50 protein-coding genes (1 of these 50 running past the window's edge) are annotated in these 57,671 nt (G+C 51.3%); 27 read left to right on the top strand and 23 right to left on the bottom strand.

Annotation, left to right across the window (positions count from 1 at the left end; genetic code table 11):
* Positions 1-1,274, top strand: partial view of an efflux RND transporter permease subunit gene (locus ABC502_RS16075; RefSeq protein WP_345916625.1) — the final stretch only. Its footprint begins 1,804 nt before the window's first position; only the last 1,274 of its 3,078 coding nucleotides appear in the window; its start codon lies beyond the left edge, outside the window; the stop codon is at positions 1,272-1,274.
* A gap of 88 nt (positions 1,275-1,362) precedes the next feature.
* Here ABC502_RS16075 and ABC502_RS16070 read toward each other — a convergent pair whose 3' ends face one another.
* The 7 genes from ABC502_RS16070 to ABC502_RS16040 all read right to left on the bottom strand — a co-directional run bounded on the left by ABC502_RS16070 (position 1,363) and on the right by ABC502_RS16040 (position 10,631).
* Positions 1,363-2,199: a MurR/RpiR family transcriptional regulator gene (locus tag ABC502_RS16070; RefSeq protein ID WP_345916749.1), complete on the bottom strand. Its 837-nt coding sequence runs from the start codon at positions 2,197-2,199 to the stop codon at positions 1,363-1,365.
* Between the two features lie 78 nt (positions 2,200-2,277).
* Entirely contained in the window at positions 2,278-3,531 is a 1,254-nt protein-coding gene (lysA, locus tag ABC502_RS16065) for a diaminopimelate decarboxylase (protein ID WP_330087477.1), read from the bottom strand.
* Positions 3,532-3,635: 104 nt separating this feature from the next.
* A complete protein-coding gene (murQ, locus tag ABC502_RS16060) occupies positions 3,636-4,604 on the bottom strand; it encodes an N-acetylmuramic acid 6-phosphate etherase (RefSeq protein ID WP_330087476.1) in 969 nt (322 codons plus the stop codon).
* A complete protein-coding gene (locus ABC502_RS16055; RefSeq protein ID WP_330087475.1) occupies positions 4,601-5,494 on the bottom strand; it encodes a BadF/BadG/BcrA/BcrD ATPase family protein in 894 nt (297 codons plus the stop codon). The genes murQ and ABC502_RS16055 overlap by 4 nt, the downstream gene beginning before the upstream one ends.
* Positions 5,491-7,083 carry a sodium:solute symporter gene (locus ABC502_RS16050; RefSeq protein ID WP_330087474.1) on the bottom strand — a complete coding sequence of 531 codons (1,593 nt, stop codon included), beginning with the start codon at positions 7,081-7,083 and terminating at the stop codon, positions 5,491-5,493. The genes ABC502_RS16055 and ABC502_RS16050 overlap by 4 nt, the downstream gene beginning before the upstream one ends.
* Before the next feature lie 27 nt (positions 7,084-7,110).
* Positions 7,111-8,733: a penicillin binding protein PBP4B gene (pbp4b, locus tag ABC502_RS16045; RefSeq protein WP_345916624.1), complete on the bottom strand. Its 1,623-nt coding sequence runs from the start codon at positions 8,731-8,733 to the stop codon at positions 7,111-7,113.
* Positions 8,733-10,631: a glycoside hydrolase family 3 N-terminal domain-containing protein gene (locus tag ABC502_RS16040; protein ID WP_345916623.1), complete on the bottom strand. Its 1,899-nt coding sequence runs from the start codon at positions 10,629-10,631 to the stop codon at positions 8,733-8,735. Before ABC502_RS16040 ends, pbp4b begins: the two co-directional genes overlap by 1 nt.
* Positions 10,632-10,897: 266 nt before the next feature.
* On the opposite strand from ABC502_RS16040, the gene ABC502_RS16035 reads away from it, so the two are divergent.
* Together ABC502_RS16035 and ABC502_RS16030 are read left to right on the top strand one after the other, a co-directional pair.
* Positions 10,898-12,067 carry a DUF819 family protein gene (locus ABC502_RS16035; protein ID WP_345916622.1) on the top strand — a complete coding sequence of 390 codons (1,170 nt, stop codon included), beginning with the start codon at positions 10,898-10,900 and terminating at the stop codon, positions 12,065-12,067.
* A gap of 56 nt (positions 12,068-12,123) precedes the next feature.
* Positions 12,124-13,218: a dipeptide epimerase gene (locus ABC502_RS16030; RefSeq protein ID WP_330087470.1), complete on the top strand. Its 1,095-nt coding sequence runs from the start codon at positions 12,124-12,126 to the stop codon at positions 13,216-13,218.
* Positions 13,219-13,408: 190 nt separating this feature from the next.
* Here the strand turns inward: ABC502_RS16030 and ABC502_RS16025 are convergent, their stop codons facing one another.
* Complete coding sequence (locus ABC502_RS16025) at positions 13,409-16,261, bottom strand: TonB-dependent receptor (protein WP_345916621.1); 2,853 nt, start codon at positions 16,259-16,261, stop codon at positions 13,409-13,411.
* 333 nt (positions 16,262-16,594) lie between these two features.
* On the opposite strand from ABC502_RS16025, the gene ABC502_RS16020 reads away from it, so the two are divergent.
* Positions 16,595-16,798, top strand: a complete 204-nt coding sequence (locus ABC502_RS16020; RefSeq protein ID WP_330087468.1) for a hypothetical protein — start codon at positions 16,595-16,597, stop codon at positions 16,796-16,798.
* Here ABC502_RS16020 and ABC502_RS16015 read toward each other — a convergent pair.
* Positions 16,740-18,266: a DNA recombination protein RmuC gene (locus ABC502_RS16015; protein ID WP_345916748.1), complete on the bottom strand. Its 1,527-nt coding sequence runs from the start codon at positions 18,264-18,266 to the stop codon at positions 16,740-16,742. The two genes, ABC502_RS16020 and ABC502_RS16015, sit on opposite strands and share 59 nt — an antisense overlap.
* Positions 18,267-18,416: 150 nt before the next feature.
* Between ABC502_RS16015 and ABC502_RS16010 the strand changes: the two genes are divergently transcribed.
* Positions 18,417-18,596: a hypothetical protein gene (locus tag ABC502_RS16010; RefSeq protein ID WP_330087467.1), complete on the top strand. Its 180-nt coding sequence runs from the start codon at positions 18,417-18,419 to the stop codon at positions 18,594-18,596.
* A gap of 92 nt (positions 18,597-18,688) precedes the next feature.
* Positions 18,689-20,677, top strand: coding sequence for a S9 family peptidase (locus ABC502_RS16005; RefSeq protein WP_345916620.1), 1,989 nt, complete (start codon positions 18,689-18,691; stop codon positions 20,675-20,677).
* A gap of 43 nt (positions 20,678-20,720) precedes the next feature.
* Here the strand turns inward: ABC502_RS16005 and ABC502_RS16000 are convergent, their stop codons facing one another.
* Complete coding sequence (locus ABC502_RS16000; RefSeq protein ID WP_345916619.1) at positions 20,721-23,003, bottom strand: patatin-like phospholipase family protein; 2,283 nt, start codon at positions 23,001-23,003, stop codon at positions 20,721-20,723.
* Positions 23,004-23,117: 114 nt separating this feature from the next.
* Here ABC502_RS16000 and ABC502_RS15995 point away from each other — a divergent pair, with 114 nt between their 5' ends.
* The 4 genes from ABC502_RS15995 (at position 23,118) to ABC502_RS15980 (ending at position 27,349) form a co-directional block, all read left to right on the top strand.
* Positions 23,118-23,762, top strand: a complete 645-nt coding sequence (locus ABC502_RS15995; RefSeq protein WP_345916618.1) for a methylamine utilization protein — start codon at positions 23,118-23,120, stop codon at positions 23,760-23,762.
* Between the two features lie 103 nt (positions 23,763-23,865).
* Positions 23,866-26,103 carry an EAL domain-containing protein gene (locus ABC502_RS15990; protein ID WP_345916617.1) on the top strand — a complete coding sequence of 746 codons (2,238 nt, stop codon included), beginning with the start codon at positions 23,866-23,868 and terminating at the stop codon, positions 26,101-26,103.
* Positions 26,100-26,930: a DUF3034 family protein gene (locus tag ABC502_RS15985; RefSeq protein WP_345916616.1), complete on the top strand. Its 831-nt coding sequence runs from the start codon at positions 26,100-26,102 to the stop codon at positions 26,928-26,930. The genes ABC502_RS15990 and ABC502_RS15985 overlap by 4 nt, the downstream gene beginning before the upstream one ends.
* Positions 26,930-27,349 (top strand): group 1 truncated hemoglobin, encoded by a 420-nt coding sequence (locus ABC502_RS15980; protein WP_345916615.1) that lies wholly within the window; start codon positions 26,930-26,932, stop codon positions 27,347-27,349. Before ABC502_RS15985 ends, ABC502_RS15980 begins: the two co-directional genes overlap by 1 nt.
* An 8-nt stretch (positions 27,350-27,357) precedes the next feature.
* On the opposite strand, the gene ABC502_RS15975 is transcribed toward ABC502_RS15980, so the two are convergent.
* Positions 27,358-27,585, bottom strand: coding sequence for a DUF2798 domain-containing protein (locus ABC502_RS15975; protein ID WP_330087460.1), 228 nt, complete (start codon positions 27,583-27,585; stop codon positions 27,358-27,360).
* 24 nt (positions 27,586-27,609) lie between these two features.
* The gene (locus ABC502_RS15970; RefSeq protein WP_330087459.1) at positions 27,610-28,524 is read right to left on the bottom strand and encodes a diguanylate cyclase; all 915 of its coding nucleotides are present in this window, start codon (positions 28,522-28,524) and stop codon (positions 27,610-27,612) included.
* A 100-nt stretch (positions 28,525-28,624) separates the two neighbouring features.
* On the opposite strand from ABC502_RS15970, the gene ABC502_RS15965 reads away from it, so the two are divergent.
* Both ABC502_RS15965 and ABC502_RS15960 read left to right on the top strand, forming a co-directional pair.
* Complete coding sequence (locus tag ABC502_RS15965; protein WP_345916614.1) at positions 28,625-29,581, top strand: D-2-hydroxyacid dehydrogenase; 957 nt, start codon at positions 28,625-28,627, stop codon at positions 29,579-29,581.
* A gap of 67 nt (positions 29,582-29,648) precedes the next feature.
* Complete coding sequence (locus ABC502_RS15960) at positions 29,649-31,673, top strand: hypothetical protein (protein ID WP_345916613.1); 2,025 nt, start codon at positions 29,649-29,651, stop codon at positions 31,671-31,673.
* Here the strand turns inward: ABC502_RS15960 and ABC502_RS15955 are convergent.
* Complete coding sequence (locus ABC502_RS15955; protein ID WP_330087456.1) at positions 31,670-32,506, bottom strand: RNA pseudouridine synthase; 837 nt, start codon at positions 32,504-32,506, stop codon at positions 31,670-31,672. The genes ABC502_RS15960 and ABC502_RS15955 overlap by 4 nt on opposite strands.
* Before the next feature lie 83 nt (positions 32,507-32,589).
* Between ABC502_RS15955 and ABC502_RS15950 the strand changes: the two genes are divergently transcribed.
* Together ABC502_RS15950 and ABC502_RS15945 are read left to right on the top strand one after the other, a co-directional pair.
* A complete protein-coding gene (locus tag ABC502_RS15950) occupies positions 32,590-33,222 on the top strand; it encodes a choice-of-anchor H family protein (protein WP_330087455.1) in 633 nt (210 codons plus the stop codon).
* Positions 33,219-34,166, top strand: coding sequence for a hypothetical protein (locus tag ABC502_RS15945; RefSeq protein ID WP_345916612.1), 948 nt, complete (start codon positions 33,219-33,221; stop codon positions 34,164-34,166). Before ABC502_RS15950 ends, ABC502_RS15945 begins: the two co-directional genes overlap by 4 nt.
* On the opposite strand, the gene ABC502_RS15940 is transcribed toward ABC502_RS15945, so the two are convergent.
* Complete coding sequence (locus ABC502_RS15940) at positions 34,161-35,546, bottom strand: PhoH family protein (RefSeq protein WP_330087453.1); 1,386 nt, start codon at positions 35,544-35,546, stop codon at positions 34,161-34,163. The two genes, ABC502_RS15945 and ABC502_RS15940, sit on opposite strands and share 6 nt — an antisense overlap.
* Before the next feature lie 232 nt (positions 35,547-35,778).
* Between ABC502_RS15940 and rapA the strand changes: the two genes are divergently transcribed.
* From rapA to ABC502_RS15915, 5 genes are all read left to right on the top strand, one after another.
* A complete protein-coding gene (gene rapA / locus ABC502_RS15935) occupies positions 35,779-38,691 on the top strand; it encodes an RNA polymerase-associated protein RapA (protein WP_345916611.1) in 2,913 nt (970 codons plus the stop codon).
* Positions 38,692-38,697: 6 nt separating this feature from the next.
* A complete protein-coding gene (locus tag ABC502_RS15930; protein ID WP_345916610.1) occupies positions 38,698-39,348 on the top strand; it encodes a pseudouridine synthase in 651 nt (216 codons plus the stop codon).
* A 212-nt stretch (positions 39,349-39,560) separates the two neighbouring features.
* Positions 39,561-40,631, top strand: a complete 1,071-nt coding sequence (locus ABC502_RS15925) for an OmpA family protein (protein ID WP_330087450.1) — start codon at positions 39,561-39,563, stop codon at positions 40,629-40,631.
* Positions 40,632-40,740: 109 nt separating this feature from the next.
* Positions 40,741-41,490, top strand: a complete 750-nt coding sequence (locus ABC502_RS15920; protein WP_345916609.1) for a DUF3530 family protein — start codon at positions 40,741-40,743, stop codon at positions 41,488-41,490.
* Positions 41,491-41,531: 41 nt separating this feature from the next.
* The gene (locus tag ABC502_RS15915; protein ID WP_345916608.1) at positions 41,532-41,954 is read left to right on the top strand and encodes a hypothetical protein; all 423 of its coding nucleotides are present in this window, start codon (positions 41,532-41,534) and stop codon (positions 41,952-41,954) included.
* Here ABC502_RS15915 and ABC502_RS15910 read toward each other — a convergent pair.
* Together ABC502_RS15910 and djlA are read right to left on the bottom strand one after the other, a co-directional pair.
* Entirely contained in the window at positions 41,915-42,754 is an 840-nt protein-coding gene (locus ABC502_RS15910) for an ion transporter (RefSeq protein WP_345916607.1), read from the bottom strand. The genes ABC502_RS15915 and ABC502_RS15910 overlap by 40 nt on opposite strands.
* A 33-nt stretch (positions 42,755-42,787) precedes the next feature.
* Positions 42,788-43,594: a co-chaperone DjlA gene (djlA, locus tag ABC502_RS15905; protein WP_330087446.1), complete on the bottom strand. Its 807-nt coding sequence runs from the start codon at positions 43,592-43,594 to the stop codon at positions 42,788-42,790.
* 231 nt (positions 43,595-43,825) lie between these two features.
* On the opposite strand from djlA, the gene lptD reads away from it, so the two are divergent.
* From lptD to ABC502_RS15870, 7 genes are all read left to right on the top strand, one after another.
* Complete coding sequence (gene lptD, locus ABC502_RS15900) at positions 43,826-46,111, top strand: LPS assembly protein LptD (RefSeq protein ID WP_330087445.1); 2,286 nt, start codon at positions 43,826-43,828, stop codon at positions 46,109-46,111.
* Positions 46,112-46,122: 11 nt separating this feature from the next.
* Positions 46,123-47,406, top strand: a complete 1,284-nt coding sequence (gene surA / locus ABC502_RS15895) for a peptidylprolyl isomerase SurA (RefSeq protein ID WP_330087444.1) — start codon at positions 46,123-46,125, stop codon at positions 47,404-47,406.
* 3 nt (positions 47,407-47,409) lie between these two features.
* Positions 47,410-48,423 carry a 4-hydroxythreonine-4-phosphate dehydrogenase PdxA gene (gene pdxA / locus ABC502_RS15890; protein WP_345916606.1) on the top strand — a complete coding sequence of 338 codons (1,014 nt, stop codon included), beginning with the start codon at positions 47,410-47,412 and terminating at the stop codon, positions 48,421-48,423.
* Complete coding sequence (gene rsmA / locus ABC502_RS15885) at positions 48,420-49,229, top strand: 16S rRNA (adenine(1518)-N(6)/adenine(1519)-N(6))-dimethyltransferase RsmA (RefSeq protein WP_330087442.1); 810 nt, start codon at positions 48,420-48,422, stop codon at positions 49,227-49,229. Before pdxA ends, rsmA begins: the two co-directional genes overlap by 4 nt.
* Positions 49,226-49,600, top strand: a complete 375-nt coding sequence (gene apaG / locus ABC502_RS15880; RefSeq protein ID WP_330087441.1) for a Co2+/Mg2+ efflux protein ApaG — start codon at positions 49,226-49,228, stop codon at positions 49,598-49,600. Before rsmA ends, apaG begins: the two co-directional genes overlap by 4 nt.
* A gap of 11 nt (positions 49,601-49,611) precedes the next feature.
* Positions 49,612-50,433 (top strand): symmetrical bis(5'-nucleosyl)-tetraphosphatase, encoded by an 822-nt coding sequence (locus ABC502_RS15875; RefSeq protein WP_345916605.1) that lies wholly within the window; start codon positions 49,612-49,614, stop codon positions 50,431-50,433.
* Between the two features lie 116 nt (positions 50,434-50,549).
* A complete protein-coding gene (locus ABC502_RS15870; RefSeq protein ID WP_330087439.1) occupies positions 50,550-52,559 on the top strand; it encodes a methyl-accepting chemotaxis protein in 2,010 nt (669 codons plus the stop codon).
* Between the two features lie 68 nt (positions 52,560-52,627).
* Here ABC502_RS15870 and ABC502_RS15865 read toward each other — a convergent pair whose 3' ends face one another.
* From ABC502_RS15865 to rplU, 5 genes are all read right to left on the bottom strand, one after another.
* On the bottom strand, positions 52,628-53,002 hold the full coding sequence (locus ABC502_RS15865; RefSeq protein ID WP_330087438.1) for a DUF3718 domain-containing protein: 375 nt from the start codon (positions 53,000-53,002) through the stop codon (positions 52,628-52,630).
* Positions 53,003-53,077: 75 nt separating this feature from the next.
* Positions 53,078-53,557, bottom strand: coding sequence for a type 3 dihydrofolate reductase (folA, locus tag ABC502_RS15860; protein ID WP_345916747.1), 480 nt, complete (start codon positions 53,555-53,557; stop codon positions 53,078-53,080).
* A 20-nt stretch (positions 53,558-53,577) separates the two neighbouring features.
* Positions 53,578-54,750 (bottom strand): Obg family GTPase CgtA, encoded by a 1,173-nt coding sequence (cgtA, locus tag ABC502_RS15855; protein ID WP_345916604.1) that lies wholly within the window; start codon positions 54,748-54,750, stop codon positions 53,578-53,580.
* A gap of 157 nt (positions 54,751-54,907) precedes the next feature.
* The gene (gene rpmA / locus ABC502_RS15850) at positions 54,908-55,165 is read right to left on the bottom strand and encodes a 50S ribosomal protein L27 (protein ID WP_330087436.1); all 258 of its coding nucleotides are present in this window, start codon (positions 55,163-55,165) and stop codon (positions 54,908-54,910) included.
* 17 nt (positions 55,166-55,182) lie between these two features.
* Entirely contained in the window at positions 55,183-55,491 is a 309-nt protein-coding gene (gene rplU, locus ABC502_RS15845) for a 50S ribosomal protein L21 (RefSeq protein ID WP_091338772.1), read from the bottom strand.
* 214 nt (positions 55,492-55,705) lie between these two features.
* Between rplU and ispB the strand changes: the two genes are divergently transcribed.
* Complete coding sequence (ispB, locus tag ABC502_RS15840) at positions 55,706-56,677, top strand: octaprenyl diphosphate synthase (RefSeq protein ID WP_345916746.1); 972 nt, start codon at positions 55,706-55,708, stop codon at positions 56,675-56,677.
* 300 nt (positions 56,678-56,977) lie between these two features.
* Here ispB and ABC502_RS15835 read toward each other — a convergent pair whose 3' ends face one another.
* Together ABC502_RS15835 and ABC502_RS15830 are read right to left on the bottom strand one after the other, a co-directional pair.
* Positions 56,978-57,157, bottom strand: a complete 180-nt coding sequence (locus ABC502_RS15835) for a hypothetical protein (RefSeq protein ID WP_345916603.1) — start codon at positions 57,155-57,157, stop codon at positions 56,978-56,980.
* Positions 57,158-57,171: 14 nt separating this feature from the next.
* Positions 57,172-57,671 (bottom strand): RHS repeat-associated core domain-containing protein (locus ABC502_RS15830; protein ID WP_345916602.1); only part of this gene is annotated, 500 nt, incomplete at its 5' end.

The raw sequence follows: 57,671 nt of genomic DNA, 5'->3' as shown, positions 1-57,671 counted from the left end.
GCATGGGTGGAACCAATACCGCTATTGCCGGTATGGTACTGTCCCCCTGGGATCAGCGTACCCGCAGCACGCAGCAAGTGCTGGAAACACAGATCCAGCCCTTTTTGGACAGCCTGCCTGGCCTGAACAGCTTTGCGCTGGTGCCACCATCACTACCCTCACCAGGAGGCGGCTTGCCAGTCGAGTTTGTGATTGGCTCCACTCAGCCGTTTGAAGCCCTGCAGGAAGTTGCGCAGCAAGTGATGGGACGGGCCATGGCCAGTGGCCGCTTTATCTTTGTCGACAACGACTTGAAAATAGACCGGCCCCGTCAGACGGTGCATGTCGATCGGGATAAAGCAGCGTTAATGGGTGTCAGCATGCAACAAATAGCTGCAGATCTGGGCAGCTTGCTGGCTGGGGCCGATGCTGGTCGCTTTGCGCTGGATAACCGTTCATACCGCGTGATCCCACAGGTTGAGCGGGTTGAACGCTTAAACCCGGAACAGCTGAAGAACTACTATACCCGCAATCGGGATGGTGAACTGGTGCCTTTATCCACCTTGATCACACTGGAAGAAAGTGTGCAGCCACAAGCATTGAAGGGATTTCAGCAGCTGAATGCCGTGAAAATTTCCGGCCTGCCCCGTCCCGGCGTACCACTGGGTGAAGCCTTAGCCGTGCTGGAACAAATCGCAGCAGAAGTACTGCCTGCCGGTTACAGTGTCGATTATGCTGGTCAGTCCCGTCAGTACAAGGCTGAAGGCCAGCAACTGGTGATTACCTTCTTCTTTGCTTTGATTGTGATTTTCCTGGTGCTGGCGGCTCAGTTCGAATCGTTCAAGAATGCGGTGATTATTCTGGTCACAGTTCCCATGAGTGTGTGTGGCGCTCTGATCTTTATCAGCCTTGGTTTTACCAGCCTGAATATCTATACCCAGGTTGGCTTACTGACCCTGGTCGGCTTAATAGCCAAGCACGGTATTCTGATAGTGGAGTTTGCCAATCAATTGCAACAAGAAGGCCGCAGCAAGCGACAAGCCATTGAAGAAGCTACCTCAGTGCGCTTAAGGCCAATTCTGATGACAACAGCAGCGACGGTGCTGGCGATGATCCCGCTGCTAATGGCCAGCGGTGCTGGTGCGGCTTCCCGCTATGCCATGGGCCTGGTAATTGCCAGTGGCATGACCATAGGCACCGCTTTTACTCTGTTCGTGGTACCTGCAATGTATTTGCTGCTTGCCCGGGATCTGCGCACAGATCCCGACAACAACGAAGAGGTGATAGCAGATTAAGCTTCCTTCGGGCCGGGGTTTTGCCTGGTCCATGCCCACGCCAGCGACTCTGTCGCTGGCTTTTTTTTAGCTGAAAAAGAAGAAAGGCTTAATGGCGTGCCAGCTGTTGCAACAGCCGCTGGCTGTGCTCCAGCATCTTGGCATTGGCGTTAATTTTGCTCAGCTGCAAATACAATAAATGGCATACATGCTGCGCACTTAATTGCTCCAGCAGCGGATCCAGCCGGGGGCTGCTGTCACCGGCCAGCACATACAAAGGTGTTTGTACCAATAAACTAAGCGGGTTGGTTTTAAAAGCCGTCAGTGATATCAGTTGGACTTTTTGTGACTTGAGCTCTCGGGCCAGCCGCAGCACATCCTGATTTTCACCACTGTGCGAAATAGCAAACAACACACTCTGCTCAGAGAGCTGGGCACTGTATTGCAGTTGCACCGCAGGATCGGGGTGATAACACACTGTTTTGCCCAATTGCCGCAAACGAAAGGCGAAATCAGCCGCCACCAGACCAGAGCCTCCAAAACCAACCAATAAAATTTTATCGGCCGCATCCAGCAGTTGGCTGGCCCTATCCAGGTTTTTTTGTTCGTTGATTTCAGTTAAGGTGCGATAGCTGGCCTGCAACTGCAATTGAAACTGCTCAACTTCTGCCAGCGGCATTTTCTTAATATCGCTGTTGTCATCCCGGTTCAGGTTCGACTGAGCTACCAGCGCTTCGCTGACTGCCAGTTTGAAATCAGGGTAACCTTTGTAACCGACTTTCTGACAAAATTTCACCACACTGGACTGACTCACTCCCACGGCATCCGCCAATTGCTGCGATGAGTAATCCCGAAGTAAATGCGAGTTATCCAGAATAAAGTCCGCAAGCTTGCGTTCAATGGCCGACATCTGGTCTTGCAAACCTCTGATTTTCAATAGACACACCATATTGTTTTTGTACTCGTGTTAAGCCAAGGCCAGCGGCACTACTATAACCTGAACAGCCGGCCCTGGTAAACAATGTTAAAAATCTGGCATCTGATCCCAGCTCAGTTGCTCTGCAACCTCGATACGACGTCGGATCAGGGCCGATTGTATACCGGATACCAATACCTCCGGAACCAAAGCTCTGGTGTTGTAACAGGATGCCATGACGGCACCGTAGGCACCGGCCTGGCCTATTGCCACAGCCTCCCCTGGCTTTAGTTCAGGCAAAGACTGCCCCATACTGAAGGTATCGCCGGTTTCACACACCGGGCCAACGACATCATAGCGCAAGCTGGCTCGGTCCGGCTGTTGCTGTACCGGCCAGATGTCATGCACAGCCCCATACATGGCAGGACGCAGCAAATCATTCATGGCCGCATCTAAAATCAAAAAGGTTTTGCCCGGTCCCTGTTTTACATACTCCACCTGACAGAGCAACACACCAGCATTGGCGGCCAGCGAGCGGCCTGGCTCTAAAATCAGTCGGCAACCTTTATCGGCAAAGTGCCGACGTACCAGCGCCATGTAATTGTCAATCGAAACTGCCTGGCTGGCATCCGGATACAAAATGCCCAGGCCACCACCCAGATCAATGGTATCGATGGGGTGACCGAGCGCCTGCAAACGATCCACCAGCTCCAGCATGCGCTCAAATGCAGCCTGGTACGGTGCTAAATCGGTAATTTGTGAGCCGATATGCATATCAACGCCCTGGATACGAATACCCGGTAAACTGGCAGCCAACCCATACACCTGCTCTACCTGCTGCCAACTAATGCCAAATTTATTCTCCGCTTTGCCGGTGGCAATTTTTTCATGGGTACCGGCATCCACATCCGGATTGACCCGTACCGCTATTGCGGCTTCCAGGCTAAGCGCGGTTGCCACCTCACTTAATCGTTTTAACTCTGGAATGGACTCGACATTAAACTGCAAGATACCGGCTTTTAGTGCCAGCGCCATATCGGCCCTGGTTTTACCTACCCCGGAATACACTACACGATTGGCTGGAAAACCAGCTGCCAACGCCCGTTGCAGTTCGCCAATGGAGACCACATCAGCCCCTGCACCGGCTTTGGCAAAACACTGCAATACCGCCAGGTTGGAGTTGGCTTTCACCGCAAAGCAAATCAAAGCATCCAATCCAGTTGCTGCTTGCTGGTAAGCCTGCAAATTCGTCAGTAATTGAGCTTTGGAATAGACATAACAAGGGGAACCGTATTGCTGCAGCAAAGCAGCAGCAGGCAACTGCTCAATGTGCAACTCTTGCTGCTGATAGCCAATGGCCATAAAAGGACTCCTGAACAAACAGAATTGTTTATTCACGATAATAGCCGTTAAGAATAAATTATTCCAGCCATTCTTGGGCGCTTTGCACTTTTTTGCACTAGCGCCTAGTGATCGCTGGACTGGAAGCTGGCCAGTGCCTGGCGCAGAAAACCAGCTTTAGCGGCTAACAAAGCAATGGCATCTTCTTTGCCAAGACCAGTCAACAGCCGTAAAATGGCCAACTTGGCACTGTTATCGGATTCAGTCAGCATCTGTTTCGCCTGCTGATGCGTGCAGCCAGTGGCTTCGGCCACAATACGGGCAGCACGAACACACAGCTTCTGATTGCTGGCGTGCACATCCACCATCAGGTTCTGATACACTTTCCCGCTACGTACCATGCTGGCAGTGGATAGCATATTCAGCAGCAATTTTTGTGCGGTACCGGATTTCATTCGGGTAGACCCTGTCAGTACCTCCGGCCCGACAGCGGCACATAAGGGGATATCCGCGGCCTGCAACACCGCAGTATCCGGGTTGCAGCTAATACCTATGGTGGTGCAACCAAGCTGACGCCCATACTGCATGGCCGCCACCACATAAGGGGTGCGGCCACTGGCGGCAATACCCACCAACACATCACTGGCCGATAAATGAATGGCTTGCACATCGTTGATCCCCTGGTCCGCATCGTCTTCGGCCCCCTCTACCGCCTGTAAAATGGCCGCTGACCCACCGGCGATTAATGCTTGCACCTGCTCTGGCGGTGTGCTGAAAGTAGGGGGGCACTCCGCCGCATCCAGAATACCCAGCCGGCCACTGGTGCCAGCACCGATGTAGATTAAACGCCCGCCGGCAGCAAAAGCTGCCACTATGGCATCGACGGCCTGCGCTACCTGCTCCAGGATCCCTGCCAGGACCTGTGCTACTTGCTGATCAGCCTGGTTAATGCGTTTTAAAACATCCAGAGTATCCAACTGGTCCAAATCCATACTATCCGGGTTGCGACTCTCGGATAAAAAGCTGCTCAGCTCACGCAGCAGTTGTTGCTCTTGACCACTATCCAGTACCGGCGGCTTCTTTTCCCCCATCATACTCGTGGCTCCGTCTTTTCCAGCTCACCACTGCGCCACTTTTGTGCCAGCAATAATGCACCATCCACCGAAGTACCTGCCGCCGGAATCACTTTCTGTTGGATGCGCTCTGGCAACTGCGGGATAGTCCCTGCAGCCAGGCCGCCAAGTATCACTATCGGTAAATCCACCTCCTGGCACGTCAAATCAATCAGCTCTACCACATCATCCAGGTAGCGTCCAAACACTCTGGCTGCTTGTGGGCATTGCGCTGCCAGAGGCAATACCAGAGGGGCCAGTCGGGAAAAATCATTCACAACCGCATGTTTCAACCAGGCCAGAATATTGGCCGGATCGGTGCCAATCACCGCAGTCACAGCCTTCGCCAACCGGGAGCTGAAAGCACGGCTGCGATCAAACTCATCCAACACCTGACGCACCGCCATCTTCCCTAAAATAGCTCCGCTGCCTTCATCGCCAATGTTAAAGCCCCAACCACCAAACTGTCGCTCGACACCATTGGACTCCAGCCGCATACCAACAGAACCGGTACCTAAAGCCACCACTGCCACCGGCTGACCATGATTCGCGCCCCAGACGGATGTTTTCGCATCGGTGGTGATCCAAAGCTGTGGACAAAGTTCAGCCAGATGCAGCTCCAATGATCTGCGCAGCTGCAAATTACCTGCACCAGGCACACCAGCCACTACAGTCACTTCACGGCCCTGACAATGCGCCAGCTCAAATAAATTGCTAATCAACTGATACAGCGTCGCCGCAGCATTGTTGTAGTCGTTGGTCAGGGAGGCCGAGCCCATTTTCAGTTGCCAGCTGCGATTACTGGCGAGATGCACCAGCCGGCCAAGGGTTTTGGTGCCACCGGCATCAATACCAAGTATATAGTCCGTCACTCTGTCTCTCCTGTGACTGCGAATGAAGATGGTTGCTGTTGTTTAGGCTTGCCTAAACAACAGACCACAAAAGCAAATAAGGTACCCAAGCAAAGCTGCCAGGTAAAGCCCAAATCCCATGTGGCCAGAACAGGGCCAAAGAACTGCAGTACATAAGGCTGGAAAAACAAAGGCACCAGAAAACCACAAAGCAACGCGGCAGCCACACTGCGGGCATTACCGCGGTTAGTGCATAGAACCGTAAAGTAAACCCCCAGCAGACCACTGTAGGAAAACACCATCACGCTAAGGGCAAAAGCCAGCAATGGCATATCGCTAAATTGCTGCCAGTAAAAACACAGTACCGCCATCGCCGATAGTGCTGTTGCAGTCAGCAACATGCCAAACTGACCGGCCCGGACAAAGTGTCGTTCAGATGTGGCCGCTCTGCGACGCTGTTGCCAGGGGCGATACAAATCCTCCACCAGCACCGAAGACATGGAGTTGAGTCCGGAGGTCATGGTAGAAAGTGCAGCCGCCACCACACCAACCGTCACCAGCCCCCGCAAACCAGCAGGCATTTCATTGAGTACGAAATGCATAAAAACCGTCACGGTTTCACCGGCAAAGCTGCCGGCAAGCTCTGCGCCACCTTGTTGCATCAAGTCAGGCCGCAGATAGAATACATAAAGCAACATGCCAATGGCGATAAAGAGCAACATCACCGGAATAATCAATACCACCGACAACAGCATAGCGCTGGCACCCTGCCTGGCCGTTTTACAGCTGAGTACCCGCTGGGTCATATCCTGATCCAACCCAAAAGCAGCAATATTCAGCAGCACAAAACCACTCATGGCCGACCAAAATGTAAAAACGCCACCGGAACTGACATCAAGTGAAAAATCCAGTAACTGCAACTTCGAGCCGGAACCATCCAGGGGTTCCCTCAGCGCCGCCAGGATAGCTGCCGGCTCGGCCGGGATCAGCCACAGCAGATAGATAAACACCGCTATGGCCGCCAGCACATAAACAGCACACTGGAAGGCATCGGTGTAAATAACCGAGCGGATCCCTCCTGCTACAGAATACGCCAAGGCACCAAAAGCCAGCACGATGATCGACAACACCACGCTGCTGGCATCAATGTTATGAAAAATCACCATCGATACCGCAATGGCAGCCATGTACAGGCGCGCCCCACTGGCAAAGACTCGACCAAACAGATACATAGTTCCGGCCTGACGCTTGGCACTATCACCAAAGCGTTGCGCCAGCAAGCCATATACCGTACTGACTCTGGCCTGATAGTAGCGCGGGATCAAATACAGCATTACCACAAAGGCAGCAATAAAAGCGCCAAGATTGGTAGCCAGATAGGTGAGATCCCCACGAAATCCTTGATCAGGCCCACCGAGGAAGGTTGCTGCCGACTGCGAGGTGGCCATCACCGAAATAGCCACGGCCCACATTGGCATCTGATTGCCGCCAAGAAAGTAGTCGCGGGCATTGCCGGCGCGTCTTTGACTTAACAGCCAGCCCATTGCCGCCAGCAGCAGGAAGTAACCAGCAAACACCAGCCAATCCAGCGCCGTCAGTTTTATCTCCATGGCGCCTCCGGCGCTGTTTGTGGTGCATTATAAACCAAGCATGGCCTCGTAAATCTTGCTCATCACACTGCCATACATGCCGGTTTCAAAACGATCGCCACTGAAGTAATAACCGCTGCTATCCTGCCGGATCGGTGAATGCTTTTTATTGGTTAACAGCACCACCAGCAGATCGTAGTATGGATCAATCAAGGTAGCCGTGCCAGTCCAACCGGTATGGCCAAAAGCATAACGGCTGGCATAAGGACCAAAATGCCAGTCCAGATCGCTTCCAACCGCCGTGCGCCAGCCCAGGCCAAAGCGGTGATCCTGGCCCGATGGCCGGACAAACTGCTGGATCACCGGCTGGCTGAATACCGCAACATCGCCATAACCACCATGTTGCGCCAGCATCATCAGTACCGCCAGCTCACGGGCAGTACTGAACAAACCGGCATGGCCAGCCACCCCTCCCAGCGAGTAAAAAGCTTTTTCATCGTGGACTTCACCACGCAACACCCCCCGACGCATCGCTGGAAATTGCTGGTGCAAGCCACCTCTGGTGTTGCCATCCAATTCCGTCGCTGCAATACGGTTGGCTGCAATGCCTTTTTGCAATGGATTAAATAAGGTACTGCTAAGCCCCAGCGGCTGGTAAAGCTGCTGCTCCAGATACGTATCCAGCGCCATACCTGCCACCCGCTCTACCAGAGCCCCCAACAACATAAAGCCGGTATCGCTGTACACCGCACTTTGTCCACGCGGTCGCTGAAAAGGTACCTGCTCTATCAGCAATTGCTTGGTACGCTCCGCTTCTATCGAATAAAAGTCAGCGCCCAAGCGATTATCTGGCCGGAAAAAATGCAACTCCGGACCATAGCCTGCACTGTGATCCAATAAATCCCGCACCAACCGCAGCTCACGCCCATCGCCCTGATACTCCGGCAGATAATGCGCTATCGGCGCATTGATATCCAGCCGCCCCTCCGTAGCCAGTTTCATTACCGCATACACAGTCGCATACATCTTGCTGTTGGAAGCTATATCGAACAAGGTATCGGTTTGCATTGGCTCAGGCTGTGCCAACTGCTGACCATGACGATCGTACCGCTTGGCATAGCCATAGGCTGTTTCTTTGATCACCCGGCCGTTCTTCGCAATCAACAACACCGCACCGGGAAAGCCGGCAGCAACCTCCTGCTCTATCATGGCATCCAGCTCTGCCAACCGCTGGGCCGAAAACCCCGCGTCTGCGGCCGTTCCATCCAACAACAGAGGGAAGTTGAACCGCAGCCGAATACTGGCATCGGCCGGCTCTACAGCCGCCAGCCGCAGTTGGTTCAATCCATCCCGGGTGTAATCCGCCAGCGACAAGATCATCGGCTGCTCTGACAGCTGTGGTGGCAAGGCCAGTTCACGACCATTGATAAGAATACTGGCTGAACTGGCTTGTTGTAAATCCAGCCAGAGCGCGCCCTGGCCTTGATAACTGTAAAAAATTCGCCGGTCATTCACCAAGCGTCGCTGGCTACGTTGCTCCGGCAGTTCGATGCTAAGCTGGGCCGGCTCACGCACCGACACTGGCCAGTCGCTACTAAACGTCATGCCTGCACCAAGCGGTAAAAACAGAGCCAGCACTGTGGTGATTAAAAGCGGATACCGCCGTGCCATTATGGAACCTCCTGTGCAGCCAGCTCAGGCACCATCAGTTGCACCGGCAAAGTACCATGCAAGGCGGTATGCCCGAGCAAAGCCTCAGCAACCGCCTGATAGGTCGGCCCATAAAGTACCTCAGCCTGGCTTTGCTCAATACCATGATGGTAAGCCGCTATACTGAGATCACTGAACGGCAATAAGGGAATCAGCTCATAAGGGGTACCAAAACCTAACAATACCACAGAGCTCCCTGCCTGCCTGGTAGCCTGCAGCACCTGCTGACTGGCCTGCATAGCAGCCTCATAACTGATGGACGGACGCGGTTGACTGGCAAGGTCCGCCATGCCTCCGGCATCCACCAGACTGGCCAGCCGCTGCCAGCCGGCATGGATCACCAGATCCGCCTGCTGACTAAGCTGCAGTGCCTGCTCTGGCTGCCAGTCATCGAACGTGCTCTGGGTCCAGCGCAGCCGCTGCCACTCCTCCTGCGGCCATTGCCGGCTCAGTGCTTGTTGCAGCATCCGCGCCTGCAAAGGTGTAGCTGCTAACAGATGCAAATGGGCAATGCGCTTTGTTGGTAATGGCAAGAGCCCGGATTGGTTCTGCAATAAGGTGGCAGCCTGGCGGGCAAGCTCCAACTCGAGCGCCTGGTGGGCTGGCTGGCCCAATTGCTGCTTTGCCAGCCGATACAGGGCTGTTCGATCATCCTGTACAGTGGTGGTATGGAGCCAGCCAGCTTTTAGCTTTCTTATTCGCTGCCAGGAAACTTCCAGCTCTGCTGCACTAAGCTGCCCTTGCCGAACAGCAGTTGCTAACCGGCTGATCAATTGTTTGAAGGCTTTGATATCCTCAGGTTCGCGAATAGGGTAAGGCATTAACGCAATATCAGCACCAGCGGCGAAGGTTTCCAGCACCGCCTGCTCTGGTGAAAAGTAATGGCTGATGGCAGCCATATCCAGCGCATCGGTAATAATCAGCCCCTGATACCCCATCTGCTGCCTTAACAAATCGGTCAGCATAGCCCGCGACATCGTCGCCGGCCGAAGCATCCGGTTGCCATCTTTGCTTTCAATCTGGCTGTTATCCAGCTCTGGGTACTGAATATGTGCTGTCATGATCATTGGCACTTCAGTGTGCTCAATGGCCCACTGAAATGGGGCCAAGTCAACACGCTCAATCTGACGACGCGAATGGGTCACCAATGGCAATGCCAAATGGCTGTCCAAATGCGTATCACCATGACCTGGGAAATGCTTTAGCGTACCGAGTACACCTTGCTGTTGCATGCTGCTTAGCATCGCCACCGCTAACTCAGCCACCTGTTGCGGCTGCTCACCAAAAGAGCGCACATTGATCACCGGATTGTCGGGATTGCTGTTCACATCAACCACCGGCGCATGGTTGGTATTAATACCCAGTACTGCCAGCTCCTGCCCCAGCACGCGGCCAACCTGGCTGGCATAAAAATCACCATGGCGTGCATAGGTCGCGCCTATGGCCATATTGCCGGCAAAACCAGTGCTAAAATGGCGTGGTGTCCGAAAAACCCGGCCACCCTCTTGGTCAACGGAAATAAACAGTGGCTGGCCAACAGGTGATTGCAAAGCAGCCTTTTGCAGATCCTGTGTCAAATCAATAATCTGCTCTGGTGTTTGCAGGTTTTCCGCAAACAAAATAACGCCACCCAGGCCAGTCTCTGTAATCAGTTGTGCCAGCTCGTGCGGCAAATGGGTCACAGCCGAGCGACATGGTGTCTCACCGGGCTCCGGGCAAAAGTACCGTACATCGATCATCAGCTTCTGGGCAATTTTTTGTTCCAGGGTTAATTCAGTGCGCAAAGCCGTCCATCCCAGATAAATTCCAATACAGGCTATAGTAACAATCCAGCTCAAATGCAGTACATTTTTTTTCATGCAGAACCTGGCCAGTTGGCCCACCCTTTTGCTGAAAGTTTCAACACACCTTAGCAAAGCCATCCCCAATCGACAACTAAATTATTCCCAATCCACGACCACATAGAATTATTTATTCCAACATAAAGCCCAGGGTTAGCAACCCCTTACAGCAGGTTGGTCAGAAAATACTGACAGGATCAGCAAGAAGGCATTTTACAAAGGAATAATTTATGCTAATGTTTATTTCATTGTAGAATATTTAATTACTTTGTTGCGGATACCCGATGATCACAGATGGTTTTTTATTCCTGACTGTCTTGTTGCTGATGGCAGCCGGGCTCGGCTTACTGGAGAAACACAGTGGTTGGCGCTTGTTTGCTATTTTACCCGGCATTGTGCTGTTGTATTTTGGCGTGATGCTGGCCTCCAGTTTAGGGCTTTGGAGCCAAAGCGACAGTATTCGCGCAACGTACAGTGTGGTACGAAACAACCTGCTGCCTGCCATGATTTTCCTGATGTTGCTAAAAAGCGATTTACGAGCGATTGCCCACCTTGGTCCCCGCATGTTGGGGGCCTTTTTTACTGCGGTGATCACGATTATGCTTGGCTTCGTCATTACTTTTGCTATCTTTCATCGCTGGCTGGAACCCGATAGCTGGAAAACCTTTGCCGCCTTATCGGGCAGTTGGATGGGCGGCACCGGTAATATGGCGGCCATTCAGTCGGCGTTGGATGTGCCAGACAGCCGCATGGGCTACACCTTGCTGATGGACTCCATTGATTACGCTATCTGGGTGATGATCCTGCTGGCGTTGGTGCCTTTTGCCGGCCTGTTCAATCGCTGGACCAATGCGGACAGCAGCTTGCTGGCTAAAGCCGGTGAGCGACTGGCACAACAGCACGAAGCAAAGGCAGCAGGTACGACTGTGACCCAGCTGAACTTACTGGTGTTACTCAGCCTGAGTTTTTTGGTATCGGCGGTCAGTCAGCACCTGGCTAGCCTGTTACCAACAACCGCTTTCTTAACCAGCATGACCTGGACCATTTTGCTGGTCACACTGGCCGGTGTGCTGGCTGCGATGACAAGGCTTGGCAGACTGGCTGGCTCTGTCGAGCTGTCTCAGATTATGCTGTTGGTGATTATCGCGCTGATTGCTTCCAGAGCTGATTTCGCCGATTTAGTCAAAGCGCCGATTTATGTCACCGCTGGCCTGATGATTCTGTGTATTCATGGTCTGCTGATGGCTTTGGTAGCCAAACTATTCCGACTTGATTTATTCACCTGCGGTGTGGCCTCCCTGGCCAACATCGGCGGGGTCGCTTCAGCCCCTATACTGGCAGCCGCCTACTCCAAAGCCTTGATCCCCGTTGGGGTGTTGATGGCGATGCTGGGTTATGTTGTTGGCACGGCAGGTGGTCTGCTGGTAGGTAAAATGCTGTTCTGGCTAGCCTGACAACCAGACAGCCATTATAGTGCAAGTGCACCGATTTCTTGCGTTCGAGGTTAGACATGAAGATTACTGATATCCGTTTGGGCATGTTGAAGGTGCCATTGAAAACGCCCTTTAAAACGGCGCTACGTACCGTGCATGAAATTGAAGATGTCGTGGTTATGGTAGAAACCGATACCGGCCATGTAGGTTATGGGGAAGCTCCGGCGACGGCCGTAATTACCGGTGATATTCATGGCTCTATTATCGAAGCCATCCGCACCGTGATTAAGCCCAAATTAGTGGGCCTGGATATCTCCGATCTGAATCATGTCACCCGGGTGATCCAAAACTGCATTATGAAAAACTACAGCGCCAAAGCAGCGGTAGAAATAGCGGTTTACGACTTGTTTGCGCAACTTTATGGCGCCCCATTGTACAAAATGCTCGGTGGCGGTGTACCTAAACTCACCACGGACCTGACCATCAGCGTCGATTACATCGATAAGATGGTGGCAGATTCGCTGGATGCTGTAGACCGCGGTTTTGAGACACTAAAAGTCAAAGTTGGCAAAGACATAGGCGTTGATATAGAGCGGGTCAAAGCCATCTATGCCGCCGTTGAAGGCCGGGCACTGATCCGGCTTGATGCGAACCAGGGCTGGACGGCGAAGGAAGCCGTCTATGCACTGCATAAACTGGAAGATGCCGGTGTCCGGTTGGAACTGGTGGAGCAGCCTGTTAAAGCGCTGGATATTGATGGCCTGAAATACGTTACCGATCGGGTGCATACCCCGGTCATGGCCGATGAAACCACCTTCAGTCCGCGCGAAGTTATTGAACTGATCAAAATGCGCGCTGCCGATATCATCAACATCAAGCTGATGAAAACCGGCGGCATCTCCAATGCCATTAAAATCGCAGATATCTGCTCGTTCTACGACATGCAGTGCATGATTGGCTGCATGCTGGAAACCAGCATCAGTGTGTCTGCCGCTGTGCACCTGGCCGTTGCTAAATCCGATGTGATTACCAAGGTGGACTTGGATGGCCCTTCGCTTTGTTCGTTTGATCCTGTCGAAGGCAATGTGCTGTTCGAAGGTGCGGATATCAGCATTGAAGATACGCCAGGCCTTGGTATTCGCAGTATCAAAGGCCTGAACATGCTCGCTTAAATGGCATTCTCCCTGCCGATAGCATAGCCGGTAGCCGTATGGTTGCCGGTTTTTTTATGCTCCAGGCCTGCGCTTAGGCTGGCAACATCAAAACACATCCCCCCTGCTGCCTGTACCAATGTAAATAAAGCGCTGCTGCAGACAAAAAAACCGCAGCATCCTGGCTGCGGTTTTTTATAACGGTTCGACCTTAGAAGGTGTATTCCACCAGTAAGGTATAAGCCCGACCACGAGGATCAGCCACACGCGGTTCCCAGGCAGAACCAGCTGCCGAGTCCATATTGTGTGATGAGAACGGCGGATCCTGATCAAACAGGTTCTTAATTCCCAGTGTAATCAACGTATTTTCCAGGCCCCGGTACGTCATGCTGTAATTGTAGGTAGTATAGCTACTCACCCGCTGATCCCAGTTCTCGGGAGTATGGGCACCGCTGGCAATCCGTGCAAAGATGGCACCTTCATAACCATGCCGATATATCTGCGTCAGACTGTGCATAAAGTCGCCATGCGTGTAGCTGAAATTCAGCGTATGCTTCCATTTGATAGGCAAGTTGTTGTTGTAAACAAACTGACCAACCAGATTTTCACTGTAGGGCAGTGTGTCGAGCGCTTTGGTTTTAAAGCTCTGCAGGTAGTTACCATTTAACCGTACCCGCCAACTGCCGCCAGCAAGCTCTCCAAACAGGTTAGCATCCAATTCAATGCCCCTGGTCAAGGTGCCCCCTGAGTTGATAAAACGTCCATCAATCAGTGTGATTTGGCCGGAAGCATCACGGATAAAGTTGTCCTGAAAAGCGTCATAGTTTTCCAGCAACACAGTTTGTGTTGCAGTACGGATGGTGTTGGTCCGTTCAATCTCCCACCAGTCAATGCTGATATTGAAGTTATCGACAGGGACCAGTACCACACCAATGCTCTTTTGCGTAGACTCTTCAGGCTGCAAGTCTATTTTACCGCCACGCAGAATATCTGGCTGGATAGATTCACAACCCGGCGTATCGCTGACCTGGCCATCCGGACAAGTAGCCGGGTCAAACCAGGTATCCACGGTATTGGCTTCTGCACGAACCCCTTCAAACAGCTGGTTAAAATTCGGCACCTTAAAGCCAGTACTGTATGCCGCCCGCACCATAACTTGCTCGACAGGCTGGTACTTCAGCGATACTTTCGGGTTGGTGGTACTGCCAAAACCACTGTAATGATCGTAACGGCCGGCCAGAGTCAGATCCAGATTATCCAGCAATGGCAGATAAACTTCCGCAAAGACAGCTTTGATATTGCGGCTTACTTTATCCAGCGCATTTTGATCGTCGAAAGGTGCCAGTGGCACTGTTTTACCGGGTTCTAAATCGGAGCCATCAAACTTGTACTCCTCACGACGCAAGTCGGTTCCGACAGCGGCCTGAATGAAACCACCCGGTAACTCCAGCCCCAGATCACCGGACACAACAGCATCCAGTTGGGTTAAAGTGGTCGTCCCCTTATACAGCTTAAGGCCCGCCGCTGAAGCAGCTGTCAGACCATCCAAAGCCGCCTGGGATTGTTGCCCTGGCGATGCAAAAGGATCCAGGGTGCCACTGCCAAGTAAGCTTTGTAATTGATCCAGATAATAGTACCCATCAACCAGAGTCGTTTTAGAGGTATTCTCTGAACGTGAGAACCCAACCGTGTAATCATAATCGGCAATCATGCCTTCAAATGCCAACAAAGCACGGTAGGAAGTGGTATCGGTATCAAAAGTACGAGGCCCACACTCCATACAGCGCCAACGATAGGCAATAGGAGCACCGTAATTCAAATCATCGTAACCAAAGTACTCGCCTAAGGCATTGTAGATACGATCATAATTTGCCCCGGTGCTTGGATACCAGGTGGATGGATTGTACTGGGCATTCTCAAGCGTACTGGAGCTAATTTGATAGGCTTCAAAACTCTTTCTGGATTCGACATGAGCGGCAGAAAGTTCAAAGAACATTTCATGGCCATCGCCTAAGTTAAAAGACACCCGGCCAATGAAATCCAGACTTTCCAGAGGTGACTGCAGCATACGATGACGGGCATATTCCCAGGCACAGGCATATTTGGACGTTGCCGACCAGGGGTACAGATTCGGGTCGAAGCGGTCCATAAAGTCGCCACCCGCCGCACAACCTTCCGCACCGGGTAAAGCCAGGATATTGATCGCAGCCATCAGGGCGCCTTCATTCGCCGGATCCGGATCGAGCAAACCGCCACCAATTAAGCCAGGAGCCGTATCGGAGTTCTGGTTAAAAATGGTAGCAAAGGGTGTGCCACGCGTATCCGGCGATAAGCCGCGATCTTCGCGGAAAGAGTAGGTAAAATCACGCTGAGTACCACGAATACCCAAGTTTCGTTTAGCCGTCAGAGTGGCAAAGGCATTCCAGCCATCCTGATCAAAGTCACCTACCCCAAAGAGCACATTACCGCGATAAATATGGCCTGCACCTGCTTCGGTGATATCTGCAAAACCAGACACCTGGGCACCGGTGTAATCACGTCGGGTAATAAAGTTAATCACCCCGCCGATGGCATCGGTTCCATACACTGCAGAAGCGCCATCACGCAGGATCTCCACCCGATCCAAGGCAGCAAATGGAATGGAGTTCAGATCAACGCTACGGCCTTTTAAGCCATGCGGTGCCAAACGACGGCCATTCAGTAACACCAGGGTGGCATCCGCCCCCTGACCACGTAAATTGGCACCGGAGTTGCCTGAGTTACCGCGGTTTTCCGCGGTAGTGATGCCTTCATTACTGGCCATATTGTCCATGCCATTGCCTGCAATATTCAATTGCATCAACAGCTGTTCACCTGAGGTAATACCCGCAGCATTGATATCCTCGCGGGTAAACACGGTGATCGGTAACTCGCCTTCCAAAGTAGTACGTTTAATGCTGGAGCCAGTGACCCGAATTCGTTCAACGGCTTCATCGGCCTCTGCAACAGACAGATTATCATTCGCTATCGCGTGTGTGCCTAGCCCGGCCAGGGCTAAACACCCGATTAATGGTTTCAACTTCACGTGCATCTCTCCTAACTGGTCACCTGGATTTTCTTCTAATTAGTTGTTCGTTTTCCGAACAGTTTTAACATAGCAAAGATTCCATCAATTTGAAATAAATTATGCTGAATAATTTATTAATTCAGAATATTTCATTCCAAAATAAATCTAACCCAATGTTTAATTTAAGAATAAAAGATATAAAAAATTCTGGGCTAATCGGGTATCCCAGAATGAGTCTGCTTTTTTTGTACCAACTGAGCGGCTTTTTATGCAACGCCAGCGAATTTGCCGTAGAATATGTCGCTTGTTGGCTGGCTATGGCCACATTCTGCTTGTTGTAAGGAGTCTGTTGTGGAGTTGCTTTTCTCATCCTTGTTGTTCGCTGTCACCATTGTTAGCCTGACGTTGGGGTTAAGCTGCCTGATCTATGCCTGTGTACTACCGGCGAATCTCAGCCCGGAACAACGCATGGAGGCTCGTATTGAGTTCGGTATTTTCAGCGCAGGCTCTTTTGCGATTCTGGCGATGATGCTATTTGCACTCTGCTACCACTGAGCCTATTGTCGTCTGATAGCTCATCTTCTGCGCTATTTTGCTGCGCTGTTGCATGCAACTCCAGCCGGGCTTTTTCCAGCAGCCCGGCATCGAGTTCGCTTTTAACTGCCACGCCCAGCTCTTTAAACTCAGCCGCTTGTTTAATGAGGTTGCCGCGCCCACTGTACAACTGACCAAACGCTTTGTCATAGCTTTCGCGAGCCTTGTCCAATTGCTTGCCCACCCCTAGCATGCTGTCCAAAAACAGTTTCAGTTTGCTGTAAAATTTTTCGGCTCGATTGGCCAGCTCGGCACTGTGCTTGCTTTGATCTTCAAAACGCCAGAGTTGGCGCACAATATTCAGGCTGGTTAGCAAGGTGGTCGGTGTAGCGACCAGCACGTTGCGTTGCAATGCCCGCTGGTACAGCTCGGGATCGGATTTCAGTGCCTCGACATAAGCCGATTCAATCGGGATAAACAAAAACACCACTTCCGGCGAATTCAATCCTGCCAGCTGATAATAGTTTTTATCCGCCAACTCAGTGATGCGATCTTGCACAGCCTGGCAATGTTCTGCCAGGGCCTGCGCGCGCGCGCTGTCATCATCCGCATTAACAAAGCGGGTGTAAGCAGCCAGCGAGGTTTTGGCATCAATCACCATATGCCGCTGCTGCGGCAGGTACACAATAGCATCCGGCCGCCGCTTGCCATCGTCACTGTCAAAACTTACCTCGCGTTGATAGTCCACACCGGCACGTAAACCAGAGTTGTCCAGCACATTTTCCAACATTAACTCACCCCAGTTACCCTGTACCTTTTTTTGTCCCTGCAATGCTTTGGTTAATTGCTCAGCCTGGTCGGTGATGCGATGATTCAATTGCTGCAGATTGATCAGCTCGGTTTTAAGGGCGCTGCGTTGTTGCAGTTCATCGCTGTGCATACGCTCCATCTTATCGCGGAAGCCCTTCATGTCCTGCTGCAGTGGGGACAACAACTGCTGCAACTGCTGCTGGCTAAGCTCACTGAACGCCTTGCCCTTGCGCTCCAGCACGTCTTGCGCCAATAACTCAAACTCTTTTTTCAGCTGATCACGGCTGTCTTTCAGCAAAGCCAGTTGCTCAGCAAAGTGCTGCTCTTTGGCAGCGAGGGTGCTGTGCAGCCGATCATGTTGTTCTTTCATCGCCAGATAGTTGCTGTGCAGTGTCTGCTGCTCCGCTTTGTGTTGCTGCTGCATTTGTTTCAGCTCAGCGAGTTGCAGCTCGCGCTCACGCAATTCGGTTTGCCGTATCTGCAACAGATCGCGGCTGCGTGCTGCCAGCTCCATTTGTGCTTTCAACTCATGTTGGTACTGCTGTGCCTGTTGCTGACTTTGCTCCAGTTGCTGTTGCATGGTCTGTAAAAGCAAGCGGGACTTTTGCCGTAAAAACAACAGGGCCGGCAGCAGCAATAACAGCGCAACAGCAACTCCCGACAGAACATAGATGGACATTTCATTCATGCGATCGCATTCCGTTTAGTGCGGATAAGGCCTATGCTGACCTATCCTGGCCTTAGGAACAAGCATTGATAGACTCTGCCGGTTTCGTCTGTGCATTTTTCGTATTACACTGCACCATCACCGACAAAACCGGATGGAACTATGCCACCTATTTTTATCATTCTGGCCTTGCTGTTTGTTGCCTTATTTATTCTGGTAACGGTACTGGAAAAGTACGGCAAGCGCCGAAGTGAGGAAGAACTGAGTAAAATTACCCGCTATATTTTTCCACTAGTCGGTATCGTGCTGCTGGCTCAGCTGCTGTACATGTTATTTCGCTAACCATCTCGCCCAGCATGCTGGCCGCCGGTTTTGACTTGCCCGTGTGCTGTTAGTGCGCTGCAATCCCTGCATGCCGTTCCAGGAGTTTACCGATGTTTCGACTTTTTGTTGCACTGTGTTTATTAACGCCACTGCTACTGGGCGCCGAGCCTCGTGGCATGCTGCCAGACGACTACTACCGTTTTGTCTTTGTGGCGGATCCACAGTTGGCACCGGATGGCCGGCAGCTTGCTTTTGTGCACAGCACCATTGGCGAGGATAAACGCAGCCGCCATAGCAATCTCTGGCTGGTGGCAACCGATGGCAAGACAGATCCCCGCCAACTGACCTTTAGCAACCATGACCGCAGCCCACGCTGGTCGCCGGATGGCAGCCAACTGGCTTTTCTTTCAGGCCGCAAGGATGGCCAGCAGCTGCACCTGCTGCCAATAGCGGGGGGAGAGGCCCGGGCAATCACCTCGCTCAAGCAGGCCGGTATTCGTGATTTCAGCTGGTCGCCCGATGGCCAACAGTTGCTGCTGACTTTGTCGGTGGATCCGGCCATTGAGGACCCCACGGCTGAGAAAGCCAACCATGGATCCCCTGAGGCTGATGTGGTGGTCATCCGCCATGCGCTGTACAAAAGTGATGGCAGCGGTTATCTGAATGAGCGGCGCTCTGGTCTTTGGCTGTTGGATATCGCCACGCAGCAACTCAGCCGTCTAACCGGTGACGCCCGCTGGCATGATCATTCGGCACAGTTTTCTCCCGATGGCAGCCAGATTGTCTTTGCCTCTGATCGCAGTGAGGATGCACTGGAGGGCAGCATGCAGCAGGATTTATTCTTGCTTGCACTGAATGATGGCTCCATCACCCGGCTGGATACCCTGCCAGGCCAGGCCAGTTCCCCGCAATGGTCGCCGGATGGCAGCCAGTTGCTGTATCAGCATCAGGCCGACTATTTTGAACCACAGCAGTTGGTGCTGCATCAGCTGCGCACTGGTGGCAACCGCCTGATAGCTAAGGACTGGGATCGCAACGCCAGCAATGCACTCTGGCAAAGCAAGGATCGCATCTTACTGAGTGCTGATCATCAGGGCTCACGGCCGGTTTTTGAACTGGATCTGCGCCGCGATACTCCCCGTATTCGTTTAAGCGAGCAAGGCAGTGCCTCACAGCTTACCTTAACTGCCGATGGCAAACGCCTGGGTTACCTCTGGCAAGATGAGCAGCACCTGCCAGAAATCTGGTTTCAAAATGCCAACCAAGCACCACGGCAGCTCACCCGATTCAATCAGCAGCTACTGAGCGAGCTCAAGTTGCAGCCACTGGAATCGTTCTGGTTTGAGCACGAGCAAGGCCAAAGCCAGGGCTTCTTACTCAAACCTATTGGGTGGCAAGCCGGCCTGTCTTATCCGCTGATCCTAAATATCAAAGGCGGGCCGGGCGGCATGTGGGGCCATCAGTGGTTTCATGAGTTTCAAATGATGGCTGCTGCTGGCTATGCGGTCGTCTTTACCAACTACCGCGGCAGTACCGGCTATGGTTATGCCCATCAGCATGCAGTGCATGCCGATTACGGTGGCGTCGATTTCCGCGACAACATGGCCGTGCTGGACCATGTGTTGCAGCAGTACGAATGGCTGGACAGCTCTCGTCTGTACATTACCGGCGGCAGCCACGGCGGCTTTTTAACCAACTGGATTACCACACAAACCGACCGCTTTAAAGCCGCGGTAACCCAACGCAGTGTCAGTAACTGGCTATCCGAAGCCGGCACCCAGCAATATCCGCCAAACTCGATGCGCCGTGAATTTTCCGGTACCATCTGGCAGAATTTCGAGCTGTACTGGAACCGCTCGCCGTTAAAGTATGCCAATCAGGTCAGTACACCAACACTGATCATTCACAGCACTGAAGATCACATCACGCCAATAGGCCAGGGCGAAGAGTGGTTTTATGCACTAAAAGCCAACGATGTGCCGGTGGAGATGGTGGTGTTCAAAGGCGAAGGCCATAGCCTGTCCAGGAATGGCACGCCCATCAATCTGGTGGAGCGGCTCAAACGCATCCTGGCATGGTTTGAGCGTTACGCCGACTAAGTTTGGTGATAACAAACGAACCGCTACTCGCTGGGGTTACCAGTTAGAAGTTATGCCCCAGCGATAAATACCAGGAGTCAACCTGACTGCGGTTGTCCCCCTCGGCTCGGCCATAGCCAAAAAACAGTGGACCAAGTGGGCTGTCCCAACCAAGGAACAGGCTGCCAGCCCATAACCAGGCATCGGTTTGCTGCGCCTGATTCAGGTTCAGCAAATCATCCCGCACCCGGCCACGCTCAATGGAGCCACCAATAAACCAGGGCATATTTAAAAATGACATTTGGGACTGTGTCAGTTGGTACTGATAGACCAGGCTACCAAAACTCACGGTGCTACCGTACAGATACTGATGCGGATACCCCGATAAATTCAAAAAGCCCCCCAGGCTAAATTGCTCTAAAATCAGCTCTGGATCGTCATTGCGATAACGCTGCCAACTCCAACGGCTATGCAACCGGTGCGCCTGCCAGCTTTTAGCAACCAACAAATCCAGGTTCAGTGTCTGGCTATTGCCACGGCTGACACCGGAGCGATCCTGCAGCCACTGCACTTCACTGCTCAGCCGAATGCCCCGGCCCGGAAAGTTGATGTTATCCAGAGTGTCCCAGTGTCCTTGCAACACAGGTCCATAACGCTGATAGGATAAACGCACCCCACTTTCAGTCTCACGCAAAGAGCCTGGTGCGCGGTAGCGGCCCACTCTACGGGTCCAACCGCTGGCCAGCGTCAGGTGGTCACTGACATTCAGACCGGCCAGCACCGTACTATTGAACTCACTGTGATTCAAATCACCCAGTGAACGCCGGTTCTCATCCTCCAACACCTGACGATCACTGAACGCCGAAAACTTGCCACTGACAAAAGTAGCCGGGCTAAACACCGGCCAGTACAGTTCACTACTAATCAGCTTGTCGCTGCCAATACCGACCTCTGAATACCACTCTGCTCCCAGCGGGCTTAAGTTGGTATACAGATAGCTGGCGGCAAGCTGGTAATGGTGTTTATTCTGAAAATCATCTTCAAAACGCAAACGGAAATTCAGGTAACCCGGCCCCCAGCTTTTCTCCTGCACCTGCACCTGCAGTTCGGTACTGTCGTCGTCTAAAATGGTGAGTTGCTGGGAAACACGCTCAAACACATCCAGACCATACAAACGCCGGATACCTTTCTCTACCACCTGACTATCGTATGGATCTCCAGGCTTAATACCGAGGCGACTTAGCAGGATGTCATCGGCAAGTGCAGAGTGATTGTGCAACACTATCTGGTCGATATGCTGACCGGATGGATCGGGTAAGCGGTGGCTTAACAGCCACTGATGATAGTCTGCGGCCGATACCGATAGCGCTTGCAACTCGGAGGCCGCCTGAGCGCTCTGGTAGCCAATATCAGCTCCCTCCATCAGGCGATCAAAGTCAAGGGTGCCGATGCCGGTCAAACCGGGTTGCAGCAAAATATCCTGCTCGTCCAGTAACGCCAACTGAACGGCCAGGCCACGGCGAACCAAAAAATTGGTTAATTGTTCAGAGACACTAAACGCATCGGTCAAGTCCTCCTTTTGCAATAAAGGCGCATCAATGCTCACGGCAATAATACGTTCAGCGCCAAGCGCCTTGGCAACATCGACCGGCAAATTATTGGCAACGCCCCCATCCACCAGAATACGCTGATTGATTTCCATCGGCCTGACCACCCCGGGGATCGACATGGAAGCCTGCACCGCTTGCAGCAAACTGCCTTCATTCAGTACCACGGCCTCGCCTGTCACCAGGTCGGCGGCTACCGCTCGAAACGGAATTGCCAGCTCATCAAAATCCAGCTGATTGGCCTGAACCCCAAAAGCTTGCTGCAGCAACTGAGCCATGGCCTGACCATGCAGCACGCCTTTGGGCAGGTGCACGCCATCCAGTCGTAAACCCAATTCCAGCTGGATCGGGTAAGCATCGCCCTGTTGCTTCCTTCTGGCCGGCATCTCATGACGCCGTACCCGATCCTGAAAGCCCTCTCCCCAGGGCAACTCCGTGAGTATGTGTTCAATTTGCTCCGGACCTTTGCCGCTGGCATACAAGCCACCGACAAAAGCACCAATGCTGGTTCCTATCACCAAATCAACCGGGATTTGCTGCTGCTCCAAATAACGAATCACTCCCAGATGAGCACCGCCTCTGGCACCACCGCCACCTAAAACCAGTGCAACGCAAGGCCTATCTGTCACCATTGCGCAAGGACCGCTAAGTTCTGTCGTTTCCGCAGAAAGTAAAGCTGGCCACCAGCAAAGCAGCCAACCGAGCCGGCTCCAGCCTGTGCGACTTTTTTGTTGCTTCATGCCTGATCCAAGCTCCTTTTAAGAATCTGTTTGAGTCCAGCCCAACACCTTGCTAAGGTTAAAGCAGATGCAAAACATTGGGTTTGCATCACCTGTGAGCCGAGGTTGTTTGCCATGACATTCGTCGCTACTGCTATCGCATTGTGTTTACTGTGCAGTGTAACTACCCTAAATGCAACTGCCGGAGATTGGCAAATTCTGGTATTGGATCAAGATGGTAAGCCATTAGAGGATGCGGTGGTCGAACTTGTGGTGCTGGATACCCCCCAGCCGACTCCCCCCCAACTTCCGGCATCCGTGACCGTTAAGCAGCAGGGGCTGAACTTTGTGCCTTTCGTCTCAGCCATTCAGGTCGGTACTGCAGTTGATTTTCCAAATATGGATCGCACCCGTCACCATGTCTATTCCTTTTCACCAGCCAAGGTGTTTGAAATTCAGCTCTATCATGGCCAGCCAGAACAGCCGGTACGCTTTGATCAAGCCGGTATCGTCGCCCTGGGTTGCAATATTCACGATTACATGGAAGCTTATGTGTTTATTAGCAACAGTCCCTTGTTGCAAGTCACCAACGCCAGGGGAGAAGCTCAATTCCAGAGTCTGGAGGCAGGTCGCTATCAGCTCCGGCTGTGGCACCCTTTCCAACAGGAAGATTGGGCGCTGATTGAGGTGGAACACAAAGGTAATAGCCAAAGCCAGTACCAGCTGACTGTTCAACACCGCCCGAAGCAACCCACCCCACAACGTGGCTTTGGCTCCTGAATCGATGCGAATACTCAACTCATTACGTCACCGCCTACTGCTTGTAATCATTGGCTTGTTGAGCTTACTTGCTTTGGCCACAGCGTTGGCCAGTCTGAGTGCTATGAAAAAAGACAGTCAGCAACAAGCCCGGCAAGTTCTGACGGTTGCCGCCAATGTATTTGAGCAATTGCTTAATGAACGCTCGCAACAACTTGGTCAATCGGTGCAGGTACTGGCCGCTGATTTTGGATTCCGACAGGCGGTGGCAACATCCGAGTCCGCCACTATTCAGTCGGTACTGGAGAACCATGGTAGCCGCATCGAAGCACAATTGGTGGTGCTGTTAGACCCACAAGGGAACTTATTGGCCAGCAGTCGCCGCGAACTAAGCGAAGACCAGCTCAGCCCATTACTGCAAGCGGCCCAACAAGCAGCTTTCAGCAGGCACAGCGCTATTTTTCCGCTGGACGGTCAAGCTTACCAACTGGTGTTGGTCCCGGTACGAGCACCGAATATCATCGCCTGGGTTGGCATGGGTTTTGTGCTGGACGAAACATTAGCACTGCAGTTAAAAGCCATTACAGGTCTGGACATCAGTTTTATTCAGTACCAAACAGGGCAGGAAATACACTTGCTCACCTCGACACTAAGCAATCAGAGTTTGTCAGACCTGCTGCCTGAAACCATCGCCTTAACAGAGTTAACCAATGACCCCTCCGCCAGTCAGGATCAGCGTTACCTGACCCTCAGCAGGCCACTGGAACATGCCGATCTCTGGGCATTGCTGCACTTACCGAACAGCCGCTGGCTACAAAACTACCAGAGTATGCGAAGCCAGTTAGTCGGTATTTTTGGCGTTGCGCTGACGGTATCTTTGCTGGCCGCATTCTGGCTGGGCCGCAGCATCACCGAACCATTGCAAAAGCTCAGCAAATTTGCCAGGCAACTGGGGGAAGGTGAAGCCACCCCAGCTTTACCAAAGGCTCGCGGTGAAGTCGGCGTCCTTAGTAAAACCCTTAACCAGATGCAGCAGCGGCTGGCCGAGCGGGAGCGTTTACTGATCGAGCAAGCTGAGCAAGATCCTCTCACCGGCCTTGCTAACCGCAGCGCAGCCGAGCGCTGGTTGAAAAACTATGGACGGCAGCAAGCCGGCGTCTTGCTGTTGCTGAACATTCGCAACTTTCGCCATATCAACGATGCCTTTGGTCTGGATACCGGCGATCAACTGCTGCAACTTCTGGCGGAGCGTATTCGCCAACTGGCCCCTGCGCCGCTATTTAGTGCGCGGGTTGGCGGCGATGAGTTCCTGTTGATCTATGCCGAATTACCCACTGAGTTGACAGCAGTAACAGCTCCTTTGCAGGCTGCTTATCAACTGCAACACAGCAGTATCAGCTTACAGCTCACCTTGGGCTATTATCGCTTTGCCGTGCCGATAGCTGAACCTCTTGTAGTCAGCACCTTACTACGCCGGGTTGATATCGCCAGCGCCGCAGCTAAACAACTGAGCGAAGGCGTTGCTGGTTATCAAGCAGGTCAGGATGAACGTCATCTGCGCGAACTGACCATCATTCAGGACTTGCCAGTTGCTCTGGCAGCCAATACGCTGAGTATCTGTTATCAACCCAAAGTATCACTGCAGCATCAAAACTGCCTAGCAGCAGAAGCCTTAATCCGCTGGCAGCATCCAAGTCTTGGTTTTATCCCACCGGATGAGTTTATTCGCTTAGCCGAGCACAGCGGCCATATTCAGTTGGTCACCGACTGGATGCTAAGCCAGGTGATTACACAAGCAGCACTGTGGCAAAGCTCCCATCCGGGTTTAAAGTTGGCTGTGAATCTTTCACCGTTGGATCTGATCGATGAGCAACTGCCAACACGTATCCAGCAATTGCTAAACCAGGCCAGAGTATCTGCTAAGGTGTTGGCATTGGAAGTTACCGAGGGTGCCGTAATGCAGGACCCGGAGCGGGTGATTCGGAACCTCCATCAACTGGCAGCGCTAGGGGTTGAACTGGCAATCGATGACTTTGGTACCGGTCATTCATCATTGGCCTATCTGAAGTTGTTGCCGGTTCATGAAGTAAAAATTGATCGGGCTTTTATCAAAGATATTGAGCACAACAGCGATGATGAGCTGATCGTCGAAGCAGCCAGCCGCTTAGCCAAAGGCTTAGGGTTTCAGATCACTGCCGAAGGGCTGGAAAACCGTGCGGGTCTTACTAAACTTCTGGCGCTTGGTTGCGATACCGTTCAGGGCTATTACTTTGCCAAACCAATGCCAGCAACAGACTTTGACCACTGGCTACAGCAATTCCAGCAGACGGGAGCCGATTATTTTAGTGAGGTAAATGCATGAATAAAACAGTGATCTGGTTGCTACTGGCTTTGCTGGCTTTGCCAGTTCATGCCGCAAGCAGAGTGCTGGCAACGGGTGGAGCCACCACCATTGAAGGCAGTGCCGGTGGCGGCATTGTGCCCTGGGCAGTGATCAACGGTTACGGGAGTAATGAAGAGTGGAGCCTGCAGGCTTTTGGCAGCTGGGTCGGGGTCGATGACTTTACCTTGCATTCAACCGGAATCGGATTAAGTGTTGATAATCGCTGGGAGCTGTCTTATGCCCGGCAACAATTTAAGCTCGATAGCATCGGTGGTCAATTGCGGCAGGATATTGTCGGTGTTAAGTACCGGCTTGCTGGTCAGTTACTTTATACCAATCTGCCACAAATCAGCCTGGGCCTGCACTACAAACGTCACCTGGATTTTGAGCTGCCATCTCTGGTTGGAGCCCGATCGCGAAGCGGGGTTGATGCCTATGTAGCTGCCAGTAAAGTTTGGCTGGATGCCATAGCTGGCCGTAACTTACTGCTAAACGGCACCATCCGTGCTACTCAAGCGAACCAGACGGGTTTGCTTGGCTTTGGCAACACAGAAAATCAACGCCATCAACTGATGTTTGAAGGATCAGCAGCTTTGTTGCTGACCCATCATCTGGCCGTTGGGGTCGAATTTAAGCAAAAACCGAATCGGCTGGCATTTGCCGATGAACAGCACTGGCGCGATCTGTTTGTAGCCTGGTTTGTTAACCCAAACCTGTCCGTAACCGCTGCCTATGTCGATTTAGGTAGTATCGCAGGCCTGCCCTCGCAACAAGGGTGGTATCTTGCTTTAGAAGGGAGCTGGTAATGAAGTCACTGCTTAGTCTACTCAGTACGGCCTTGTTACTATTAGCCTGCAGTCAAACTCCTCAGCCTAGTTTGTATCAACAGCTGGGCGAAGAAGCAGGCATCACAGCCATTACTGATCAGTTGCTCTATCGGATTGAGCATGATCCGCTGATCGTCAATCATTTTCGCGACACCGATATCCCCCGCTTCAGGCATTTATTGATTGAGCAACTGTGCGAATTATCCGGAGGCCCTTGTGTCTACAGCGGAGCAACAATGGAGGAAAGTCATACCGGTCTGAACCTGAATACCCGGGATTTTGATCGGCTGGTCAATCACCTGATCAGCGCCATGCAACAGCAAGGCATTCCCTATGGCACGCAAAATCAGCTACTGGCTTTGCTCGCCCCTATGTACCCTGAAGTTATTGGCCGCTAAAGCTTGGCTCAAGACGGGCGGATCAGCAAGGCTGTTAAGCGCCGGCTCAGTGGCGCAAAAATCAACACCAGCGGAAAAGCACAGGCATGGGCCACCAGATAAGCTTTCAGCCAGCTAAGGACAAAACCACTGAACCAACCAAGATTTAATAAGGTAAGAATGCCAGACATCAAAAAAGCCATAAAGCCGGACATAATAAAAGCAAACACCAAAGGTTGAAGTTTTGCGGGCAACATAAGAAATACCTGATAAAAAGGCAATTATAACGTGGACGCCCTGGCAACAACACAGCAATTTTTACCGGCTGCTTTTGCCTGGTACAAAGCTTGGTCCGCTCGCTGCAGTAACACATTCAGGCTTTGCTCTGGTTCATGCTCGGCAATACCAATCGACACCTGCAGACGGATTGGCGCCTGCCGGTAATGCAGTACATGTGTTGCCAGTTGCTGTTGAATGCGTTCAGCAACCGACACCGCTTCCCGGGCAGGGATATCCGCCAATACGATCACAAATTCTTCGCCGCCATAGCGGGCGAAAAGATCATATTCTCTGAGTTGCAACCGGATTTGCTCGCAGATAAATTGCAGCGCTCTATCACCGGCCAGGTGACCGTAGTGATCATTCAATCCTTTAAAATGATCGATATCCAGCATCAGCAAGCTGCATTTGGCCCCGATCCTGTCCTGATGCTTGAGTATCTTCTCAGCCTGGTGCATAAAAAAGCGACGATTGGCGATACCGGTCAGCTCATCAGTATTGGCCTGATTTTTTAAACGCTGCTCGGTCTGCAACAACGCAAGTTGCAATCGCTTTTGCTCGGTAATGTCCTTGGCATGCAGCAAAATAGCACCTTCACTATTGCATTGCTCTGACATCAAATACCAATTGCCATCGACAGTATCAGCCTCAAAAATGCGAAAAGGCACACTGCGCCGACGCTGACTGGCATACAGCAGCCAGTGGTCTAGATCGGTGGTTTCAATTTTTAATCCTTGCTGCTGCTGATGGCAACAACGGATAATTTGCTCAAACGACATGCCGTGTAATCGCTCTGGCTCAATGGCGAAAATCTCTGCCAGGGCCGGGTTGGAAAACACCAGCCGATCATCGGCATTAAAAATGCCATAACCATCGCCACTGCGAGAAAGAAAATCCGCCAACATCTGATGCATCATGCTATTGCCGCCATTGAAGAAAAGATGCAACTAGTGCAATGGTAGCCTACGGTGAATAAAGCAGTTAGGATCAATGCGCGTATACAAAGAGTAGGTAACTATGACATACAAGGCCGCTTTCCTTGATGCCGGCTCAGTCGGCGATGCCGATCTGACACCTTTACAGCAGTTAAATCTTCAGTTGCAGCTGTACCCTTTTACCAGGCCTGAACAGATCCTTGCCAGATTGCAAGGCTGTCATATTGCTCTGGTCAATAAAGTACCGCTGGATGCCAGCACCATCCAACAACTGCCTGAGTTACGTTGCATTGCGGTAACAGCTACCGGCACCAACAATATTGATCTTAACGCAGCCAAGGCAGCCGGAATTAAGGTACAGAATGTCAATGCTTATGCCTCAGCTTCAGTCGCGCAGCATGTCTTTGCCATGCTGCTGCATTTTACCAATCAATGCCTCTCCTTTGATCAGAGTATCCGACAAGGCCATTGGAGCAACAGCCCGCACTTTTGTTTGCTGGCACATCCTATGCAAGAGTTAGCCGATCAAACCATGACTATCGTAGGTTATGGGGCTTTAGGCCAGGCAACAGCACGGCTGGCTCATGCCTTTGGTATGACTGTCTGTATTGCTGAGCGCCCCGAGGCCACCCGGTGCCGGCCAGGGCGCTTGCCTTTTGCACAAGCCCTGGCCCAAGCCGATGTGCTCTCGCTGCATTGTCCGCTGACTGAAGACAATCAGCATCTGATTGGGGCTGAACAACTGGCCTTGTTAAAACCAACCGCCATCCTGATTAATACAGCCCGTGGCGAGTTGGTTGATTCGCACGCTTTACTGCAAGCTTTGCAACAAAATCAGTTAGGAGCTGCAGCACTGGATGTGTTGGAGCAGGAGCCGCCGCCAATACAGCACCGGCTCTTGCAGCAACCACACCCGAGATTATTACTTACCCCCCATGTTGCCTGGGCCAGCCTCGCAGCCAGAAACCGGCTGATAGCATATACCGCCAGGCAATTGAACAGCTGGCTGCAGCAACACCCTGCAGACTCGAAGGAATGAACTGTACAGCAGCCGGAAAGTCACGCAGAATAGAGCATACATTTTGTTACAAATACCCTGAGCGGCTATGCGCTATTTTTTGCTCGCTTTGCTTTTAATCTATGTTGGTAGTGCTGTTGCATCCAGTGCTCCACCCGAGCTGCGGAAAGCATTGATTAACGAAGATCCTGAACAGTTTCTCGAACAAGCAATTTTGCACCCGGATGAAAACTCCAGCAGCTATTGGATGGAGTTGGCCTTGGCATATCTGCAGCTTTATCAAAAAGAAAATGCCTTGCACAGTATTAACCAAGCCATCGATTTGGCCCGTTTACTGGACGATCAGCCGCTGTACCAGGCACAGCTGCAGCACGTCAAAGCGCAAATACTAGGCCGCCTGTATCGCAATACCGAGCTTGGTATCGAGGCATTGCACCAAGCGGTACTCTGGCTGGAGCCATTAACCAGTGATGCCGCCCGAACCGAAAAGGCCGAAATCTACGAAAGCCTGGCCCAAGCCTACAATCAACATAGCAGCTTGCAACAAGCCGTCTACTATGCCGAAAAAAGCCTGGCGGAAGCCATGCAACCCAGGCAAAAACTTAACGCACATTTTTTGCTGGGTAGACTTTATCTGCAAATGAACCACATCAGCCAGGCATTTTCACACTTTGACAAAACCACAGAACTTGCCACCGAACTACAGGCTTTTCATGCCTATCCATTAATTCATTTACGCTATGGACTGGCCTACCAGAAAATGGGGCTCCCCCAACAAGCGTTGGAAGCCTTTTTTCGGGCCAAAGATGGTTTTGCGGAGCATCAAGAGCAACGCAATTACATCAATACCCTGCTGCGCATCGTTAGCTTGCAATTAGAGAACCATGCATTGGACGATCAAAGCTACGGCTATCTGGAGCAAGCTTTACAATTCAGTCAGCAGTTGCCTGATCAAATGAGGCTCGCGGAAGCCAAGTTCCAAATAGGGCAATGGCATCTCTATCACCAGCAACTGAATGAAGCACACTATTATTTTGAAAAAGCCCAGGCGCTTTTTTCTCAAATTGGCGCGCAGGAAAGCCTTCGGCAAGTCCAGTTAGCTTTGATTGAAAGCTTTATCCAACAAGAGCAGCTAGCAGCCGCCATAGCCTTGTTTCAACAGCTGAACATTCAGCATGACAACCCCAACCTGCCCTTATTTATTCGTTATCGTTCTGCGGAACTTGGTGCCGGGCTTGCGGCACGGCAGCTTGAGTGGCAGCAGGCTTATCACTTCAGCGAGCAAGCCCGCGCCTTGCGTTTTAATGACTTGCAAGAGCAATACAACCTTAAACTGGATTACTTGCAATTCAGGCAACCACCACAACCGGAGCAAAGCAAACCGCAATGGTATGCCGCTGGCATGTATAGCTGGGGATTGATGGCTCTGTCTGCACTACTACTGCTTTTGTTACTGCTGGCAGTGCATCGTTTGCAGCGTTTGAAACAGACATCACCTGCCAGTCAGTTAATATTTTCCCGTCAGTGGATCCAATTTAGCGACCGATTGGTCACAGAGCAACGTGCCAAGCTACCCTTACACTTAATGGCGATCACCCTACGGGACTGCCAGCAATACAAACAACTCTATGGGGAAGTGCAATTGCGTCGGGTACTGATTAGCTTGCTGCAAAGCTTTAAGTTGCCGCAGATTGTACAGCTCACCATTCACAGCGATGTGTTATGGCTTGGTCTGTGCTGCCAGCGCTCAGAGCTCGCCGCTCTGGAAAGTAAAATTCTTTGTCATCTTGCTCAGCAGCGCACTCAGTTGCAGCCACAACCTCACTTGCAAACCCTGATTCTGCCGCTGCAGGAGTTGTTGGGTGAAGACTTCCAGAGCGGCCATATTCAGGCGCTACGTGAGGCGGTCTGGTTAAGCTGGTATCTTGCCAACCAACTGAACCCGGCCCAGCAGCATATGTACCTGCAACTTAAAGTGCAGGAAAGCAGGCCCTGTGAATGGATGACCGAAAATATCCGCCAGGACTTACTTAATGCGCTGCAGCTTGGCAGCATTGAGCTATGGCAGCAGGATCGGTTGCTTAATCCGCAGCTAAAAGCACTGTTGGATTAATCCTGCAATAACCGTAACGACTCAGGCAACTGATGCTGCATGGGCTGCCCGCTTAGCGGGCACTGCCAGCCCAGTGACACAGCCTGCAAAGCCAGCGTTGCTGCCGCTGTGCTGCTATTGCCATAACGGGGATCCCCTAAGACCGGGTGACCTACCAAAGAAAAATGCCGCCGGATCTGATGCTTGCGACCAGTCAACAAGTTTACCTGCAGCCAGCTGATATCTGGATGTTCCAACTGTTTGAGCAAGCGGAAACGCGTAACACAGGCTTTGCCATCCAGTGGCGTTGCCAGTTCTGCTGCATATTGCAGCGCTTCAGACAGCTGGCCTTGTACCGCAACATGGTACAACTTCTCGACCTGTCCATTCTGAAACTGCTGGCTCAGATGCGCAGCGGCCCTGGCATCGTGAGCCAGCAAAAGCAAGCCACTGGCCTCCCGGTCCAGCCGATGGATCAGATGCACAGCACGTTTTGTTTGCTGCTCTGCCTGACGTAACAACGATAAGTGGTCGCCCCAGAGACTGCCCTGCGACAGCATGCCGGCAGGCTTCCACCACACCGAATAGGCTCGCCGATCCAGCAGCAATTGACTGCCCGCCACTTCACGCTGCAAGATAGCTGCATCGTAGTGCAGTGCTAAAGTCTGGCCAGGTAACAGCTCTGCCTGCGCTCTTCGTAAACGTTTTTGTTTTTTCCCCTGCTGCAGCCAAACCGCTCCTTTCGCCATCGCATCTTTCAAACGGCTTTTTGACAGCTCCGGCACCTGCTCTGCCAGCAACTGAATCGCTATCTCTTTTTTCTCTATCAACCAGCTACGGCTAAACTTCGTCACCTGAGATCCTTAGCAGTTCAGCAAACATTCATGCCATTCATTCTATACCTTATTGTACGCAAGAGTTGAATGAAGGAATAGCCATGAGAGTGTTACTGAGCGCCTTGCTGTTGGTTTCTGCCGCCAGCTTCAGCGTGGAGCAACCAATAAGCAGTACCACAGAGCAGCGTGGTACAGATCACGCTGAGGTAACCAGTAAGCCGATGCCTGTGGTTCGCGCTCAGAGTTACAGTACCGATGTGTGGTTTCAGCGCATTGAGCTGGAGCTAAGCGGTGATCACAATGCCAATGGTTTTTATCACCAGCTGTACCTGAGGTTTGATGCTGACACCAACCGCTCCAGCAAAGCCGTATGGGCAGAGTTCAGCTTAAACCGTGCAGGAAGGCCTGAACAGTTGCTGCATATCAGCTCTATCTTCACCTTGTACCGACAAAGCCGGAACGACTGGTTTGCCATTGATACGCTGTTGGAAGAAAATTACCCCACCGATTATTACGATCTCACGATCCGCCTCTATGATGCCAGTACCGGCTGGTTGCTGGCCGAAATTTCCGGCTACGATGAAGTCATACTGGCAGATCTGCCATTGGAAGATTACCGGCGGGACCAACAAGTAGTAACTGTGGTCGAAAGCTATGGTGGTAGTCTTGGTATTTTAGCGCTACTCGGGCTAAGCTTATTACTTTGGCGGCGACAAGCAATTAGGCATCAGTGATCCGGACAAGCATTTTCACCCTGAGTTGCTGGCTGCTGCTATGGAGTGCATTACCAGCAGCAGCCTCACTGCAGTTGCAGCGTCAGCAGCTGACAGATGGCAATCAACTATTTTCCTATCGGTGGCAACAAAACGGTCAGAGGGTTGACTTTTCGTTTCAGCTGCCAGAGCAAAACACGCAGCAGCACCTGCGCAGTTTTCGTCGTTATTCGCCACAATTGGCAGACACCTACATGCGGCAAGCATTGCAGCAAGAGCTTGCGAAACTGAATGCTCCCATGCTGCGGGTAGACGCCTTGTCGGCAGGCAATCCCTTGCCCATTCGTGTTACTGCCCAAACGAGTCAGGATGCACAACAGTATCGGCAACACCTCACACAACACATGCTGCAGGCCCGGCAAGATTATCTGACCAGCATCTACCACACCGAGCTTTCGATAAATCCTGGCCGACAGGTGATTATGGTCGATCATCAGCGCATCCTGGCGGATAGCCTGCAGGATTTATTGCCGGTGGCAGAGGCGCTGCAACAGAAGTTTCCCTATACCACCACCAGAGAGCTAAGCCAGTTTTTGCTGGATTGGTTACAGCGTATTCCTTATCAACGGCTGGATAGCCGCAGCAACAGTTCCGCTGCCGGCTTCTTGCCTCCACTGCAGTTGCTGCAGCAACACCGGGGGGATTGCGACAGTAAGGTAGTACTAATGGCCACTTTGCTGCGCCTGCTGTTACCGGATGTCTCGCTGGTGATCCTATACTTGCCCAACCACGCCGTACTGGGTATTGGCATGCAAAGCCAAAGCAGTGATCAACAGCTGCGACTGGATGGGCAGAACTTTGTGCTGGCCGACCCAACCGGGCCGGCACTGCAACCGATTGGCGAGATTGCTGAACGCTATCAGCTCTATCTGCAACCGGGTATCGTCAATTACCGCAAGCTATAGATTTTCTTCGGCAAAAGATGCCAACCGGCTTCGCACCACACCATTCAGGTTAATGGTGGCGCTGCCGGGGAAGTTTTTAAAGCGCTCCACAATATAGGTTAGTCCCGACGTCACTGCCGTCAGATAGTTGCTGTCAATCTGGCTTAGGTTGCCAGAGCAAATCAGCTTCGTGCCTTCACCACAACGAGTGATGATGGTTTTCAACTGAGCAGCACTTAAGTTTTGACACTCATCCAAAATAACAATGGCATTCTGGATACTGCGACCACGCATAAAGTTGACCGATTTAAACTGAATATTGGCTTTATCCATAATGTAATTGACGCTGGCGTGTGGATGCTCATCCGTTTTGTGCAACACTTCCAGCGAATCGGTAATGGCTGCCAGCCAGGGCGCCATTTTTTCTTCTTCCGTGCCAGGTAAAAAGCCAATGGATTCGGCGATTTCTGGTGTATTGCGTGTGACGATCACTTTATCGTACACTCCCTTTTCAATCACCAACTCCAAGGCTGCAGCCAAGGCAATCAACGTTTTACCGCAGCCGGCTGGCCCGGTCAGGATCACCAGATCCATCGAGGGATCCAGCAAAGCCTCCAGCGCCATCGCCTGATAAATGTTCTTGGGTGTAATGCCCCAGGCATGGCGGTGCATCATGCGCTCATACCCCAGATCCTTGACCCGGAGCTGCTGCTCGTCCATAGCCACTACCTGGCCGGCGAACGACTCGGCCTCATCAATCAAAAATTCATTGATGTAAGCATCCGGTAATAGCTTTCGCTCCAGCAAATGCAAGATATCCCGCTCTTTTTGCTCAGTCTGACACTCTTTGACCTGACTCCAGAACTCGCCGGGAAAGCGGTAATACCCCTTGTACAGGAAGCGTACATCATCTATCAGCTGATCGGTGCGGTAATCCTCTACCAGCTTTAAACCTGCCCCTTTGGCTTTCAACCGCATATTGATGTCTTTGGTAACCAGGATCACTTTCTGCGGGCTGCGTTCCCGCTGTAAATACAAAGCGGTATTGATGATCAGATGATCGTTTTCGCCACCGGGCAATCCAGGCAACTCATCTTTTAGGTGGTGATCATTGATAATGGTCAAGTGACCGGACACCTTTTGTTCGCCATGCAATGGCAAAGCAACCCCATGCAGCATTTGCTCCGGACTTGCATCACGCAACGCATCCTCCAGCGCCCGAATCGCCACCCGGGCATCCCGGCTGACATCTTTGTTTCTGTCTTTAATATGGTCCAGTTCTTCCAGCACCGTCATCGGGATAACAACATCGTGTTCCTGAAAGTTTAAAAACGCGAAGGGCTCATGCAAAAGTATATTGGTATCAAGCACATAAACTTTTTTACTTCGTTTTCTCGCCATAAAGGTCTCCTTGATTGGCGCACAGTGCAGCGTGGGTCATTGCATAGTAAGCATAGTGGAAACTGGTCATATCGCCGACTGTTTTTGTGATTTGCTGGACAAAAAACCAGCAAACAGTTCAGGTCAATCCTATGTCAAATGCATGACCATGGTATGACAAAGCAACAAATCTGGATGCAGAGCAGCGCATTTCCTTGTACCATAGCGCCCCCTTGTTGTTACTGGATGCATCATGTCGTTTGCTTTAGGTCAGCGCTGGATCAGCGAAAGTGAATCAGATTTAGGTTTAGGGACTATCGTAGCCCTGGACCCCCGCTCGGTTACTGTATTATTTCCAGCCAGTGGTGAACAGCGTTGTTACGCGCGGCAGCAGGCGCCTTTATCCAGAATCCGTTTTCTGCCAGGTGACCGCATTCGAAGTGCGGAAGGTTTTGAACTGGATGTCAGCCAGGTGGATGAAACCGCAGACACCTTAGTGTATCGCGGTCTCCGAACCGATACGCAACAGCCGGCCGAACTGCGGGAAATCCTGCTTGATCATTTTCTTAGCTTCAGCCAGCCTCAGGATAGAATGTATGCCGGCCAAATCGACCGGCTGGATGCTTTCAGTTTACGCTATCAAAGCCAGCAGCAACTGCATCGCCTGCAACAAAATCCATTGCGTGGCCTTTCAGGGGCACGCATTAGCCTGATCCCCCATCAGTTGTATATTGCTGAAGAAGTCGCCAGGCGTCATGCACCTCGCGTGATGTTGGCCGATGAAGTTGGTCTGGGTAAAACCATTGAAGCCGGCCTGATTTTGCACCAGCAACTGATCAGTGGCAGGGCACAACGTATTTTGATTGTGGTGCCTGAGTCCTTGCAGCATCAATGGTTGGTTGAGATGCTGCGCCGCTTTAACCTTTCGGTCGCTATTTTTGATCAGGAGCGTTGTGAGCAAAGTGCAGCCGATCAACAGAACCCTTTTGAGACCGAGCAACTGGTATTGTGCAGCCTGGAATTTCTTAGCCAATCGCCAGAATGGCAACAAGATGCCATCACAGCATCATGGGATTTATTGGTGGTGGATGAAGCGCATCATCTGGCATGGGATCCGATCACTCCGAGCGCGGAATATCAGTGTGTGGCCCAATTAGCCCAGCGGATCCCCGGAGTCATCCTGTTAACCGCAACACCGGATCAGTTAGGCCACCGCAGTCACTTTGCCCGGCTGCAACTACTGGATGCGGATCGTTTTTATGATTACGATGCTTTCTTAGAGCAAGAAACACACTTCCAGCAGGTAGCAGCCCTGGCCGATCAGTTGCTGCATCAAGCCCCGTTATCGGCAACCACAGCTGCAGCTCTGGAGCAGCTACTGCAAGATCCGAACTTGCACCCTGCGCTACAGCAGTTGCAACAGCCTGAGCTGTCAGAAAGCGAACGCCAGACGATGCAGCAACAGATTGTACAGCCTCTGCTGGATCGCCATGGCACTGGCCGTATTTTATTTCGTAACAGCCGCCGTACTATTGCCGGTTTCCCGGCACGTATCCCGCATTTTATCGAGCTGGCTATGCCAGCAGCCTACAGAGAAAGTGCGGCAGAACTAGTGCAAAGCAAAGAAATAGTTCCGAGCAAGCTACAAGCTCTCCTCACACCTGAACGTCTGTACAGTCAGCAGAATGCAGCCCTGCCTTGGCAAGAACTGGATCCCCGCATAGATGCCCTGATCCAGTTGTTAAAGCACCATAAAACCGAGAAATTTTTGCTGATTTGCGCCCACGCCAGTACCGCTATTGAGCTGGAAAAAGCCTTAATGCAGCGCGAAGGCATCCGGGCTGCCGTGTTCCACGAACGCATGAGTATCCTGGAGCGGGATAAAGCAGCAGCTTACTTTGCCCAGCAAGATTACAGCGCACAAATTCTACTTTGCTCGGAAATAGGCAGCGAAGGTCGTAACTTTCAGTTTGCTCATCACCTGGTGCTGTTTGATTTACCCCTGAACCCGGATTTGCTGGAGCAACGCATAGGCCGGCTGGATCGTATTGGCCAACAGCAAGATATCCAGCTGCACATTCTTTATTTCAAAGAATCCGCTCAGGATTATCAGCGTCAATGGTACCATCAGGTACTCAACGCTTTTGCCCACACCTGCCAAACCGGCGCCGCAGTGTTGCAGCAAACTGCGTCCTTGTTCTGGTCTTTGCTGGCAACCCCAGAATGGCAGCCAACCGAACTGGCTCATTGGCTGGAGCACAGTTTGACCTTGCAGCGCCAGCTGGAGCAGCAACTTGAGCAAGGCCGGGATCAACTGCTAGAACTCAATTCAGCGGGTGGTGACCATGCTGCAGCTCTTTGCCATCAATTGACACAACAAGATAATCAACCGGATTTAGCGTTGTTCATGTGCCAGAGCTGGGATCAGCTTGGTGTACAACAAGAAGAACGCTCCGATACCTGCCTGGTACTTAAAGCGTCCGAACAGTTGGAAGACAGCTTCTACCCGGGTTTAAGCGAGGACGGTATCAGCATAACCTTTGACCGCGATACAGCTCTGGCGCAGGAAGATATTCAGTTTTTAAGCTGGGATCACCCCATGGTACTGAGTACTCTGGATTATCTGACCGAACAACAGCGCGGCAACAACAGCGTCGCCCTGCTGTATAATCCAGCCTTGCCGGCGGGTACCTGGTTTTTGGAGCTGATTTATCTGGTCGAAGCCAGCGCCCCGGTCAAATTGCAACTCGGCCGTTATCTGCCTGTGACTCCGATCCGCTTGCTGCTGGATGCACAGGCAAGGGATCTGGCCAAAGCGGTTTCCTTCGCGCAATTGGAAAAGCAGCTACAGCCATTGCCAAAACAGGCCGCAAGCAAGGTCGTAAAAGCCTTACGGGCGCAGCTGGACAACACTTTGGCACAGGCGGAACAGCAGGCATTACAGCAACTACCAGCCATTCAGCAGCAAGCGCTCCAGTCCATGCAACTGGCCTTAAGCGCAGAAGCCGACCGCCTGATCCGACTGCAACAGGTCAATCCGGCAGTCCGGTCAGAAGAGATTGTTTTTTTACAACAACAGCAAGCGGAGTTAGCTACTTACATAAGCAAAGCACGCTTAAAACTGGATGCTATTCGCCTGGTAGTCGTCAGTCATGATAAACCCTAAATAGCCATGCTGATCCATTACCAGCCACCACTGTCACCCTATCTGGATATTCGCTACCAGGATAACGATATCCTGGTCCTGAATAAACCCAGTGGTTTATTGTCAGTACCTGGCAAAGCACCCGAACACCAGGATAGCCTGAGCCTGCGGGTGCAACGGGTTTTCCCCCAGGCCCGAGTGGTACACCGGCTGGATATGGCCACCTCAGGCTTGCTTGTGATGGCCATGCATCTACCGGCACAGCGGCAGCTGAACCAGCAATTTGCTGCACGACAAGTACAAAAACGCTATGTTGCCTGGCTGGATGGCCTGTTAACTGACTGCGCAGGCACCATTGCAGTGCCATTAATCTGCGACTGGCCAAACCGTCCAAAGCAGAAAGTCTGTTTTATCACCGGGAAACAGGCTTGTACCCACTTTCAACTGCTAGAGCAAACCAAGGATGCCAGCAAGGTATGGTTGTTCCCCATCACCGGCCGCTCTCATCAGTTGCGGGTCCATATGCAATGGTTGGGGCATCCCATTATCGGGGATAAATTTTACGCCCGTCAGCCAGTAACCTCACAACAACGATTGCTGTTGCATGCAGAGTATCTGCAATTCCACCACCCTATGACCAACGAGCAAGTAAGCTTTACGTTAACCGCTGATTTTTAGCCCTGGATCTGCAGCCTTTCTTTTTCAAAGTCCCTCGGCAAAACACACTCACTTGATTAACCTAGCGTTCAGCTAACTTGTTTATCCTATATGCAAGCTAATAAAAAACTTGCTTTTGTACCTTTGTCGGCTTTAATTGTGAGATTGGTTTGTTTGTTCACCAATTTCCCTATAAAATTGGCATGTTGGACTTCCACCTTAAGGAGAAATGGATGAAACGTAAAATTTGTTCTGTTGCAGTTGCTGTTGCATTGCCGATGATGGCTGGTAACGCTTATGCTAACACCCCTTCCGCGGCCGAGCTGAAAGAACGGATGTTTGGTTCTGTTTTCGCAGAGTATTACATGCCCGATCGGAAAAAAACCCGTGATGCGGATTTCGATTACCTGACCCGTGGCCAAGGCTTAGGCTTTGATCTGGGCTATCGCATTGATGAAAACTGGGCTGTACGTGCTGAGTTTGCCCGGGATCGCCTGAAAAACAAATTAACCCGCGATCGCATTTCTGGTAACCGTTACGGTGTAGATGCACTTTATCACCTGAACAACAGCGGTGTTTACCTGTTGGCCGGTCTTAATCGCCACAGCATTGATAAAACCAACTCGCTGAATGTGGGTGTAGGTTATCGCGCATTCCTAAACGAGAACGTTTCTTTATTTGCTGAAGCAAATCGCTACCAGGGCCTGAACAAAGGTACTTGGGCAGATGCCGGCATCAAAGCAGGTGTTAGCTACTACTTTGGCTCTGCTGCTGCAGCGGCTCCTACGCCTGCGCCAGCTCCAACGCCTACTCAGCCAGCAGTGGTAGATTCCGATGGTGATGGTGTACCAGATCATCTGGATCAGTGCCCGAACACACCTCGCGGCCACAAAGTCGATGAGCGCGGCTGTACTGTGTATACTGAAGTTGCCCAGCGCGTTGGCAGTGCAGAAATTCGTGTACTGTTCCCATTTGACTCTGCTGAAGTTTCTCGTGAGCAACGTGCTGATGTTGCCCGCTTGGCGGATTACCTGAAGCGTTATCCAACAGCTACCGTTGAGATCGAAGGCCATGCATCACGCATTGGTGCAGCAGATTACAACCAACGTCTGTCAGAGCGTCGCGCGAAAGCGGTCGCTGATCTGCTGGTCAACACTCATGGTATCGAAGCTTCGCGCATCACCACCAAAGGCTACGGCTTCAGCCGTCCGCGGATGGAAGGCGCAACCCGTGAAGCGCATCGTGCTAACCAGCGTATTGAAGCACTGGTAACCGCTCGTATCAAAGAGCCCGTGATGCGTTAATTCATCAAATGTGTCAAAAAAGCCGCTGCTATCAGCGGCTTTTTTTTAATTTAATAGTTCCAGCTGCCGATAAAGCAAAATAGTCCTTACCAAACCACAGGTATCCGCCATGCCCAGTGTTGCTTCAATGACGCTATCACTGATGCTATTTTACAGCCAGGCAGTCGTAGCACAGCCAGTTCCCAACTGGCTGCCCGGTGACTTAAAGCGACAACTCCCGGAGTGGGAAATACAGCAATTAGGAGACAGCACCCCATTGTGGGTTTTGCATCGTGAAGCCATGACCCCTTTTGTGCAAGGGACTTTGCTGCTGCTGCCCGATCCATCGCAGCACCCTGCATCACCGCGCCATATCAACTTTCTGCGTCAGGCTATGAACCAGCATGGCTGGACAACACTGGCCTTGCTACCAGACGCTACAACCACAACAGATCAAGCTGCGCTCGCTGCTTTACGGCAACAATTGCACTTGGTATTAGAACAGTCAGACTGGCAGCAAGGACACTTGGTGGTGCTGGCACAGGGCTATAGTGGCTACCTGCTTAGCCAGCTTGAATGGACAACACTACCAAGGCAACCTGAAGCCATAGTGTTTCTTAGCAGTTATCATCCGGAACCAGCAAACAACCGTGAACTAGCGCAACGTATTGCACAGCTGAGTATGCCAGTACTGGATATGGCGCATGATACCGACCACCTGCATATCAGCCAAACCTTTGAAATACGTCGGCAATGGGGGCAAAAACAGGCCAACTTATTATATCGCCAACGATTGCTTACAGGTTATCCAGAGCTGGAAATAAGTCAGCAACGCATGTATAAAGAAGTCTATGGCTGGCTGAATTATCTCGGGCTATAATCAATCCCTGTTGCGTCGACTTTCATCATTTGGTAATTGTTATGAATGTAAAAACCTGTGCCATCGTCACCATCCTTAGCCTTGGACTTTTACAGGCTTGCTCAACCCCGCGACAACCAGCGCCACCAGCAGTCGAGATGATTGAACAGCCCGTATCCAGTGTCGGCAGCACCATGGTGCTGGTAGAACAGGCGCATATTTGCCACGATGAAGCTGAAACCCGTCGCCTGGCAGCCAGCGCTCAACTGCGCTCCATGGCCCGCTATCTGGCAGAACTGTTACCTACCGATCAGTGCACCATTCATACAGTCACCAGTGAAGTGGTGGTACTGGAAGAAGCCGAGGGCTACCGGAAAATCTCCCTCGAGAGCAGCGAAATTTTCACCTTCGATAATTATCTGCTGCCGGCAGCCGCAACAGCGGCTCAACCCTCTCCGGTGTTGCCTGCCGTATCCTGCTGCTGATCCAAGCGGCGATTCAGTTGAGCCACCTGTTGCTGCAGCGCAGTCAGTTGCTCCAGCAACTCAGTATGATGATCTTCCTGTTGCTGATGATCTTCTTTCCGGGTTTCATTTGTCATAATTTCCAGAATTACACCCACCATCATATTCAAAAAGATAAAAGTGGTCAGGAAAATAAATACGATGTAGTAAATCCAGCTTAACGGATAAACCGCCATTGTATCGTACATCACATCGGTCCAGTCTTCGAAGGTCGCTACCCGGAACAAAGTCAGCATGGAAATAGAGATATCACCCCATAAGAACTCATCAATTTCGGCAAAAAAGATGGAGCCGACGGCGGCAAAAATATAAAAAATGATAAACATCAACAAGGCAATATAGCCCATTTTCGGAATAGCTTTGAGCAAAGCATTAATTAAGAATCGCAGCTCAGGCACGATAGAGACCAAGCGCAACACCCGCAATACCCTTAGCAAACGGCCAATCACCACCATTTCACTGTCTGGCAGTGGAATTAAGCTGGCCACCACAATCAGCGTATCAAACACATTCCAGCCGTCATGAAAAAAGCGCTTTTTTTGCTCCGAGGATAAGAAGCGAATGCTAATCTCAACCAGAAAAAATAAAGTAATGGCGACATCCAGCACTGAGATGCCTTGCTCCAGCCAGCCTGGCAAAGGATAGGTTTTTGCACCCACAGTCAGGGCAGCAATCACAATGACTGCAATCACAAAGCCCTGAAAATAATGGCTTTGCTCAATCTGCTTTAATCGTTGCAGCCAGCTTCCGTCAATAAGCATGAAAGTACCTCAGAACAATGCATGAAAAAGTTATTAGAGGGCGCGCTGCTGCTTGATGAGCTCGTAGGCAGCCTGGATATCTTGTGTTTTTTGCTTGGCTAACTCCATCATCTCCTGCGGCATGCCCTGTGCCATCAACTTATCCGGATGATGCTGAGCCATCCGGCGTTTGTACGCTTTCTTTAATTGTTGGGGCGTGCAATCTTTACTCACTCCCAACAAGGTAAATGCATCGGTGAGATCCAATCCCGAAGCTTTAGTTGGCCGATGCGGGCGACGTTGATTAAAACGTGCTTCGGCTTCATGCCGGCCAAGGATTTGTTCAAACTCAAACTCAGAAAAGTCCAACTGCCGGGCCATGCTGCTAAGCAGCTGCCGCTGGGTGCTGGTAATCTTGCCATCAACCAAAGCAATCCCTAATTGGATTTCCAGAAACAGCAGTAATACATCCGGCCGTTGGTGATAAGCTTCTTTCAACTCTGCCAGTTGCTTGTCCCAGGCAAAATTTGTTGCTTTGCCATCCCGGAAGGCACTTTGGGCCTCTTTTTGTTGCTGGCTGCTAAGCCCCAACTCCATCATAAAATGTTGCGCCTGACGAATATGGGCCTGAGTAACCACTCCGGTTGACTTGGCCAGATGCCCCATCACAGCAAAGGTACTGTACATAAAAATACCCTGGGCCTCTTGCCGGCTTTGGAAATACCCCTGAAAACCTCCGCGGCCTTCGAATTGCCTCGCCAGCGCACGGTCGAACCAATGACCGATGAGTAAACCAATGCAAAGCCCGGGGATTTTCAGTATCGCCATCCCAAACAAAGCGCCAAGAATTTTACCCCACACGAGACACTACCATCGCGAAGTTAAGATACAGTAAGTAAACTGGCGTTTTCAGAAAGTCACCCTCATTGGTATAAATTTTAGCGGCTATTATACCAGCACTCAGTTAGCGCACCAGCACAGAGATCGTGTATTCTATAATGACGCCAGAGATCAGCATAGCAGCCATTCGAAATTTGCTTTATTATATGCCGCTGCGCTTTCCTCTATGATGAATCAAGGTTTAGCTAACAAATGACATTCCGCTTGACCAGCCTGGTGATCTCCTGTCTGATGGCTTCGCTCTGTGTACGAACGAATGGTTTTGCCGCGGAAGCTGAACCTGCTGATGCCGCTTTGCCACTGAGCTGTTACCCTCCTGTACAGCTACCACCAGCCACAGGACCACTGGATAAAAGTAACAACCAGCTCCTGATTGAGTCGGATGGGTTGCATTTAAACGCCAACCAGCAAGCGAGCTTTCTGGGAGATGTTCGCGTCAGCTATCGTGATACCTTATTACAGGCGCCTCAGGCACGCTTTGATCAGAGCCAACAACAAATCTTTGCCGAAGGTGGTATTGATTATTACAGTGCCGCCCTTGCCGTACGTAGTCAGCAGTTTCAGGCAGATTTAGCCAGCAATCGTGTTGAGCTGCAACAAGCCGACTACCGCCTGATTAACCAGGCAGGCCGGGGCGCAGCCCATGTTTTGTCGGCAACAGAGCATCAGCTCCAGCTGGAACAAGCCAGTTTTACCGCCTGTCCGGTTGGTGATGACAGCTGGGCATTGCACGCACAGCGCATTCACCTGAATGCCGATGAGGGCTGGGGTGAAGCCTGGCATAGTGTTTTTCGGGTAAAAGATGTTCCTGTACTGTATCTGCCTTATTTGTCCTTCCCGATCACCGATGAACGACGCTCCGGCTTGTTGTTACCAAAAATAAGCAACTCGCAGCGGTTAGGCATAGATTTAGAACTGCCCTATTATCTGAACCTTGCACCGAACTACGATATGACACTGGCTCCCCGCCTTATGACCAATAGGGGTTACCAATTAAAAACCGAGTTCAGGTACCTGACAGAGGCACATCAAGGGCTGATGCAGTTTGAATACATGGCAAAAGATCGCGAACGAACGGATCTTGGAGAGCGCTACCTGGCGCACTATCAGCAGTTGAGTGACTTTACCCCACGCTGGCGTGCAACCCTGGATCTGACAGATGTCAGTGATGATGCCTATTTAACGGAGCTAGGCTCCGATTACGCCAACGCTTCGGATACGCAGTTACTGAAACAGGCTAACCTGACATACTTTGGTGAGCAATTGCAGGCCACTATCCAGCTGCAGGGGTTCTCGGTACTCGGAGATCACGACAAAGCCTATGCTGCCTTACCGCAGGTTGAGTTAAGAGCACCAGCACCGTTGCCAGTTGCCATGCTTGAGTTTGACTGGCATGCCAACTACGCCTATTTTCGTAATGATGCCGCTTTGATCCAATCAGCGCACCGAATGCATCTGGAGCCAGAAATCAGGCTTCCTCTGATCACACCTGGTGCCGAACTGGTGGCAGAAGCCAGCTTAATGCATACACGCTACCAGCAAAACAGCCAATCTGGCTTGCCGGAAGAACACAACAGGTTGCAACGTACTCTACCTAAGTTTCGTTTGCGGGCTCAGTTAAATTTTGAGCGGGCCTTAACAGGCAAAGCAATAGGCTCACATCAGACCTTTGAGCCACAATTGCAGTATTTGTATGTCCCCTATCGCGATCAAACGAATATTGGTTTATTCGATACTACCCGGCTGCAAGACGATTACTTTGGCCTGTTTCGGCAAAACCGTTTTTCCGGTATTGATCGTATCAATGAAGCCAATCAATTGACGATAGGTGCTACCAGTCGTATTTACGATGCAACCGACCGGGAGCAATTTCGTTTTAGTTTAGGCCAGATCATCTTTTTGCAACCACCGACCGAGCAAACTGATCCGCACCAGCAAAACCTGACCAGTATCGAGTCGATGTTAGCTGCAGAAGCGATGTGGCAATGGCATCGTCGTTGGTTCGTCAGTGCCGGCGTGCAATATGACAGCGATAGCCGGAATCTGATCAAAAGTAACGCCACCCTGGATTACCGGGGTGATGATAAAAAACTGTTCCAATTGAACCATCGTTACAGCAGGGCTGTCTCAGATTACGAAATAAGCCAGCTTGGCATACTAGGCACCATGCCGATTGCTGATGATTGGCAAGTTGTGAGTAGCTATTACTACGATTTAGAACGCAGCCGCATGCTGGATGCCCATTTGGGAATACAATATGAATCCTGTTGCTGGGCGGTCCGTGTTGTGGCAAGACGACAAATTGTAGCAGAGCTTGGCAGGGATCAGCTCGATTTGGTGGCACCTAGCCGTTTTGATCACGGGATATCGCTGCAATTTGTGTTAAAAGGCTTTGGCGATAACACTGGTTTTGGCGTCACAGACATGTTATCTAATGGCATCTTCAATTATCGTCGTCCATATTTATTGAATAATTAGTGTAGGGGTTTATGAGATTACTTTTCTGTATTGTACTGCTCGGTAGTTTGCTGGCATTGCCGCAAAGCTATGCTGCTGAACGAGAAATCGATCGCATTGCAGCTATTGTTGACAGTGGTGTCGTACTGGAATCCGAAGTACGTGAAATCGTAGAGCGGGTAAAACGCAATGCTTCGGCTCAGGGACAAGGCTTACCATCCGACGAAGTACTGCGGGTACAGGCACTGGAGCGCTTGATAGAAACCAGTCTGCAAATGCAAATGGCCAATCGGATGGGCCTGCAGATCAGTGATGCTCAGCTTGATCAAACCATTCAACGTATTGCCGCAGGCGAGAACATGACGCTAGACCAGTTCCGGCTCCAGGTAGAGCGGGAAGAAGGCAGCTACCAGCAATTCCGTGAGCGTCTTCGTGAAGAGATCACCACCAGTGAAGTAATGCGCAATGCAGTCCAGCGCCGTATTTACATCAGCCCGCAAGAAGTGGAAAGCCTGTTGCGCGTCATGCAGGAGCAAGGTGCAACGTCCGAGCAGTACAACATCGGCCATATTCTGATTGGTTTGCCAAGCCAGCCAGGTACCGATGACATTGAGCAGGCTCGCCGTCAGGCTGAGCGGGTGCTTGAGTTGCTAAAGGATGGTACAGACTTCCGCCAGCAAGCCATTACCTCATCATCTGGCAGCCGGGCACTGGAAGGCGGTGATATGGGTTGGATGAATATCAATGAAATGCCTACCTTGTTTGCAGAAGCCATTCGCGGCAAACGGCGCGGTGATCTGATTGGCCCGCTACGCTCCGGTGCCGGCTTCCACATCCTGACCATTTTTGATATCCGTGGCGAAAATGTCGCTGAAATTCTGGAAACAAAATCCCGCCATGTGTTGATCCGCCCTTCCATCATTGTGAGCGAAGAACGGGCAAGGGATCGGCTGGCGCGCTTTGTTGCCGATTTCCGGGCCGGCAACGCTGACTTTGCTGAATTTGCCAGGGAACACTCCGAAGATCCGGGCTCCCGCAATAGCGGTGGCGACCTTGGCTGGGCGGAACCCGATATCTTCGTACCCGAGTTTCGTGACACCCTGCTGAGGCTTGAGCTCAATGAAATTAGTGAGCCTTTCAGGACAGAGCATGGCTGGCACGTTGTACAACTGTTGGATCGTCGCTCCGTTGATGCAACGGCAGACCGGCAGCGTGAACAAATCTACCGGATGATTTTCAATCGTCGTTTTAATGAAGAATCCACCAGCTTCTTACGTGAGCTACGAGATGAAGCCTACATTGAAATTGTGGATTAAGTCATGACAGCACGTCTTGGCATCACTCCAGGTGAACCAGCAGGTATAGGACCTGATTTGGTATTGCAACTGGCCAGTCGTGACTGGCCGGTTGAACTGGTAGTCTGTGCAGATGCCAGGCTATTGCAGCAGCGTGCTAAGCAGCTTGGTATTCAGGTAGAGTTGCTGCCTTATCAACCAGAGACAGCAGCAAAACCACAACGTGCAGGTAGTCTGACACTTGCGGCATTTCAAACAGCCGAGGAAGTGCAAGCCGGCATCCTGAATGAAGCCAATGGCCCTTACGTGGTAGAAACCCTGCGTTTTGCCGGTGAGCACACTATTCAGGGCCAGTTTGCAGCCATAGTGACCGGCCCTGTCCATAAAGGAATTATCAACCAGGCAGGTATTCCTTTTAGTGGCCATACCGAGTTTTTCGCCCATCAGTGCAACAGCAGTCATGTAGTGATGATGCTGGCCACAGAGGGCTTGCGGGTGGCACTTGCAACCACGCACATTCCCCTGGCTTATGTAGCTAAAGCCATCACGGCCGAGCGCTTACAAGTGGTACTGCAGGTACTGCATCAGGATATGCAGCAGAAATTTGGCATTGCTCAGCCCCGCATCTATGTTTGTGGTTTAAACCCTCATGCTGGTGAAAACGGCCACCTTGGCCGCGAGGAGCTGGATATCATCATTCCAACCCTGAATGCCTTAAGGCAGCAAGGCATGGACCTGGTTGGGCCCCTGCCTGCCGATACCTTATTTCAGCCTAAGTATCTGAACGATGCCGATGTCGTACTCGCCATGTACCACGATCAGGGCTTGCCGGTCCTTAAGCATATGGGGTTCGGCAAATCTGTGAATATCAGCCTGGGCTTGCCTTTAATTCGTACTTCCGTCGATCATGGAACTGCACTTGACCTGGCGGGCACTGGCCAGGCCGATCCAGGCAGCCTGTTGCATGCTGTCGAGCAAGCCATTCAACTTATTCAGCGGGCCAAAAAAACGTCAGCCGGAGCATCCACAAACGCATGAACCAACCCGAACATAAAGCCAGAAAACGTTTTGGCCAAAACTTCTTGCACGACCCCGTCGTGATTGAGCGCATCGTAAAAGCTATCCGACCACAACCAGGCGAAACCCTGATTGAAATAGGTCCTGGTCTTGGTGCCATTACCGAGCCGGTAGCGGAACGTACCGATCGCCTGACCGTCATTGAGCTGGATCGCGATCTTGCGGCCCGCTTGCAACAGCACCCGACCTTGGCAGATAAACTGACCATCATTCAAACCGACGCAATGAAGTTTGATTTTTCAACCTTAGCGCAGCCCGGTAAGAACATGAAAATCTTCGGCAACCTGCCGTACAACATCTCCACTCCACTGCTGTTTCATCTGTTCCGATACAGCCATCTGATTGAGAACATGCACTTTATGCTGCAAAAGGAAGTGGTACAGCGTATGACAGCAGCTCCGGGCAGCAAGGCCTTTGGCCGCTTGTCCGTTATGACTCAGTACTACTGTGACGCTTTGCCTGTGGTTGAGGTAGGCCCTGGCGCCTTTAAGCCAGCTCCCAAAGTAGACTCTGCCGTAGTGCGCTTGCTGCCGCGAACCAGGCCTGAAGCCGAGCAAGTGCCGGTACAGATACTGAACCAGGTCTGTCTTGAAGCCTTTAATCAGCGCCGAAAAACCTTACGTAATTGTTTAGGCAATCTGGCTACTGCCGAGCAACTCGCCGCGCTTGGACTGGATCCAGGCCAACGTCCAGAACAGCTGTCAGTGGATGATTTTATCCGCATAGCCCAGTGGTTAGCGACGCAACAGGATACAACCAAGTCATGAATCCATCAGCCATAGAAGTTTCTGCCGAAACCTTTTACATTGCTGCGCAGTCTCAACCAGAACAACATAAATTTGTATTCGCCTACACCATCCGCATTCAAAATAACAGCCTGGAGAAAGTGCAGTTATTGCGTCGTCACTGGCTGATTACCGATGCAAATGGACTGCAGGTTGAAGTCGATGGTGAAGGGGTTGTTGGTGAGCAACCTGAGCTGGCACCGAATGAAAGTTACAGCTATACCAGCGGTGCCGTGTTGGAAACACCCGTCGGTACCATGCAGGGGCATTACATTATGCAGGATAACAAGCGCAATGAGTTCCAGGTGGCTATTCCGCTGTTTCGCCTGGCACTACCGAATATCCTGAATTAACCGGTATTACCATGGCCAGTTATGTGCTTGGAGACATTCAGGGCTGTTATGATCAACTGCAACATCTGCTGGCAGAGCTGAAGTTCGATGAAAAGCAGGATCAACTTTGGTTCTGTGGCGACCTGGTAGCCCGTGGCCCCAAGTCACTTGAAACGCTTCGTTTCGTCCGTAGTCTGGGCTCTGCCGCCATCACGGTGCTTGGCAATCATGATCTTAATCTGATCGCCAGCCACTATGGTCATGGCCATATTAAACCTGCAGACCAGTTGGAACCGCTGTTGCAGGCAGCAGACTTTCCAGAGCTGATTCACTGGCTGCAGCAGCAGCCCCTTATCCACAGCCCCGATGAAGACTACCTACTGGTGCATGCGGGTATCCCACCAGGATGGAGCAGAACATTCGCCATGCAGCAAGCGGAAAAAGTCGCCTCATGGCTGCAGCAAGATCCGGCCAGTCTGACGGCCTTTATGTATGGCAACGAACCTAGCCACTGGTCGCCCACAGACAGCCCCTCCGATCAGCTACGCTTTACCATTAATGCACTGACACGGATGCGTTTTTGTCTGCCAGACGGCAGCCTGGAGTTAAAAGAAAAAAGTGGGCCCGACAACAGCTCCTTAGTTCCGTGGTACCATTTTTGGCCGCAACAGCAAAACACCACCATCTTGTTCGGTCACTGGGCTGCGCTCAATGGTAAGTGTCCACATTCAAAAGCAATTGCGCTGGATACCGGCTGTGTCTGGGGGAATCTGCTCAGCGCCTATTGTATTCAGACAAAACAGCGGTATAGTGTTCAGGGATACCAAAAAAAATCAGCCATCATCAGGCCCTGACTCACTATGAGCCCAGGCTTTCTATGTGGCGTTTAGTCCAAACCTGGCTAAACAAATGGCTGATTCAACTGGCTTAATCCGAACATGTGTTCTAGACCAGTCCATCGGGAGTTTTTATGAAGTTAACTGTAGCGCTTAGGGTCATTGGTGGCTTCGGCATCATTTCCTTACTGCTGCTGATCATCGGTATCTCTGCATACCTTAGCCTGAACAGCATCAACAACTCCACCACCCAGGTCAACGAGGTTACCATTCCGGCTCTGGAAAACAGTGGCGCTTTGCAAAGCCAATTCGGCATTATGAGCAAAATCAGCTTGCAGGCCTTTTATGCCAGTGAGTTGGACGAGATTGCGAATTTCCGGCGTCAGTTTAATCAAGAGCAAGCAAATTACGAACGGTCAGCCCAAGGCTTGCAGCAGGCGCTGCAAAATGAAGCAGAGCTGCGCGCGGCCTTTGACAAAGTCAGCACGGTGTATGCTGATTACCTACCGGCCAGCACCCGTCTGTTTGAGCAACTGACCAATCGCTTAACGCTGCGCGATACCATGAATCAACGCATGGAGGCACTGGAAACGGCTGCCGATGATGCCGCCATGTTCATTCTTGATTTTACTGATCTGCGTGATGTTCGGACACGCTTCCCGGAAGCCTATGAAGCCGCAACTCAGATTGAGATGGGCCTGAACACCCTGGTCAGTACTGCCGTGGATCTCATTCGCACCGAAAATGCACTGATTGCAAATACCGTATCGAATGAGCTGACCTTTCGGCTTGGCGAGCTAACGCAAAATTTTGCTCGTATACAACAACAGGCTGGCAGCCTCGATCTGGTGTCCGATTTAGCGGATAAAGTGAATGATATTGAACAGCTGCTTTCCGGCAACAGCGGTCTGACTCGCATTAAAGAGCAACACCTGCAATCCATCGAAGCCTCAGAGGCACTGCTCGCGCAAACCGAACAACACACCACAGCTGGTCTAAGCCAACTCAATGCTCTGTTAGCCCTGGCCCGAAGTGCTGCGGATGATATTCAACGTACCTCCGCCGCCAATGTCAGTAACGCCGTTAACTTCAATTTCGTGGTGATGTTTATCTCTGTGCTGCTGGCGGCAGGTATTACCATCTGGACAGTACGCAGCATTACGCAACCACTGCACCGGGTGAACGAAATTCTTGGTGTGGTCGCCTCAGGCGATCTTACCCGCAAACTAGATGCCAAAGGCACTGATGAGTTTGCAGAGCTGGCCCGGAACTGCAATAAGGTGATCGATAGCTTGCAACTGTTGATCAAAGGCATCATTTCGCGCTCTACCCAACTGGCTGCTGCTTCCGAACAAACATCGGCTATTACGGTACAAACCAGTGGTGCTATTAAAGAGCAGAAGTCTCAGGTGACTCAGGCGGCAACCGCTACCACCGAAATGAGCAGCACTTCGCAGGGCGTGATGCAAAGTGCCGGTGATGCGCTGGCAGAGATCAAAAATGCCGACAGTGAAGCCGAGCGGGTTAAAGGGATCTCGCAAGCCAATAAACAAATTATCACTGAGCTGTCGCACGAAGTGGAGCAAGCTTCACTGGTCATCAATAAGCTGAATCAGGATAGTGCTTCCATCGGCAGTATTCTGGATGTAATCCGTGGTATTGCGGAGCAAACCAACCTGCTGGCGCTTAATGCAGCCATCGAAGCAGCGCGGGCTGGTGAGCAGGGCCGCGGCTTTGCGGTGGTAGCCGATGAAGTACGATCACTGGCCAGCAAAACTCAGGCATCAACACAAGAAATACAGGCGATGATTGAAGTGCTGCAAAAAGGTGCCCAGAATGCCGTTGAAGCAATGAAGAAAGGCAAAAAGCAAGCTGAAAACTGTGTAGCACAAACCGATATTCAGGACAAAGCTCTGGATTCCATTACACATGCCGTCCATCAGGCAAGGGATATGAGTGAGCAAATTGCACACGCGGCAGAAGAGCAAAATCAGGTGGCCAATGACATCAGCCAGTTGCTAGAGTCCATTGTTTCTATTGCCGAAGAAACGGCTTCTGGAGCCGAGCAAACCTCCGACTCCAGCCATGAAGTGGCCCGCCTGGCTGAAGAGTTGCGCCAATCGGTCGATCAGTTCAAAGTCTGATTCAAGCCAGTGTTAGCAATAAAAAAATCCGCCAACTGGCGGATTTTTTTATTGCTAACACTGGTCTGTTAATCGCCAGCCCGCTCCTGCAAAGAAGCAAACAGCGGTGTATCGCCAAAGCCGTTGGCTTGCGCCCACTCGACATCACCAGATTCGGCCAGTTGCGATCCAGGCAACTGACGAATAATAAACTCACCAACATCGTTGGCACCGCTTCGAAATGCATGCCGGACCAGACTCTCGCCATTGCAGACCACCCCATCGTAGATATTACGCAAGCGTAGCCGGTAATCACTGAGCACTTTACGAAAGCGATTACGATCATCCGCCGCCACATAGTCACACATGGAGGCTGCCAGTTGCTGATCTGCCGAAGCAACCGGTGCAAACAACACAGCTCCGGCGAGCACCGCGCCACAAGCCATAGTAGGCAACAACTTCATCTACGTCTCCTCAAATTCACATCAGCATTAAAATGATAGTAGCAATATGTAGCAGCCTGCGCAAATCTTGTGCGGCTAAACCACTCGTTGTAAAGTAATAAACTGATACGCAAACGGATTTTTTGTATCAGCCTGATGCTGCTCCACACTGATAAGCTGCCAGTCTGCCTCAGACTGATAATCAGGAAACCAGGTATCGCCGCGAAGCTCAGCATCTATTTCGGTCAAGTACAGCCGCTCTGCTTTTGGCAGGCACTGACGATAAATTTCAGCCCCCCCCATGATCATCACTTCTTCATCAGGAGTGGTGGCAGCCAAAGCTGCTTCCAGGCTGGTAAACCACTCAGCCTCCGAACCTGCAGGTGCTGGCTGGCGGCTAACCACCAGATTACGTCGGTTGGGTAAGGCGCGACCTATCGAATCATAGGTTTTGCGCCCCATCAGCACAGTTTTTCCCGTGGTCAGGCGCTTAAAGTGCTGTAAATCAGCAGGCATATGCCAGGGCATGCTGTTGTTAAGCCCAATAACCCGGTTGTGCGCCATAGCGGCAATCATCGAAATCATGCTGGTACCCACTAACGCTGGTAAATCACTTCAACGTCATAGTCGTCGTCATCAAAATCATCATCATCATCGTCGCTATCATCATAGGGTTGATGCACAGCCTGACTATGGACCGGCTCGTCATCATGCCACTTGAATTGCTCGGGATCAGCTGCATCTGTCTGCTCTTGATCTCTTGGCAGTTCATCCAAATAATCGAACACAGCTTTGGCCAGTTCTTTGGTGCCGGTACTGCTGGCTGCAGCAATACTGTATACGGGGCTTTGCCAGTTCAGCGCAGTCACTACCTGTTGCTGGATCTCTGCCAGTTCATCGTCCAGTACCAAGTCGGTTTTGTTAAACACCAGCCAGCGTGGTTTTTCCGCCAGCTTGCTGCTGTATTTTTGCAACTCTTCCACGATGACTTTGGCATTTTCTGCCGGATCAGAGCCATCCGCCGGCAAAACATCCACCAAATGGATCAACAAGCGGCAACGCTCAAGGTGGCGTAAAAACTGGATCCCTAAACCGGCCCCTTCGGAAGCACCTTCAATCAGGCCAGGAATATCCGCAATAACAAAAGAGCGGTGTGCATCAACGCGCACCACGCCAAGATTTGGCACCAGGGTGGTAAATGGGTAATCGGCTACTTTTGGCTTAGCAGCTGATACAGAGCGAATTAAGGTAGACTTACCCGCATTTGGCAAACCCAGCAAACCAACATCCGCCAACAACATCAATTCCAGTTGCAAATTGCGGATCTCACCAGGGGTACCATTGGTCTTTTTACGCGGAGCTCTGTTGGTACTGCTGGTAAAACGGGCATTGCCCAAGCCATGCCACCCGCCCTTTGCAACCCGCAGTCGCTGCCCTGCTTTGGTCAAGTCACCAATGATTTCATTGGTATCAATATCAATGGCACGGGTACCAACCGGCACCCGCAATTCCAAATCTTCACCGCGCTTGCCGGTGCAATTTTTACTCATACCATTTTGGCCGCGTTCAGCACGGTGAAAGCGCTCAAACTGATAATCCACCAGGGTGTTCAGGTTGGTATCGGCCACCAGATACACGTCGCCACCATCCCCACCGTCACCACCATTCGGGCCACCTTTGGAAATAAATTTTTCACGCAGAAAACTGATTATTCCGTTCCCACCATCACCGGCTTCAACCCGGATCACGGCTTCATCAACAAATTTCATCTGTGGTTACCTGATTCAAAGAATATTGGGTGCATCGAGCTATGCCAATGCACTAGTATATACCAAAGTACCCGCAGCAAAACCTTTGAAGACTGTTTCACGGTTAGCAGATACAAAAAACCCCGCACCAGGGCGGGGTTTTATCGCAGCAGGAAGCTTACTCAGCAACGATGCTGACGTATTTGCGATTGTGCTCGCCTTTCACTTCAAACTGCACTTTGCCGTCAGACAGGGCAAACAAGGTATGGTCACGGCCAATACCTACGTTATTACCGGCATGGAACTTGGTTCCACGCTGACGAACAATGATGTTACCCGCTAACACAGACTCACCACCGAAGCGCTTAACACCTAAGCGTTTAGCTTCTGAATCGCGACCGTTACGGGTACTACCTACACCTTTTTTACTTGCCATGGTTCAGTACTCCTCGATTACGCGCTGATGCTGGTAATTTTCACTTCAGTGAACCACTGACGGTGGCCCATCTGCTTGCGTGAATGCTTACGACGACGGAATTTCACGATTTTGATTTTATCATGACGGCCATGACTGACCACTTCCGCAACCACTTTGCTGCCTTCGACAACAGGGGTGCCAATGCTGATATTCTCACCATTTGCTACCATCAAAGGGGTAAATTCGACTGTGGCGCCGGCATCTAAATCCAGCTTTTCCAGACGCAGGGTCTGACCTTCAGTCACACGGTGCTGTTTACCACCACTTTGGAAAACCGCGTACATAGTTAACTCCGTACAAAGCACGCCTGTGCATAAAAGAGAGGCGTGTTAATTCAATTCACAGGGCGCGAATTGTACGCAATTTCCCCTAGGCCCGCAAGTGCAAATTCGAAAAAGATCCCTGTCCCTGTAAAAGGATCCCGTTTCGCTTGGAGACACTCCAAACCTTGGTGTAGAATTGCGCTAATTCAAACCCTTACGCAAAGCGGCTTTTTTGATGTTACCAGAGCAGATCCAGCAGTTATCTCAGGATGATATGACTGCAGTCAATCATCACATATTTTCCCAGCTGACATCGGATGTTGCTTTGATCAACCAGTTAGGCATCTACATAGTCAATAGCGGTGGCAAGCGGTTGCGCCCGCTATTAGCCACGCTGGCTGCCCGTGCTGTCGGCTACCAGGGTAAGGATCATATTACCCTGGCGACCATTATTGAGTTTATTCATACCGCGACCTTACTGCACGATGATGTGGTGGATGAATCCACATTGCGTCGTGGTAAAGAAACCGCCAACGCGGTGTTTGGCAACCAGGCCAGTGTGCTGGTCGGTGACTTCCTCTACACCAGGGCCTTTCAGTTGATGGTTTCGCTACAGCGAATGGAAGTAATGTCCATTCTGGCCGACGCCACCAATAAAATCGCCGAAGGTGAAGTGCTGCAGCTGATGAATGTGCACGACGCCGATACCAGTGAAGAAAATTATCTGCAGGTGATTTACTGCAAAACAGCTAAGTTGTTTGAAGCGGCGACTGAGCTGGCTGCTATTTTGGCCGAGCAGCCTGAACCCATCGTGAATGCCATGCGAGCTTATGGCGTGCATCTGGGAACCGCTTTCCAATTGATTGACGATGTATTGGATTATCAGGCCGATCAGGCAGAGCTTGGTAAAAACATTGGCGACGATCTGGCTGAAGGCAAGCCAACCCTGCCATTAATCCATGCCCTCAAGCATGGCAACCTAGAGCAACAAGCTCTTATTCGCACTGCCATCACGGATGGCAATGGTCTGCAACAACTGGAAGCCATTATGGCTGCGATGCAACAAACCGATGCCTTTGGTTACACCCGCCGTAAAGCGGAGCAAGAGGCAGAAAAAGCCAAGCAAGCGCTTAATGTGCTTGCTGATAGCCCCTACAAAGCGGCCTTGCTGCAATTGGCTGATTTGGCGGTCGGTCGCTCCAGTTAAGATTTTATCTCTTATTGATAGGAGGCGGGATTGCCCCGCCGACCTGTTACAGCAGGTGCGGTGCCATATACCCCGCCCCATAGAGCACTGGTACTACCGATAACAATCCAGTGCTAACGCTAATCCAACCGCCAGCCAGAACAAACTGGTGCACAGCTTTGACCATCCTCTATTTTTTCAGCACGCTGTCCTTTAAAGCTATAGCGGTAACTTAGCTGACGCTCAAGAGTGCTGACTTCCGCCATCCGCCCAAAGCAATTTTATTCATATAATTTTCACTCTTTCAAAATAATTACTGCACTAATTATTCTTCCGTTTCAGATTGAATAAAACGCCTAAAAAGAATCCAATTGCACCGCCAACTAATGCCCCATAAAACACTTCATCGACCTCGATAATGGCAGATTTCATCTGGAAAAAAGCACCAATCAATGATAGAAACACCACCCAAAATAATACACTGAAGGCACTTTTCTTCATATGTATCCTCTTCATCAATATTGATTAACCATAGTATCTCTCCACGGATCAGCAGTCACATAAGGATCAGTTGGGTTACTTGAGCTTCCTTCTACCCAAGAATGCGGAAAGGGAAAAATCCTATCTACTCTTCTAAAACTCCAATCATCATCGAAACTCATATCGTTCAACTGATCTAGCAGCTCATTGGCTTGCTCCCAGCATCCAAAATACGGTTTCCCCATAGCACCACCAGTAACGTCATAAATGCTGCGATTAAAATTATTCCATGGGCCGGGAGAAATTCGCTGCCCATTATTTGTCATTCTATTAACGGCATCCTTAAATATGGCATTAATTCGGCGCACGTCTTCAGGGCTTAAACCAAAGAAATCAAATAAATTTACAGGATTCCCCCCAACATACCCATAAGTATTAATCCCACCAGCCAACCCAATCGGGTCACTTTGTAGATACCGCCCAGTCTCCGGATCATAATCCCTAAAGTAGTTGTAATGCAGCCCGGTTTCTTCAT

The organism is Alkalimonas sp. NCh-2 (assembly GCF_039631345.1).
Lineage (GTDB): Bacteria > Pseudomonadota > Gammaproteobacteria > Enterobacterales > Alteromonadaceae > Alkalimonas > Alkalimonas mucilaginosa.
This window is presented reverse-complemented; position numbering and strand designations above follow the sequence as displayed.

Bases quoted from the DNA above. Each gene is read 5' to 3' on its own strand.
- lysA (WP_330087477.1), bottom strand. From the start codon at position 3,531: ATGGCCATTGGCTATCAGCAGCAAGAGTTGCACATTGAGCAGTTGCCT.
- murQ (WP_330087476.1), bottom strand. From the start codon at position 4,604: ATGATGGGGGAAAAGAAGCCGCCGGTACTGGATAGTGGTCAAGAGCAA.
- ABC502_RS16050 (WP_330087474.1), bottom strand. From the start codon at position 7,083: ATGGAGATAAAACTGACGGCGCTGGATTGGCTGGTGTTTGCTGGTTAC.
- pbp4b (WP_345916624.1), bottom strand. From the start codon at position 8,733: ATGGCACGGCGGTATCCGCTTTTAATCACCACAGTGCTGGCTCTGTTT.
- ABC502_RS16040 (WP_345916623.1), bottom strand. From the start codon at position 10,631: ATGAAAAAAAATGTACTGCATTTGAGCTGGATTGTTACTATAGCCTGT.
- ABC502_RS16035 (WP_345916622.1), top strand. From the start codon at position 10,898: ATGATCACAGATGGTTTTTTATTCCTGACTGTCTTGTTGCTGATGGCA.
- ABC502_RS16030 (WP_330087470.1), top strand. From the start codon at position 12,124: ATGAAGATTACTGATATCCGTTTGGGCATGTTGAAGGTGCCATTGAAA.
- ABC502_RS16015 (WP_345916748.1), bottom strand. From the start codon at position 18,266: ATGTCCATCTATGTTCTGTCGGGAGTTGCTGTTGCGCTGTTATTGCTG.
- ABC502_RS16010 (WP_330087467.1), top strand. From the start codon at position 18,417: ATGCCACCTATTTTTATCATTCTGGCCTTGCTGTTTGTTGCCTTATTT.
- ABC502_RS16005 (WP_345916620.1), top strand. From the start codon at position 18,689: ATGTTTCGACTTTTTGTTGCACTGTGTTTATTAACGCCACTGCTACTG.
- ABC502_RS16000 (WP_345916619.1), bottom strand. From the start codon at position 23,003: ATGAAGCAACAAAAAAGTCGCACAGGCTGGAGCCGGCTCGGTTGGCTG.
- ABC502_RS15995 (WP_345916618.1), top strand. From the start codon at position 23,118: ATGACATTCGTCGCTACTGCTATCGCATTGTGTTTACTGTGCAGTGTA.
- ABC502_RS15990 (WP_345916617.1), top strand. From the start codon at position 23,866: ATGAAAAAAGACAGTCAGCAACAAGCCCGGCAAGTTCTGACGGTTGCC.
- ABC502_RS15985 (WP_345916616.1), top strand. From the start codon at position 26,100: ATGAATAAAACAGTGATCTGGTTGCTACTGGCTTTGCTGGCTTTGCCA.
- ABC502_RS15980 (WP_345916615.1), top strand. From the start codon at position 26,930: ATGAAGTCACTGCTTAGTCTACTCAGTACGGCCTTGTTACTATTAGCC.
- ABC502_RS15975 (WP_330087460.1), bottom strand. From the start codon at position 27,585: ATGTTGCCCGCAAAACTTCAACCTTTGGTGTTTGCTTTTATTATGTCC.
- ABC502_RS15970 (WP_330087459.1), bottom strand. From the start codon at position 28,524: ATGATGCATCAGATGTTGGCGGATTTTCTTTCTCGCAGTGGCGATGGT.
- ABC502_RS15965 (WP_345916614.1), top strand. From the start codon at position 28,625: ATGACATACAAGGCCGCTTTCCTTGATGCCGGCTCAGTCGGCGATGCC.
- ABC502_RS15960 (WP_345916613.1), top strand. From the start codon at position 29,649: ATGCGCTATTTTTTGCTCGCTTTGCTTTTAATCTATGTTGGTAGTGCT.
- ABC502_RS15950 (WP_330087455.1), top strand. From the start codon at position 32,590: ATGAGAGTGTTACTGAGCGCCTTGCTGTTGGTTTCTGCCGCCAGCTTC.
- ABC502_RS15940 (WP_330087453.1), bottom strand. From the start codon at position 35,546: ATGGCGAGAAAACGAAGTAAAAAAGTTTATGTGCTTGATACCAATATA.
- rapA (WP_345916611.1), top strand. From the start codon at position 35,779: ATGTCGTTTGCTTTAGGTCAGCGCTGGATCAGCGAAAGTGAATCAGAT.
- ABC502_RS15930 (WP_345916610.1), top strand. From the start codon at position 38,698: ATGCTGATCCATTACCAGCCACCACTGTCACCCTATCTGGATATTCGC.
- ABC502_RS15925 (WP_330087450.1), top strand. From the start codon at position 39,561: ATGAAACGTAAAATTTGTTCTGTTGCAGTTGCTGTTGCATTGCCGATG.
- ABC502_RS15920 (WP_345916609.1), top strand. From the start codon at position 40,741: ATGCCCAGTGTTGCTTCAATGACGCTATCACTGATGCTATTTTACAGC.
- ABC502_RS15915 (WP_345916608.1), top strand. From the start codon at position 41,532: ATGAATGTAAAAACCTGTGCCATCGTCACCATCCTTAGCCTTGGACTT.
- ABC502_RS15910 (WP_345916607.1), bottom strand. From the start codon at position 42,754: ATGCTTATTGACGGAAGCTGGCTGCAACGATTAAAGCAGATTGAGCAA.
- lptD (WP_330087445.1), top strand. From the start codon at position 43,826: ATGACATTCCGCTTGACCAGCCTGGTGATCTCCTGTCTGATGGCTTCG.
- surA (WP_330087444.1), top strand. From the start codon at position 46,123: ATGAGATTACTTTTCTGTATTGTACTGCTCGGTAGTTTGCTGGCATTG.
- pdxA (WP_345916606.1), top strand. From the start codon at position 47,410: ATGACAGCACGTCTTGGCATCACTCCAGGTGAACCAGCAGGTATAGGA.
- rsmA (WP_330087442.1), top strand. From the start codon at position 48,420: ATGAACCAACCCGAACATAAAGCCAGAAAACGTTTTGGCCAAAACTTC.
- apaG (WP_330087441.1), top strand. From the start codon at position 49,226: ATGAATCCATCAGCCATAGAAGTTTCTGCCGAAACCTTTTACATTGCT.
- ABC502_RS15875 (WP_345916605.1), top strand. From the start codon at position 49,612: ATGGCCAGTTATGTGCTTGGAGACATTCAGGGCTGTTATGATCAACTG.
- ABC502_RS15870 (WP_330087439.1), top strand. From the start codon at position 50,550: ATGAAGTTAACTGTAGCGCTTAGGGTCATTGGTGGCTTCGGCATCATT.
- ABC502_RS15865 (WP_330087438.1), bottom strand. From the start codon at position 53,002: ATGAAGTTGTTGCCTACTATGGCTTGTGGCGCGGTGCTCGCCGGAGCT.
- folA (WP_345916747.1), bottom strand. From the start codon at position 53,557: ATGATTGCCGCTATGGCGCACAACCGGGTTATTGGGCTTAACAACAGC.
- cgtA (WP_345916604.1), bottom strand. From the start codon at position 54,750: ATGAAATTTGTTGATGAAGCCGTGATCCGGGTTGAAGCCGGTGATGGT.
- rpmA (WP_330087436.1), bottom strand. From the start codon at position 55,165: ATGGCAAGTAAAAAAGGTGTAGGTAGTACCCGTAACGGTCGCGATTCA.
- rplU (WP_091338772.1), bottom strand. From the start codon at position 55,491: ATGTACGCGGTTTTCCAAAGTGGTGGTAAACAGCACCGTGTGACTGAA.
- ispB (WP_345916746.1), top strand. From the start codon at position 55,706: ATGTTACCAGAGCAGATCCAGCAGTTATCTCAGGATGATATGACTGCA.
- ABC502_RS15835 (WP_345916603.1), bottom strand. From the start codon at position 57,157: ATGAAGAAAAGTGCCTTCAGTGTATTATTTTGGGTGGTGTTTCTATCA.